Below are 53,648 nucleotides of genomic sequence, written 5' to 3'. Positions count from 1 at the left end.
TTGGTGTCGGCGTCCAGGCACATGCCCGGGAACCGCACGTTCTGCAGGCTGCCGTCGGTGGACAGGTACCACTCCTGCTGGGTGGTGCCGTTGCAGCCCCACACCTGGACCCGGGTGCCGTTGCCGCCGGCGGTGGCGTCGGCGTCCAGGCACTGGCCCGGGGTCCCCTGGTACAGGCTGTAGATCCGGACGTAGAGGCCCGCGGTGAGGGCGCCCGCCTGGGTGCCGGGCGTCTGGCCCTGGCTCCAGGCCACGTGACCGGCCTGGCCGGCGGCCTCGGCGGTCCGGGCGGACTGCGCGGACTGGGCGGACGCCGCGCCGGTGGCGCCGACGACGAGGGCTGCCGCGGCGGCCACGACGGCGGCCAGCTTCTTGTGAGCGATCACGGGTCCCGGATTCCTCTCAGGGCTGGGCGGTTCGGTGAATCCAGCAAACGCCACGCCGGACGACCGGTCGAATGATTCGATGGTTTTCGAAGGGGCTGGCGAAGGGAGAGCGTCTGTGATCCGCATCCGCCTGGGGGCCCGGGGGCTGGGAGGCGTCAGGTTCGCGGTCTCACCGGTGGGCGCGGCCAAGGACCTGCTCCGCCTCGTCGGCTTCAGCCCCGCCACCCTGACCCCGCAGTGGCGGACCAGGGCCACCGACGCGCTGTCCCGCCACCGGCTCGGGCTGCTCGCCGTCGTCGGCGGAGGCGGCCCCCTCGGGTACGCCCCGGACTTCATCCGGCCGGAGCCCCCGGCCTTCCTGACCGACATCGACACGGGGCTGCACCAGATCGCGACGACCCCGCAGGAACGGATCCGCTACGAGCTGGCCGGGGCCGTCAACGGCCACGCCTGGGACCCCGGCTCCGGCCACCCGCCGCCGCGGCAGCTGCTACGGGCCCTCGACCGCGGGGAGGACCACTTCGCGCACCGCCTCGCCGACGAGATGGCACGGTTCTGGCACGCGGCACTGGCGCCCTCGTGGCCGGCGATCCGGGCCCGCCTGGAGGCCGACGTCACCGCCCGGGCCTCCGAGATCGCCCGGTCCGGGCTCGCCGAGGCCCTCAACCGGCTGGCCCCGAACCTGGAGTGGCGCGACGGCGAACTGCTCGTGCACATGCGTACGGACAGCATCCACCAGCTGACGCTGGACGCGGACGCGGTGATCCTGACGCCCAGCGTCTTCGTCGACTGGGCCCTGTTCTGCGCCGGGGAGCCACCCGGCGCGCCCGCCCCGCGCACCCCGCTGATCGTCTACCCCGCCGCGCAGGCGGACTGCCTGCCGCCCGCGCAGGACCACCCGCTGATCGGCGCGATGCGGCGCAGACTCCTGGCCGAACTGAGCCAGCCGCGCTCCACGACGGAACTCGCCCAGCGGCTCTACCTGAGCCCGGCCACCGCCTCGTACCACCTGCAGATCCTCCACCGCGCCGGCCTGGTGACCCGCACCCGGCGCTCCCGGCACGTGCTCTACCAGCGGCTCGGGGGAGCCACGTAGCAGACGTCCCATCCTGGACGGCCACGGCCGCTCCCCTTGACGAAGCGTCATGACACCGGTGCGGAGGGCTCCTTCGGCGCGCCCACTTTCGCTGGATCGACAACAGGTCTCTGGACGCAATCAGTTTGTCATGCAAACCTTGTGGGCGTGACGACTCATCCCGCCCCCTCCTCGAACAACCCCCGCGACCTCCTGACGATGAAGCAGGCCCTGACCCGGCACATCCACCGCGAGCAGCGCGGCGCCTGGTTCGCCCTCCTCGTCTTCGCCGCGGTGCGCCTCGGCGCCGCACCGGTGGTCCGCTACGGCCAAGGCGACCACAACGGCGGCCTGCCGCCGGCCATGTGGTACTGGCCGGTGGCGTTACTGCTCGCCTACGCCGCGATCAGCTGGTTCTACGTGCGGCGCTCCGCCAGGCTCGGCCTGGGCACCCGGGTCGGACCGTACCTGGCGCTGGGCATCACCCTGGTCGTGCTCATCACCGGCTACGTGGCGTGGACGGCACTGGACCCGGGGTTCCTCGCAGACCTCCGCGGGCCGTCGCCCTTCGCCCCGATCCTCGACAACGCGGTGGTGAGCCCGGCCGGCACGATCGGCCTGGCACTGCTGCTGCTCGCCCGGATCGAGCGCAGCTGGCTGCTCCTCGCCATCGCCTGCGGGTACCTTGGCTCCATGATCAGCGCCGGCGACCTTCCCGACCCCTCGCCGTGGGGCGGCCTCCCGCACATCCTGCTGGAGGGGGGAGTGCTGCTGCTCGGCGGCGTCGGCCTCGCCCTGCTGCAGGGGCGCAAGGGGCGGTCGGCCGCATGAACGAACACCCCACCAACGGCCTCGACGACGTCGTGCACCAGCGCGTCCGCCTGGGCATCCTCGCGGTGACCAAAGAGGCCCGGCAGGTGGAGTTCACGTTCCTCCGCGGCACGCTCGGGCTCACCGCCGGGAACCTCTCCCAGCACCTCGGGGTCCTGGAGAAGGCGGGCCTGGTCACGATCGACAAGGGCTACGAGGGCAAGCGGGCCCGCACCTGGATCCAGCTCACCAAGGCGGGCAAGAAGGCCCTCAACGAAGAGATCGCGGCGCTCAAGGCCCTGATCCAGCAGCTCGAAGGGACGGGCGGCGGCGTCGACCCCGGCCCCGCGGCCGCCCCCGCCCCGGGCTGAGCCTCCCGACCGTACGATCCACCGCACGCGACCGCGCCCGGCCTAGCCGCAGACGCGTCGCGGCCGGTGTCGGCGCGGTCGTGCCGTCAGGAGGGGATACGGGCCAGGAGTTCGTGGGCGGCCCGGGTCAGGTGTGCGGGGATGTCGTCCGGGTAGGTCGGCTCGCCGTAGTTCTGGAGCGCCTTCACCGCGTCGACCATGGGCGCCAACTCCGCGGGCTCGCCGTAGGCCTCGGCGACGTTCTCGATGATGAGTTCGGCGCCCTCGACGGGGTCGAGCCATCCGCCGACGATCTCGGCGGCGTACCAGCGGGCGAGCGCCAGTCGGCCTTCCCAGTAGTCCTCGGGCGGGTGGAAGCCACAACCGAGCTCGTCCATCACCTGGCCGAAAAGTTCCGGGGCCTGGTCCTCCCCGCCGCGCAGGAGCCCGGCGAGGATCGGCAGCGACGGTGTGTCGACGCCGACGATCAGGGCGCGGAGAGCGGCCTGGACCAGACGATCCGGGTCGCCGTACCGGCCGTCGACCCACCCGTGGGCGATCCCCCGCAACTCCCGCACCGCCTCGCCCGCCGTTCCGGGGGCTCCGTTCGTCGTCATGGCGGCATACTGCCGCGCGTCGCCGACCGCAGGCCAGCGGACATCACGCGGTGGGGCCGGGCGCCGCCGGGCGGCGAAAGCCGTGCACGCGGGTGGGGCGAGTGCCACAACGGTGGGCGTGTTCGCCGACCTGACGCATGCCACGGCCGCCCTCGGCGGAGCTGGGCAGCCATACGGGCGCGTCGGCGTGGGTCCCTCTGTCGGCGGGCCCTTGCGGAGCGCAAGGGCCCGCCGGGCGACGGGCCATGCTCCCCGGCGCCGGGATCGGTGCCAGGGGTGACGGTGTCGGAGCGGCTCGGTGAGGTGGTTGCGCAGGAAGTCGGCCCGGCCGACTTCCCACTCCGCTCAGGGCGGCGCCGGTACGGGGTCGTCCGGGCTGTCCAGCCACACCGTCTGCCCGTCGGGCGTGACGGTGAGCCCGAACCGGTCGAAGCCGGGGCGCCCCCGGCGGCGCCACCAGCGCCAGGCCGCCTCCACCTCGTCCCAGAGCCGGCGGGGGCCGGACTGCACCACCTCGTAGGCGCTCCGGTCGGGCTCCCAGTCGGCGGTGGCCCAGGACGTGACGGCCGTGTCGTGAAGCCACAGCGTGTACGTGCCGTCGGCGTACCGCTCGGTCAGCGGGAACGCGTCGGGCACCTGCACGCCGATGGCGAACATGGCCAGCCACCCGCCGATCTCGTCGGGGGAGAGGGGCGTCGACGACTTCGTGCCGTCGGCCGGCCACGGTCCGGACAGGTACTCCGGACTGCCGGGCCGTACGGTCCGCTGCTGGCGCAACCGCATGAACGCGGACGACCCGACGAACCGGCCGCTCGCCGTGCCGTCGGCGCCGACCGTGAGCCGGACGACGGCCTCCCCGCCGTACTCGGGCGCCCACGGGGCGACGATCACGGCGCCGGGCCGGGATTGCTCGATCCAGGCGTACGGAATCCTGCGGACCGAACAGGTGGCGATCACCCGGTCGAACTGCGGGCCGCCGGCGACGCCCTTCGACCCGTCGCCCACCACGAGCCGGGGCTCGTACCCGGCGCGCGCGAGCCGGAACCGCGCGGCGGCCGCGCAGTCCCCGTCCACCTCGACCGAGACCACGTTCCCGGCCCCGACACGATGGGAGAGGAGAGCGGCGTTCCACCCGGTGCCGGTGCCGATCTCCAGCACCCTGTCCCCGTCCGCCACGCCCAGCGCGGCGAGCATGGAGAACACCATGGTCGGCATGGAGTTGGACGAGGTGGGCACGGTGCCACGGCCGTCCCCGCTGTGCACGCCGTCGTCCCACTGCGTGGTGAGCGGCACGTCGGAATAGACGGCGTTCAACCACCCGTCCGGATCGGCGAAGCGGTGCACGGACTCGCCTTGGCGCACCCCGTCCGCCCGGCCCGGCCAGACCAGGTCAGGGACGAACCAGTGACGCGGAACGGCCTGGTAGGAGCGCAGCCAGTGGGGGAGGAGGGACCCGTTCGCGATGAGCGCGGAGGCCAGCCTGGCCCGGCCGGCCTCCACTTCGTGCCGGTCGCTCATCCGTCAGCGCCCGGACGCCGGGCCGGCGCCGTCCGAGGTGTTCCCACCCTCGTCGCTGCCGCCGCCACCATGCTTGTTGCCGCTGTTGGAGTCGTCCTGCTGGCCGCCGCCCTGGCCGTTGCCCTGGCCGCCACCGTGCTTGCCACCGTCGAACATCGGCATGTGCTTCCCCTTCGCTGTCGGTCAACTCCCGTGGTTGTCACGGGTGCTGGTGAGGACGTTAGGGGCTTTCGCGTCGAGGGCGGGTGCGTGATTCCCGGATATTCGAGCTGTTGAGGGGTGAGGTTCGCGGGGATTCCTCACACGTCCCCGAGAGCCCTGCGGCACCGCGTGATGACCCGGTGGGCGTCGGCGCCGTAGACGGCGGAGTCGGCCAGCGTGTCCCAGATTCTTTGGTACAGCGCCACGTTGTCGGGCTGGTCGAGCCAGAGTTCGGCGTGCCAGTCCTCGACGATGACGAGCCGGTCGTCGTGGATCCAGAAGCCGTTGGCCGGCGGCAACCTGAGCGACGCCTCGAACGGGACGATGCCCAGGGAGACGGTGTCCAGGCCGATGACGCCGCTGAGGCGGTCGAGTTGGGCGGCCATCACGGCCGGGGGGCAGACCAGACTGCGCAGCACGGACTCCCACATGACGATGTGGTACTTCTTGCCCGACCGGTACAGGAGCTCCTGCCTCTGGACGCGGGCTCGTACGGCGTCTTCGATGTCGCGCGGCGACTGGTGGAGGTCGACGAAGGCGCTGAAGATGTGCCGGGCGTAGTCGGCCGTCTGAAGCAGGCCGACGACCGTGGAGTTCTGCCATGCGCGCAGGACCGTCGAGCGGTTGTGTTCGACGGTCAGCGTGTCCTGTACCGGCTTGTGCCCGGCGGCCAACTGTCGCCGCCAGGAGCGGGTTCCCGACTCGAAGGCGCGTAGCCTCGCCGACAGCTCGGCTGCTGCCTGGGGCTGCCCGGCGCCTTCGGCCCAGGCCTTGAGGTCGTCGTGGGTGGCCGTCTGCCGGCCGGTCTCCAGCTTGCTGACCTTGGATTGCGTCCAGCCCAGCCGGTCGGCCAGTTGCCGACCCGTGAGACCGCCCCCGGTACGCAGCTCACGGAGCCGCAGACCGAGGGCGATTCTGGCTTGCTGGAAGTCGGTGCTCACATGTCGGACGGTACCCCAGCGGCGAACTCGCGGTGCGGGGTGGCGTAGTGCCAGGCGGCGTCCCGCTCCTGGCAGGCGCGGGCCACCTTCACCGGGTCGGTGATCACCTCGATCTCGGTGATGTCGTCGTCGGCGTCGAAGTGCAGCAGGGCGAGGAAGCGGGAGTCGAACAGCCAGGCATCCTCCGCCGGGAGGCCGAGCCGGTCGGCGTCGGCACGCCAGAGGTACCGGATGTCCTCGCCGACCAGACCGTTCCGCTCGGAGTTGTTGAGCAGGTACCGCTGCCCCAGGGTGGGCGGGTTGTCCATGATGCGCACTCGCTCGAACCGCTTGCCCAGGGCCGCCTGTTCGCGGCGTGTGCGGCACCAGGGGTGGTCCAGGTCCCATTCGGGGGCCAGCCCGGCGACGAACTGCCGGTAGGTCTCGGACTCCTCGTCCGAGCGGTAGCGGCGGCGGGTCTCCAGCCGGAAGGCCGTGTGCTGGAAGGTCGTGAACATCTCCTCGAACTCGTCGTAGCTGACCAGCACGCGTTCGCGGTTCACGTCGCGCGGCGCGAAGTCGGCGAGCAGCGCGCGCGGCACGGTCACGAATCCTTCGCTGGGCTTGATGGTGCGGAGCTGGGCGATCTCGTCGGGATCGGTCACCAGGTCTCCCTGCACGATCACCTCCCCGGTCTCCGCGTCCTCGTAGAGCGTGGGGCATCCACTGTTGTCCGAGGTGCTCCCGATGTACCGCAGTCGTCGGCTCATAGCCGCTCCCCTCGAAGTCGATCAGGCTGACTCAGAATGCCCGGAGGATCACGTGGAGTGAGTGTAGATTCTCGAATATTCTCCTGAGGCGGCTGAGGGATTCGCCCAACCCGGAGACCGAGGCGCAGATCTGGTGAGACCTTGAGGACGCCGTAGTCAGGCCTCACGATCTGCTCGTGAGGTTCGCGCCGAGGGAGTGGGCGACCGTGCCGGAGTTCGTGCCTCAGCAGAAGATCACCGAGTTCATCAACGACGGCTTCGAGCACACCGCGTGGCGGCTGGAGACCAGGACCGGCTACCTGTCCGACAAGCAGATGCCGTCCTACTCCGAGTTCCTCCGCACCGGAGACACCGCCGGCGAGGTCGGGCACCCCTGGTTCGAGAACGTGCGCCGCATGGTCGACAAGGGCAAACGGTTCGAGCGGGTACGGCTGGTGGACCGCCCGCCGACCGAGGGGCAGCGGTACCTGCTGGCGTGCGCCCGAACCAACGTGGCGGCCGGTGAGGACATCCGGTACATGTGGCGCTCGGACGCCGAGGCCGCAGGGCTGGCCGGGCTGTCGGACTTCTGGCTCTTCGACTCCCGCACGGTCGCGCGCTTTCACTTCGAAGGGGAGCGCACCGTCGGCATGGAACTGGTCACCGACCCGTCGGAGGTCCTTCGCGCCTGCCAGGCCCGGGACGCCGCCTGGCACCACGCGGTGCGCTACACGGAGTTTCGGGCTCAGGTGGCTTCCGCCATGTGAGCACTGACTTTCAGCAGGCACGAGTTGCTCTCGGCGCCCGGATACGCGAACTCCGCACCGAGAGCGGCTTGTCCGGCCGTGCCCTGGCAGCACTGTTGGGTTGGCCGCAGTCCAAGGCCGGCAAGCCGGCATGGTCTTCCTGTCGGTGGGCCCTTGCGGAGTGCAAGGGCCCACCGAGCGACGAACATTGGTCCCTCACGCCGGGGCGGGCGCGAGGGGCAACGGTGTCGGAGCGGTTCGGTGAGGTGTGTGCGCAGGAAGTCGGGCAGGCCGACTTCCTGCGCACATGAGGGCTGCGGGGGTTCAGGTGTGGTGGTCGAACTCACCGGCCGGCAGCGGCCCGCATGTCAGCGAGGGCCGAGGCCAGGCGCGCGGAGCCGACGGTGGCCGCGAGTGCGGCGGCCTGCGCAGCGTGGTGATCGGCTTCGGAGCGGGCCCCCTGCCGGTAGAGCACGGTGGCGAGGAGGGCGCCGGCCGTGGCTGTGCCCTGCCACATCACCCGATCCGGTGGTCTCCTGGACGCGCCGCACCCGCCATCCCAGTGGAAGCGGCTCCCTCCTCGACGGGGCGAGTCGTACAGTCCTGGCCATGACCGACGACACCGCCGCCTCGGCGTGGCGCGAGCTCGAACGCACCACCGTGTTCAGCAAGTTCGGCCGGGCCGTGGACCGCGTCGACTACGAGATGCCCGACGGCAGGACGGAGGAGTTCTACCTCAAGCGCGAGCGCTCGGCCGGCGCCGTCTTCGCCCTCACCTCAGACCAGCGCGTCATCCTCGCCCGCCAGTACCGCCCGGGCCCCGACCGCGTGCTGCACGAACTCCCGGGCGGCTACGTCGAACCCGGGGAGTCCGCGGCGGACGCCATCGCCCGCGAACTGCTGGAGGAGACCGGCTACCGGGGCGACGTGCGCGAGGTCGGGTCGTACTGGCTCGACGCGTACTCCGACACCCGCCGCCACGCCTTCGTCGCCACCGGCTGCGTCAAGATCTGCGAACCGCGGCCGGAGCGCACCGAGTTCATCGACGTGGTCACCCTCGACCTGGCGGAGTTCCGCACCCGCGTGCTCCGCGAGGGAGAGATGACCGACACCGCCGCGGCCTACCTCGCCCTCGATCACCTGCGGATCCTGTAGCCGGGGGCGGTCCTTACTCGGTACACCGCGGTCCGGCCAGTGTGAAGAAGGCCATCGCCAGGCTCGTTGCTGACGGCCGCCTTGTGGTCGACGGGCCTGGTGACGGCGCCCTCGATGCCGCCGCCGAGCGCGCCCCACGTCCGTGCCCTGACGGCTCCTCGTCTCGCGCCCCTTCGCCCACGGACGTATAGTGGGCATACATGGCGCGGCCATGTCAGGTTGGGGGTTGGGTGGAAACGCTCTACGACAGTGACCGGGTGCCGGAGACCGACTGGATCGGAGCGTGGCGGGAGGTTGCCGTCCGGGGGACGGTCACCGTGCAGATGAGATCGCTCGACCCGGACCGCTTCGCGGCCAAACTGAGCGCCGTGCAACTGGGGGACTGCCGGCTGGCCGCCATGAACTACTCGCCCCTGGCGTTGCGGCGCACACCGCGGCTGGTCCGGCAGTTCGACCCCGAGCACTACCAGGTTCTGTTCATCCGCCGCGGCCATCCAGGCATCGAACTGGCCGACCGGAGCGCTCTCCTCGGCCCAGGCGACCTCGTCGTCCACGACAGCGCGTGCCCGTTCGAGTCCTTCGTCGGACCCGGGCAGAGCCGCGCCCAGTGCCTGATGATCCAGATCCCCAAACGCCTCCTGCACCTGCCGCACCGGGAGATCACCTCCCTGCTCGCAACGCCGCTCGACGGTACCCGGGGCACAGGCCTGCTGCTGTCCGGCTTCATGACCACGCTGACCGGCGACTGCCCGGAGAACGCCGGCCAGGCGGCCCGGCTGGGCAGGGTGCTCACCGACCTGACCGAGACCTTCCTGGCCCACCACCTCGACCGGCTCGCCGCCGTGCCCGGCGACTCCCGGGAACGCGTCCTCTACCTGCAGATCCTCTCCTTCATCGACGACCACCTCCCCGCCGAGTGGCTCGACCCCCAGGCCGTCGCCGACGCCCACCGGATCTCGCTGCGCACCCTTTACCGGATCTTCCAGAAGCAGGACACGACGCCAGCCGCGCATATCCGCCACCGCCGGCTCGAACGCTGTCGCCTCGACCTGGCCGACCCGCGCCTGTGGCAGCTCGCCATCCACGCTGTCGCCGCGCGCTGGGGCTTTCTGCGGCCCGCCGAGTTCACCCGCGCCTTCCGCACCGCCTACGGTCTGACACCCAGCGAGTGGCGCGAGCGCGAGGGGGACCTGGAACGGCACGCATTGCCAACCGGCTGACACGCCTCGCCATCGAACCGCACCGACGGTGGTGGAACGGTCGTATCGGAGCGCACGTCGGCCGTCGATCCGGAGTGCGCCTCCCGGTCGCGGGACTGAAGCGGTCCCGCCACACTCACGGAGGATCTGGATGCACCGTTCCGCCAAGCGCACCGCCACGGCTTTCCTGCTGGCCGCCGGCACCCTGATCGTGCCGCTGGCTGCCGCCGTCCCCGCCGGTGCCGCGCCCACGGACACACCCGCACTTGCCGCCTGCGGCGTGTCCTACAGCGACAAGGACAGCAGCACCTGGCACAAGAGCTCCGGGAACGGCGTCAACATGCGCAGCGGCCCGAGCACCGGCTGTGCGGTGCTGGGGATGTCCTACTCGACCCAGCTGATCGACTACCACTGCTACGTCTCGGCCAGTGACGGGACGTGGACCTACGCCCGCAACGACGCCACCGGGGTCAAGGGCTGGATCCGCGACGACCTCCTCACCGACAACGGCAGCAAGGTCCCCTGCTGACCGACCGCCCTCACCCGGCGTCGGACCGGTGGCGCGGCCACACCCGCGCCGCCGGTCCGGCGTCCATGACGCCGCCCGGGAGCTACACGCCGGCCCGGTCGGACGGGGGCCCCGCCGTCCGGACGGCCGACGTGGCGCGCAGGATGGACTCGACGCTCTGCCTGAGCACGGCCCGGCCCGGCCCAGGTTTCGCGGGTGCCAGTATCCCGCCAGCCACCGCACGTTGGCCGCCAGCACCGGATCCGGCGGCCCGAGCCGCCGGTACAACCCAGCCCACCTGCCCGCAGACCTCGGTCAGCGCCTGCGCGGCCCGCCGCGCCGCGTCCCCGCCCGCCCTGCTGCGTCCTGCCCCCGCGGCTTGCTGTCCGACGGCTTCGAGGATGGCCCGGGTGGGCAGTCCACGGCCACCCCGGTACGCTGATCCGCCCGTCTGGAGGGGAAGTTGGAAGGCCCTCAACGCGCCTGGTCCACCATCCTGACCGGCTCCCGGCTGACCATCCGACGTCCCGGCGACCTGACCTGGTTCGACAGCGAGATCGCCGCCACCCGCGAGTGGCGCCATCGCGTCCACGACCACGGCACCCTGCTACTGATCACCGGCCCGTTCACCAACGCCTTCGACTGCCGACCCGCCGCCGCAACAGGCCGGCTCTTCCTCCTCAACACACCGGTCCGACCCGCAAACGACACCTGACCCAGCTCCGCCTCCTGTAGCCGGGGGCGGTTCTTGCGGAGTGGGAAGTCGGCCGGGCCGACTTCCCACTCCAATCAGTGCGGCGCCGGTACGGGGTGACGGTGAGCCCGAACCGCCGAAGCCGGGGCGTCCCTGGCGGCGCCACCAGCGCCAGGCCGCCTCCACCTCGCCCCAGAGACTGCGGCGGTGGAGACGAGGCGGTGAGGCGAGGTGGTTGCGCAGGAAGTCGGGCAGGCCGACTTCCTGCGCAAGGGGCTGCGAGGGTTTAGGCGTGGTGGTCGAACTCGCCGGTCTTGATGCCGTGGAGGAGGGTGGCGAGGGCGGTGGGGGTGGTGCGGAGGGTGAGGTGGCCCTCGTCGGACTCGCGGAGTTCGACCGCGCCGCTGACCGTGCGGACCTCCAGGCACTCGTTGTTTGCGGCGCTGTAGCTGGACTTCTGCCACGCGGTGTCGGTCATCTGTGCCTCCGGGGGAGTTGGCCCCTTGCGCTGAGTCAGGCGCGAGGGGCGCTGGAGACGAGGTGGTTGCGCAGGAAGTCGGGCAGGCCGACTTCCTGCGCGAAGGGGGCTGCAAGGGTTCAGGCGTGGTGGTCGAATTCGCCGGCTTTGATGCCGTGGAGGAGGGCGGCGAGGGCGGTGGGGGTGGTGTGGAGGACGAGGTGGCCCTCATCGGACTCGCGGAGCTCGACCACGCCGCTGACCGTGCGGACCTCCACGCACTCGCTCGAAGCCCCGCTGTAACTGGACTTCTGCCACTTGGAGTCACGCATACTTGCCTCGCATTTCATCCCCGATGGATCGAATGAACTCGCGCGATTCGGCCTCGGAGAGGGCAACGGAGTTCAGATGCTCGAAGACGCTCCGGTGGCGACCCAGGCCTGCCTGGGCGTCGAAGAACATGCATCCGGCCACAGTATCCATCTGGAGTGTGGCGAGCTCGGGCACCGGTCCTTCGATGAACATGATGTTCTCGCCGCAGCCCGGGAACGTGTCGAGGTCAAACGGTACTACGCGTACTGAGACTCGCCTGGTCAGCGAGTCGTCGATGAGGTGGTCGAGCTGATCGGCGAGTACCCGAGGGCCGCCGAACTGCATTCGCAGCGCCGCTTCATGGATGAATGAGAAGTAGGGAACCCCGTTCTGGCGGACAGTGCCCTTTCGCTGCATGCGGAAGGCGGTCCTGGCGTCGAGGTCGTGGCTGGGGATGAAGGGAGCGAAGCGGGAGAAAACCGCTGCCGCATAGGCCTCGGTCTGTTGTAGCCCGGGGAGGTATGTCGTGGCCCAGGTCGAGATGCTCTGCGCGTTCGCCTCAAGCTCGGCAATCTCAAGAAAGTCAGTGGACAGGATCCCTCGATACTCCTCCCACCAGCCTTTCACTCGCTCCGAGGTCATGGCAGCCAACGCGTCGACCAAGGGTTGGTTGTCACACATGCAGACGGACGCGATGGTCCGCAGCCGCTCCGCGCTGATCCCGCCCTTTCCGCTCTCCATCTGTGTGATCTGTGCGGGCTGGATGCCGAGTTCGCGCGCCAGCTGACTGCCGCCGAGGCCGGCCTGCTCCCGCATCCTCCGCAGTTCGGTCCCGATCCGCCGCTGGCGAAGGGTTGGGTTCGGTCGTAGCGCCATGATGACCAGTCTGCCGCAGGTCGGGGCGGTGGAGGTGCCACGTTCGAGGGAACATCCCCATAGTCGGCTCAAAATTGAGCCCGACTGCGTTATGGTCGATCTCACCTCGATCCGACGGATCGTCAGTAACGCCTGCTAGCAAGCACCGCAGAGCAGCCACGCCCATCTCCGCTGGCCTGGCTCACGGCGACACATGTTCCGCCGGTTCCCCCTCACTCACGCCTCGGGAGAACTCCCATGCGTCACATCAACACGCCCACCATCGCCATCGCCCGGCACACCCTCCACAACACCATGACCCGCGTCGGCTGGGCCCCCTCCCTCATCTCCGACGCGCAGCTCGCCCTCTGCGAGCTCCTCGTCAACGCCTGGCGCCACACCGACACCCCCGCGCCGCTGGTCGAGATCATCTCCGTCGGCGACTCCCTCCGCGTCTCCGTCACGGACGAGAGCCCGGTCCTGCCCTCCGCCCCGCCGCTGGCCCTGCTCGCCGAGTCGGGGCGGGGCCTCCAGCTGGTCGAGGCCCTCACCCACCGCTGGGGCGTCGACCCCCACGAGCGTGCCAAGTCCGTCTGGTTCGAGCTGCTGAAGGACGCCGCCTGATGGTCTACCGCCCCGGCCGTCACCCGATGCTGCCGACCGACCCCCGGATCCGGTACTACACCGAGGACCACATCCGCGCCCTGCTGGACGAAGTCCGGGAGCGGGGGCGTGAGTTCGGCCTCATCTTCCCCTCGATCGACACCGACAGGACCATGGACGGCCGCGTCCTCGTCCGCTTCAACGCCGCGCCGGCCTCGACGCTGTTGAACCTCCTCACCCTGCTCCTCGACGCCGAACGCAGGACCTCGTGCGATACCTGATCGGGACGGCCTTCGCCGTCCTCCTCGCCCTCGCCTTCGCGACCGTCGCCCTGGGCGTCGTCACCGCCCTCCGCGCGGCCCCGACGCCCGACGAGGACGCCTGACCCGCCCGCCGCCCCGCCGCCCGCGCGCCGGGGGCTGCGGCACTGCTCCAGGCTCCGACAGGCCAACGGGCGGTCCATCAGAATGCGATGTGAGTCTTGACGGTGGTCGATCAGTCGGGAATCGTCGAGCAATCCGCGCAATCCACTGGCAAGAGGGGGCCGGAATGGCACTACGGTTGATCGGGATAGACCCCAACACGGGGGACGACGAGTGCCCGACCGTCTGGTACGACGACGAAGCTGACGAGATCGTCGTGCAGGGCTGGAAGGCCGAGGAGAAGCTGCGCGCCAAGTGCCTGGAGACCGGCAGCATCCCCGACACGGAGGATGTGGTCCGGCTACCGGCGCGGATGGCGCCGATCTTGAGGAAGGCGTGCGATGCCGCCGAAGGTGCCGACATTCGCTGACCAACTGGCCGCCGCCCGCTTCAGCGCGGTCCACTTGGAGATGCGTGACTCCTACAGCGTCGCCAAGGAGGTTGAGGCGTTCGCGGCGTGGCGGGACGGCTTCCGCCACGATCCTGACGACCGTGAGTCCTGGTGGCGGCCTTGGCTGGCTCTGATCGAGGAGACCGTCGCCCGGGGCGTCGAGGTCCGGCGCGTGCGGATCGTTTCCGAGCCGGTGTCGGAGTACATCCGGTTCGAGCACTCCGGTACCTTCACCAACATCGCTGCGGGTGAGCAGATCCGGTGGCTTCCCCGGCGGCAGGCGTCGGACATCGCCCTGCCGGGCAACGACTTCTGGTTGTTCGACGGCGAGTTGGTGCGGTTCAACCACTTCACCGGCGAAGGGGATTCCGCCGGGCCGTCACTCAGCGACGACCCGGCGGTCGCCCGCCTGTGCGCCACCGCGTTCGAGGCGGCCTGGGATCGGGCCGTGCCGCACGAGAAGTACACCGTCTGACCACGTCCGCACAGGCCACACAACAGTCATGCCAATCTCCCCGTCCTCCAGCGCCCAGGCTGCCCGCCTGGCCCTCGCCCTGCGCCTCGGCGAGTTGATGCGCGACGCAGGCCTGAAGGGCGGGGAGCTGTCCGCCCGCTGTGGCTGGCACCCGGCCAAGACCTCCCGCATCCTCAACGCCAAGGCCGCGCCGTCGGATTCCGACATCCGCACCTGGTGCCGGGCCTGTGGAGCTGACGACCAAGCGCCCGATCTGATCGCCTCCAACCGGGCGGCGGATTCGCTGTACGTCGAGTGGCGACGCATCACCCGCACAGGCCTGCGCCAGGCACAGGAAGCCCGGGTGCCGCTCTACACCCGCACCCGCCACTTCCGCGCCTACTCCTCCCGGGTCGTCCCCGGCGTCCTGCAGACGAGGGGGTATGCAGGCGCCCTGCTGCGCACGGTGGCCGATGTCCGTCAGACCCCGGACGACGTGGAGGCCGCCGTCGAGGCCCGGCTCGCTCGTTCCAAGGTCGTCTTCGAGGGTGGGCGCCTCTTCGTCGCGGTCATCGAGGAGTCCGTCCTTCGTTACCGGATCGGCGACGACGAGGTGATGGCCGGACAGCTCGACCACCTGCTCGGGGTCATGTCGATGCCGTCGGTTTCGCTGGGCATCATCCCGTTCACGGCCGCTCGCACCATGTGGCCCACGGAGACCTTCAACCTCTTCGACGACCGGCAGGCCGGGGTGGAGCTGTTGTCGGCTCAGGTCACCGTGACAGCGCCCAGCGATCTCGCCCTCTATGCGCAGACGTTCGCGCGCTTCGCAAACCTGGCTGTGTACGGCGCCGCCGCCCGCGCGCTGATCACCACCGCGATCGACACGTTGGAGTGAATGTCCGCAAATTCTTGCAACTTCTTTGAGTCGAAGCAGGGTTGGACCGTAGGTTTCACAGCGCCGCCGGGCAGTGCCCGGCGTCACCAGGTGCCCCAACAGCAGTCGGAGGAACCATGGCAACCGCAGCTGCACCCACCGACCCGATCGTCGGCCCGCTCCGGAACGTGCGCGACCACATCCCCGCCGATCTGTGGGACAAGCAGATCGGCCTGCTGAAGCGCGACTACCCCTACGACTCCGTCATGGCCGCCCGCGTCCTCGGCCAGGGCTACGCCTATCTGCTGACCGCGATGGCCCACCGCGGTGAACACCTGAGCCTCGGCCCCAGCGCGCTGGTGGACATCGGGGTCCACACGATCATCCTGGACACCGTCGCCTACGCCGAGCTGTGCCGGACCCACAACGACGGCCACTTCCTGCACCACGTGCCGGCCGTCGAGTTCAAGAACGACGGCACCGTGCTGCGCACCGCCCGACTCGTCGCCGCCGACGGCTGGGACGTGGACCTGCCGTTGTGGGCTGACGCCGCCAACTGCAGCCCCTGCCACCCCGGCAACGACTCGCACTGACCGGTTGATCGCGGTGGTCCCGGCCCGGCCGGGACCACCGCAACCCGGACGGGTGGTCTTCGCCCGAACCCCCGCGCCCGGACCCGCCGGGCACCAGGATGGCCCGAGTGACAACCCCACCCGCCCACCCCGCCGCGTCGGACCTCTGGCACCACTACGGCCGCGCCCGCGCCGACGCGGACCGGACCGTCCCCGACGCCTTCCCCTGGGTCTGGGCCCAGGACGGCGGGCCCGGAAGCGAGGTGCTGGGGGACGTCACCGGCCTCGTACTGGCCGACCTCGGTGCGGGCGCCGCCCGGCACGCCGCCCACCTCGTCGTCCACCATGCCCCGGCCCGGGTCGACGCCATCGACGCCTCTCCGGCCCAGCATGCGATGGCCCGCGACCTCTACGGCCATCTCGCGCCGCGCCTGCGAACCCTGCACGCCAACGCCATCGAACACCTGGAGGCGCACCCGGACGAGTACGACGTCCTCTGCTCGGTGTTCGGCGGTCTCGACTTCGCCGACCCCCGCCGACTGCTCCCCGCCGCCGCCCGCGCCCTGCGCCCCGGCGGGCTGCTCGCCGCCTCCACCCTGGGCCACTACGTCGGCGGAGCGCCCGCCGAGCCGGACGTCCGGCACGCCGACGTCCCGGCCCGCACCCCGGACGGTACTCCGGCGACGATGCGCCGCTGGGTCCTCCAGGAGCACGTCTGGACGAAGCTGCTGGACGAGGCCGGGTTCACCGCGATCGGCATCGACCGCCTCCCGCCCGCCACTTCGGGTGCCCGCTCGGCCGACACGCTGCTTCTCCGGGCCTACCGGCAAGCGTGAGGAAGGCCTTCACCAAGGCCCGCGAAGCCGGCGCGGCTGCGTGGCGGGCGGTGCCCGGGCGACGAGGCCCTCGGACGCGCGTGGCTGATGCCCCGAGCGCCCTCAACGGTCGTTCCGCCGGCCGCCGGTGGTCTTCGGCGGGGCGGCAGCCGTGGTGGGAAGGCGCACGGTGAACACCGAACCGGTGCCGGGCGTGCTGGCCGCGCGGACGTCGCCGCCGTGGATCTCGGCGAGCTTGCGGACGATGGCGAGGCCGAGACCGCTGCCGCCGGTCTGGCGGTTGCGGGACTTCTCGGCCCGCCAGAAGCGTTCGAACACCAGCGGCAGGTCCGCCTCGGCGATGCCGTTGCCGGTGTCGGCGACCTCGATGAGCAGGGCGTCGGCGTCCAGGCGGGCCCGCAGGGTGACCGTGCCGCCCGGCGGGGTGTGCCGGACGGCGTTGGCGACCAGGTTGCCCACCATCTGGCGCAGACGCACCGGGTCGGCGAACACCTCGTACCCGGCCGTGGCCGCGACCGGTTCGACGGTCAGGCTCACGCCCGACGCCCGTGCCCTGGCGCGGTGGGCGGTGGCGACCTGGGCGAGCAGGTCCCCGGCGTCCACGGCGCGGCGGTGCAGGGCGAGTTCGCCGGCGTCGGCGGCGGCGAGGTCCCGCAGGTCGTCGATCAGGTGCTGGAGCAGCAGGGCCTCCTCCAGCAGCGAACTCGTCAGGGCGCCGTCGGCGGTGACGATGCCGTCCTCGACGGCCTCCAGCCAGCCGCGGATGTTGCTGAGCGGGGTGCGCAGTTCATGCGCGATGTCGCCCACCATCGCCCGGCGCAGCTCCTCGAGTTGTTCGCGGCGCTGCGCCATGGCGTTGAAGGCGGCGGCGAGTCCGGCGATCTCGTCGCGGCCGGTCGTGGCCACCCGGGCGGAGAGGTCCCCCTCGGCCATCCGCCGGGCGGCGCGGGTGAGTGCGTTCAGCGGCCGGGAGAGCCGTAGTCCGACCGTCGTGGTGATCGCCACGGTGACGGCCAGGACCAGCGCGGCGACCTCGGCGACCCGCCCGCGGTGAGGGGTGGACAGGGTGGGGCCCGGATCCTCCGCCCCGGCGGGTGCGCCGACGAACAGCAGTACGGGCGGTGCCACGTACCGGACGAGTTGCTGCCGGCGGGAGTTGGCGAGGCAGGCGGAGATCACCTGTTCCTGAGCCGGGTCACGGGGCGGGGACCACCGCAGTGCCAGGGACAGCGTGACGGGCCGGATCTGCTGGCGCTCCAGGCAGGCGTTGACGAGTGCGGTGAGGTCGGCGAGGGCGGCGCTCTCGGTGCGGGTCGGGGCGTCCAGTACCAGGGGGGACGCGCAGCGTGTGGCGGGGGCCGGGCCGCCGGGGACGCTCACCACGGGGTGTCCGGCGGGGTCGTCGGTGACGGTCGCCTCGACGCCCAGTTCCGACCGCAGGCAGCCGGCCCGGGTCCGAGCGGCCTCCTCCATGGCCGTGCGCTCGGCGGTCGTCAGCAGGAACGGGCCCACGGCGCGGGCGTCGATCCGGTCGGCGGGGGCGTCGGGCAGCATGGCGGGATCGACGGAGAGCGGGTCGACGGTGGTGGTGGGGGTGTGGGGCAGGACCGTGTGGTCCGCGCCCGCGCCCGGGGCCGGCGCCGCGGACGCGGAGTCGATGACCGGATCGAAGCGCGGTGTGGCCAGCAGGATGCGTTGCCCGGTGTCGGCGGCGAGTCGCCGCACGGTCGACTCCGCGCCGGTCCAGTCGGGGTGGGTCGCGGCGTAGCCGAGCAGTTCGTGGTAGATCCGGACCTGGTCCGCGAGGGCCTGACGCCGCTCCTGCCTGATCACGCCCGTCGTGGTGCGGGCGGTCAGCCAGGCCGTCGCGGCGATGGAGCAGAGGGAGACCAGGGCGGAGAGGGCGAGCAGCCGGAGCAGCAGGCTGCGGTGCGGCGGGGTGTCACGACGCACCGCGCGGCCCCTCCGCGAGCTTGTAGCCGATGCCGTAGACCGTCAACAGGCGTGTGGGGTGCCGTGGTTGGGGCTCGATCTTGCGACGCAGGTTCATCACGTGGGTGTCGACGGTCCGGGTGGTGATGTACCGGTCGATGCCGTGCAGGTGCTCCAGCAGCTGGGCCCGGGTGAAGACGCGGCCGGGCTGGGCGGCCAGGACCTCCAGCAGCCGGAACTCGCCGGGTGTGCAGCTGACGGGACGTCCGTCCGCGGTGACCTCGTGGCGCAGGGGGTCGACGGTGAGGGCCCCGGCGGTCAGCACCGCAGGCGGCGCGGCGGCGGGGGCCGCCGCCGGCCGGGGCAGCGGGTGGGAGCCGCGGCGCAGCAGGGCGCGGACCCTGGCGACGAGTTCGCGGGGACTGTAGGGCTTGGTGAGGTAGTCGTCGGCGCCGAGGTCGAGCCCGAGCAGCAGGTCCTCCTCGGTGGTGCGGGCGGTCAGCATCAGCACCGGGACGGCGGATTCGGCGCGCAGGGCGCGGCAGACGTCGAGTCCGTCCATGACGGGCATCATCACGTCGAGGACCAGGAGCTGGGTGGGGCCGTTGCGGGCCTGCTCCAGCGCGGCGCGGCCGTCGTGGACGACGACCACGCGATGCCCTTCCCGCTCCAGGTACAGGCGGACCAGGTCGGCCTGCTTGGGATCGTCCTCGGCGACCACGACATGTGCGCACATGAGGATGATCGTAAGTCGCCCTCCGCGGGCACTCCCACCGGTTCCTCCGCGGGCACTCCCACCGGTTCACGACAGCCTCTCGACAAGTTCCTGACACCGACGGACCAGGGTGGGTGGAACCCGCCGGGGGGAGTGCCCCGGCCCCGCCTCCGAAAGGCTCCCGTGTGATGCCCTCCCCCCGTCCGGTGTCCCTCACCGCCCGCGCCCTCGGGGCGGCCCTGCTGCTGTCCACCGTCCCCGTCGTCGCGGCGACGGCCGCCACTCAGGGGCCGGCTCCCGCCGTGCCCGCCGTCACGGCGGCGGAGGTGATGCCGCACCTCCAGGCCCTGCAACGGATCGCGGACCGCAACGGCGGCAACCGAGCGCACGGCACCCGGGGGTACGCGGAGTCGGTGGCGTACGTGAGGCAGGCCCTGGACCGGGCCGGCTTCCGGACGCAGCTGCGCCACTTCTCCCACGACGGCAAGGACGGCTACAACCTGATCGCCGACTGGCCGGGCGGCGACCCGCATCACGTCCTGCTCTCCGGCGCCCACCTGGACAGCGTCCCGATGGGCCCGGGGATCAACGACAACGGCTCCGGCTCGGCGGCCGTCCTGACCACCGCCCTGCAGGTGGCCAAGGCCCAGCTGAAGCCCGAGCGGCACCTGCGTTTCGCCTGGTGGGGAGCGGAGGAGCTGGGGATGGCCGGCTCGGCGGACTACGTCAAGAACCTGTCCGCCGCCGACCGCAAGGCCATCGACCTGTACCTCAACCTCGACCAGGCGGGCAGCAGGAACGTCCAGCAGTACCTCGTGGTGAAGGACGCGAGCAACGGTGGGACCGCGGCCTTCCAGGCCTTCGAGAACTGGTTCGGCGCCCGGGGCCTCGCCACGTTCGACATCCCGCTGGACAGTTCCGACACCCAGTCGTTCGGGGACGCCGGCATCCCGTCGTCCGGGTTCAGCAGCGGCGTCTCGGACTGTCTCCACAGCGCGTGCGACGACCTCGCCAACGTCGACCCCGCGACGCAGGCGACCAGTACCAACGCCCTGATCGGCGTGGTGTGGCAGTTCGCCGCCATGACGCCTGCCGCCCCCGCCCCCGCCCAGTCCTGACCGCCCGTCCCCAGGAGCCGCAGATGCGCGCACCACTGAGCCACCACCGCCGCAAGGCCGCCACCCTGGTGGCGGCCACCACCGCCCTCGGTGTCGCCCTGGGCGCCGTCCCCGCGGGAGCGGCCGGGGCGGGCGACCCCTACTTCCCCGACGACGGCAACGCCGGCTACGACGTGGCGAACTACGACGTCCGGATCGCCTACGACCCGGCACGGCCCGACCTGTTGAAGGGCGACACGACCGTCACCGCCCGGGCCCTGCGGTCGCTGGACCGCCTCTCCCTGGACCTCAAGGGCTTCCAGGTCGCCTCCGTCACCGTGAACGGCACCCCGGCGAAGTCGTTCTCCCGCTCCGGCGCACACAAGCTGGACATCGAACCCGCCCGCCGCGTGGCCGGCGGCGCCACCTTCGCGGTGCGGGTGGTGTACGCGGGAACGCCCGACCCCGAGGGCTGGCACCCGCTGGTATCCGGCGGCGTCAACGCGATGGGCGAGCCGCACTCCGCGACCTCCTGGTTCCCGTCCAACGACCACCCGTCCGACAAGGCCACCTTCTCGCTCACCGCGACCGTCCCCGACGGTTGGACGGCCATCGGCAACGGCCGGCCCGGTCCGACCACCAGCGCGGGCGGTTCGACGACCTTCCGCTGGCGCGAGGACAAGCCGATGGCGACCTACCTCAGCACGGTCGCCATCGACAGGTTCACCGTCCACCGCTCGGAGCTGCCGGACGGGACGCCGGTCATCACGGCCTACGGCCCGGACGTGCCGATCGACGAGATGGCCAAGGCGACCGAGGCCCAGCAGCCGGAGATCATCGCCTTCCTGGCCTCGACGTTCGGCCCGTACCCGTTCTCCTCCGCGGGCGCCATCGTCCGTGGCGAGCCCAAGGTGTCGGGCATGGGCGCGCCGGCCCTGGAGACCCAGAGCCGGCCCACCTACACCAGCTACTTCTGGGACGCCGCGGCGGTCCACGAGATCGCCCACCAGTGGTTCGGCGACAGCGTCTCGTTCACCGACTGGCGCGACGGCTGCATCGCCGAATGCGTCGCCCAGTACGCCAACCAACTGTGGGAGGAGCACCAGGGCATGAACCTCGACACCACCTTCTACGCCCACGACATCGAAGAGAACAGGAACAACCCGGCGTACTGGTCCACCAGGCTGTACGACCCCGGCCAGGGCAACGAGCTCAGCGCGGCCCTCTACTTCAAGGGCTCCCTGATGATGCACGCCCTGCGGCGCACCGTCGGAGACGACGCGTTCTTCGGCACCCTCAAGCGCTGGACCGCCGACCATGCCTACGGCAACGCCTCCTTCCCGCAGTTCGAGGCCTTGGCCGCGAAGGTGTCCGGCAAGGACCTCAAGGGTTTCTTCGACGCCTGGGCCCACGGCACGACGATCCCGCCGAAGGAGTACCTCTACCCCGGCACCCTGGCCCCACTGGCCGGCGGATAGGCCATGTCCGACGATCGACCGCGCGCCCGGCGGGAACCGTTCGGACAGGCCCGGCGGTGCGCCTCGGCGAGCTGACGCGCGACGTCGTCGGAGTACCGGACACCCCATGGCGCAGGAAGTCGGCCGGGCCGACTTCCCGCGCGGGGTTATACGCTGCCGCCCCTGCCGCGCAGGAGGTCCGCGATGCGCGCGTCGACCTGCTCGGGGGCGTAGCCCCGCCACCTGATCCGGAAGGCCGGTACGGGCGGCGGCGCACCGGCTTCGGACAGAACCCTGAGGTAGTCGTCGACTTCGGGGCGGTCGTAGCCACGCCGCACCAGGTCGAAGCCGCGGAACTCCGGTGATGCCGACACCTCGCGGTCCTCCGATCCGGCCTGTTCGAAGCAGGTCGCCGGGATCGAGTCTGGTCCGCAGGACTCACCGGGCCGGGTGGCGCGCGAAGGGCGTCAGGCTTCTCGATCCTGTCACAAGGACTGCGTCGGGAGAAGCGGGACGGAGGATCCCACCCGCCTCGGCGCTGATCGTGGCAGGTCTGTTGCACACGAAGTGGCGCAGCTCACTGCCGCCCGGCGCGCGGCGTGATCGACTCACCCGATGCGCCAGTCCTCCACGCCCCGCCGTCAACTGACGGTACGTCAACTCGCCGCCGTCGCCGCCGCGCTGCTGCTCGCCGGCTGCGGCACCGCGACGACCGCGGCCTCCGGCGGCGGACCGGAGGCCTCCGGCAGCCCCGCGCCGTGCGGCACCCCGGTGCCGACCGCGCCCGGCGTGCCGCAGCCGACCAAGCTCGCCCAGGGCGGGGTGCGGATCACCGCCGCCGGCCCCGGCTGCGCCGAGTACGAGGTGACCAACCCGAATGCCGAACCGTACGACGTCACCGTGGTGTTCAGCCTCCGCTCGGCGGAAGGCGCCGCGTTGGACAACCGCTCCCGGACCGTCACCGGGCTCGCCCCCGGCGCCACCGAGAAGGGACGGCTCGACCTGAGCGCGCCCGGCACCCCCGGCCCGGCCGGCCTGCCCCGCCCGGCCGACACCCGCGCGTCGCGGGCGAAGCCCGAACTCCTCAAGGTCCGCAGCGTGCCTACCGCCGAGGCGCCCAACGCCGGCGGCCCCTGCCCGTCCTCCGGTCTGCGGCTGTACGCCGACGAGGGCGATGCCGCGATGGGCCTGCGCGTGGCCGGGCTGCACCTGCGCAACTGCGGCACCGCCACCGTCACCCTCGACGGCTACCCGCAGGTGCAGCCGCTCGACCTCGACCACCAGCCCCTCGACGGGGTGCGCGTCCTGCGCGGCGGCGCCGAGATCGCCACCGGTACCGGCGCCGACGACCCGCCCCGGCGGATCGACCTGCGCCCGGGGGAGGGCGCCCGCACCACCCTGGTGTGGCGCAACACCACCGAGGCCGGCGTCGGCGAACCGCAGAACGCCCCCTACGTCCGGGTGCGCGCCACCCCCGACGCGGCCCCCGTCATGGTCACCCCGGAACTCGACCTCGGCACCACCGGACGCCTCGGCGCCGGCGCCTGGGTCAGGGAGGACACCGGCGGCAAGCCGTCACCGACACCGTGACGACCGCGGGAGGGCCCGCCGCGCGGCTCAGTCGAGCCAGCCCGCACGCGAGTTCATGACCTCCGCGACCAGCGGGTGCCGGACCGCGTCGAGCGAAGCGGTGGCGAGCACCTCCGCGACCAGCTCCGCCGACCCGAAGACCTCGGTGGCGGACAGGTCGTTGTCCGAGTACACGAACCACGACCGGTCGACCGGCCACCAGTTGACCGGGAACGCGGACGGGAACCCGGGGGAGCCGATCCCGTCCCACAGCGCGAGCGCCTCGCGGAGCCGGCCGCGCCGCAGCTCCACCGGTTCGCCGAGGTTCTCCAGCGGGGGCTGCGCCCAGTAGCACTCGGTGTCCGGCCCGTCGGGGCTGAACCGGGCGAGCACCTCCACCAGGGCGCGCAGACTGTCCCGGTCCGGCGCTCCCGAGTCGGGCAGGGCCAGCCCCTGGAGCGGGATGCCGTCGAAGACCCGGGTGGAGGGGGTGAGGCCCCAGCTCCCCAGGGTCCGCCCCGCGCCGGCCAGCGGTTCCGCCCAGCGCGTGCGGCGGATCTCGCGGCCCGCGTCGTCGAGCTCCCGGAGTGCGTGGAGGATCCAGCAGTGGTCGGCGAATCCGACGGGTTCGTACCCGGTGACGGAATCGGTCACCAGGCCCCGGACGCGCGCCGTCTCCGGGTCGGTTTCCGGGTCGGTTTCGGTCAGTTCCACGAGGGCTCCAGACTCCGTTGCCGCAGGCCGTTGTCCACGCCCGCGGTCCGTGCCCGTTGTTTACGCCCGTTGTCCACGCCCGCGGTCCATGACCGCGGTGCGCGCGCCCTATGACAGGCCGCGCCGGAACCCGGTGGCCCGGCACGCTCCCCCGTGGCGTGCCGGGCCACCGACATGGAAACGGAATTCGAGATTCCGCTGCGCGGTGTTCCTCGACGAGGATGCCAGGGAGGCAATCCCGCCGTGTTGGCACTGCGTGGACAGTTCTTGGCATTGCGTGCACTGATCCGCGATTCCCGTCCGCTCGTGCGCATCGGGTGCTCATGATGCGGGGTTTTCGCGTCCGCGGCCCTGGTGCCGGCCCTGGTGCCGGTCGCGGTGCCGGTCGCGGTGCCGGTCGGGGCGTCAGTCGAGGGCGAGGCGCTTGTTGAGGGCCTCGCCCGAGGGGAGGGGGTCGATGAACCGGTGCAGGAAGGCGAGCATCGCGTCGGTGTCCAGGCCCTCGCAGGCGGCGTCCATCGCGCCGTAGAGGAACTCCTCGATCCCGGCGACCTCGGTGGCCAGGCGCTCGCCCTCGGGGGTGAGGCTGAGCTGGAGGTAGCGGCGGTCCGTGTCGTCGGTGCGGCGCTCGACCAGTCCGGCCGCGACGACGCGTTCGACCAGCCGGCTGGGGTTGGTGCCGCTCTCGCACACCAGGAGCTGTCCGAGTCCGTTCAGGCTCAGGGTGCCGTGCTGCTGGAGCAGGCGCAGCACCTCGGCCTGGGACGGGGTGATGCCGTGGGGTTTGAGGGCCTGGATCAGCAGCCGGTTGCCCTCGCGCTGGGCTGCCAGGATCGCGAACCGCAGGTGCTCGGCCTTACGCATCGATGTCCTTCCGGGGGGTCTGCAGGGAGGCGAGGAAGTCCTCGACCGCGGCGGCGTAGGTTACCGGGTGGGAGAAGCGGAACATGTGGCCGGTGCGCGGAAGCACGACCTCGCGGGCGTCGGGGATGCCCGCGAGCATGATCTTGGAGGCGTTCTCGCCGATCAGCACGTCGTGCGAGGGGGTCAGGAGCAGGGTCGGGACCTCGACCCGGCCCAGCGCGGCGACGTAGTCGGCGGTGAGACTGGCCCGCACGCGGGCGCCGAAGGACGCGGCCGGGGTGTTGGCGAGGAACAGCTCCCGGCTGCGCGCCTCGCTCCAGGGCACCTGTCCCTCGCCGTCGAACGGGGAGGCGAGGCGGTGGGCGTGGGCCCGCAGCGTCAGCTGCGTGTAGAGCGGGCCGCGGGCCCTGCCGATCACCCGCATCAGGGCCTTCCACGGCTTGGAGTCGACCGGGTTGGCCGCGAAGCCGCCGGACAGGACCAGGGCGCGCAGGCCCTTGGGGCGGCGGGTGGCGAGCGCGAGCGCGATGTTCGCGCCGAACGAGTCGCCGACCAGCACCCAGTCGTCCAGGTCCGCGACCGCCTCCTGTACGTGGTCGGCGTAGCGCTCGATGTCGTCGACGCCCTCGGGCAGGCGCAGCGTCCGCTTGGGCGCGTCGCCGTAGGGGGCGAGCTGCTCGGCGCTCCACGGGGCGCCGGAGAAGCAGGGGACGAAAACCAGGGTCGGAATCTTCTCTGAAGTACTCATACCGGACAGGTTACACGACATATGTGTTGTGACATATGTTGGCCCGGGATCGGGCCTGGGGTGGGCCGGGGGTGGGGCCCGGTGCGGGCGCCGCCCCACGCGGCCCGGGCGGCTACCCGCCGGCGGTCCCGGCCAGGGCGCTGAGGCGGTGATCGCGGGGGGAGAGGCCGTACGCGGCCTTGAAGGCGCGGCTGAACTCGGCGGCGCGGGGCAGGCCGCAGCGGGCGGCGACGGCGTGGACGGGCAGGTCGCGCAGCGCGGGGTCGGCCAGTTCGCGGCGGGCCCGCTCCAGCCGGCGGCGGCGGATGAAGGCGGCGACGGTCTCGCCGCCGGAGTGCCGGGTGAACAGGCGGTGCAGGTAGCTGACGGAGATGTGGTGGGCGGCCGCGATCATGGTGGGCGTCAGCTCGGGGTCGGGCAGGTTGCGTCCGACGAAGGCCCGGACGTTCTCGACCAGGGCCCGCTGCCGGGTGTCGTCGGGCACGGCGGCCTCGGCGTCCAGCTCCCGGGCGAGCCAGGCGGTCACCAGGTCGACCACGATGCCGCCCAGGCGGGGGCTCTCAGCCGGGCCCAGGGCGGCGGCCTGCCGGTCGAGGCTGAGGAGGAAGTCCGAGACCAGCGCGCCGGGTCCCTCCCGGGAGGAGAAGCCGCGGCCCAGCAGGTCCTCCAGCCGGTGCGGTGCCAGCGGCAGCAGGGCGATGGGGAAGTCGACGCCGACGGCCTCGACGCGCAGGTCCCCGGGGGCCTTGGCGGCGCGGGTGCCGAAGGACCGCAGGTCGAAGGGGTGGGAGCTGTCGAGCATGTGCACGTTGCCCGGCCCGAAGGTCTCGGTGTGCCCAGTGTCGCGGGTCAGGGTGAAGCCGCCGTCGAGCAGCAGGGTGATGTGGAAGACCTCCGGGTCCGAGTTCCGCACCCGGCGCGCGGTGCGGTGGAAGCGGGTCGGCGGGAAGGAAGTGCGCAGGAGCGTCACCGGGCCCAGCTCCAGGCGCCGCATCTCCGCCCGGAAGTCGTCGCAGTGCTCGCTGGTCACGTCGCTGTCCCGGGTGCGGCTGACCAGCTCCCGCCAGCAGTCGAACCGGTCCTTCACGGGTATGCCCTCGCTGCGGAACACGCTCTCCGTGTTCGTGGCCACCGTCCGCCCTTCCCTTCCCGGGGGCCCGCCCCCCTGACCGGCCGGGGCCCTCCCTCCCCACCCGGTGTCACCGGCACCTTGCAGCCGGTGACACCGAAACCTACAAGGTCGGGCCGGAGGAGGTCGGTCCGGGTGTGGGCCCGGCCGCACCCCGGCCGCTCCTCCGGGGGCGGCCGCCTCCCGGCCGCACCGGGTCCGGCCGCGCCCCGGTCAGTCGGCCTCCGGCGCGCCGAGGGCGAGGGTGAAGCTGAACCGGTCGCCGCGGTAGAGGGTGCGCACCTGCTCCAGGGGGCGCCCCGCGGCGTCCAGGCTGCGGCGGTGCAGCAGCAGCATCGGCAGCGCCGGCGGGGTGCCGATCAGCAGCGCCTCGCGCGGGGTGGCCAGCACCGTCTCGATCCGCTCGTCGGCGGCGCCGATCCGCACCCCCTGCCCGCGCAGGTAGCCGTAGAAGGACCCCTCCGGGTCGAAGTCCCGCTCCAGCGCGGGCACCCGGGCGACCGGCACGTACGTGGACTCCAGCCCGACCCGCTCCTCGTCCGCGCGCAGCACCCGCTCCAGGTGCCACAGCGGCTCGCCCTCGGGGACCTCCAGGCACCGGGCCGTCGCCGCGTCGGCGGGCAGCCGGTCCAGGGCGATCAGGGTGCGGCCGGGGCGCAGGCCCTGGCGCGAGACGCCCTCGGTGTAGCTGTTCAGGGACAGCGGCTGCTCGATCTTCGGCCCGGCCACCACCGTGCCCCGGCCCTGCCGGCGCAGCCGCCCCTCCAGCAGCAGCTCGCGCAGCGCCTGGCGCACGGTGGCCCGGGCGACGCCGTGACGCTGCGCCAGATCGGCCTCGGTGGGCAGCCGCCCGCCCGGGCCCAGCTCGGCGATCAGCTCCTCCAGGCGGGCCTTGACCAGGTAGTACTTGGGCACCCGGCCGTGCTCGGGGACGCCGGCGCGGGCGGGCTCGGGGACGGCCCGGGGGATGGGGTGGTTCACCGCGCAAGCCTACCGAGCGCCCCGCCGGCCGGACGGGCACCCCGGGGCCGTTGGTCACGGAAGCATAACGGGTCTGGACTGAATTTCGGCGGTTGTTCATACAACCGTGGATTCGGTGAGGGGTCTGCCTCGCCCACCCGACCCATCCTCACTCCCGGTGCGACCGCACCGCACTGACGACCAGTTGGGAGCCCCTCCGTTGCGCACCTCCCGCCTCACCTCCCGCCTCACCTCCAGCCCCGCCTCCCGCTCCGCCTCCCGCTCCGCCTCCCGCTCCGCCCGCTCCGCCGCCCTCGCCGCCGTCACGGTCGCCACCACCGTCGCCGCGCTGATCCCGCTGTCCGCCGCTTCCGCTTCCGCTTCCGCCGCGACCGTCGCCGGCCCGTACCAGGGCCTGCCGAACGGCACCAAGCAGGCCAAGACCCTGGTCATCGGCGTCGACGGCACCCGCTACGACAAGCTGCTCACCGCCGACGCCCCCAACCTCAAGGCCCTGATGAACGGCGGCATGACCGCCACCGGCAACCTCTACGCCAACCCGCTGGCGCCCACCCTCTCCGGCCCCGGCTGGTCGACCATCGCCACCGGCGTGTGGCCCGACAAGCACCAGGTGAAGGACAACGCCTTCACCGGCTCCCGTCTCGACCTCTACCCCGACTTCGCCACCCGTCTGGAGAACGCCGACCCTGGCAACTCCACCCTGGTGATCGGCTCCTGGAACCCCATCGCCGGCAATGTCTTCAACGGCCGCGCCGACCTGCGCCTGCAGGAGAGCGAGAACGACACCAAGACCGCCGCCGACGCCGTCGACCACCTCTCCCACGGCAACCCCGACACCACCTTCCTGCACTTCGACCAGGTCGACGAGGCCGGCCACAACCACGGCGGCACCAGCCCCGAGTACGCGGCCGCCCTCCACTCCGCCGACGCCCTGGTCGGCCAGGTCCTCCAGGCCGTCAAGTCCCGCCCCACGTACGCCTCCGAGGACTGGCTGATCATCGTCACCACCGACCACGGCCACACCGACGCCGGCGGCCACGGCGGCAACAGCGCCAACGAGCGCCAGACCTTCCTGATCGCCAACGGCACCGGCTACACCCCCGGCTCGCGCCGCTACGACGTCAAGCCCGTCGACATCGCCCCCACCGTCCTCAAGCACGAGGGCGCCGCCGTCGACCCGGCCTGGAAGCTCGACGGCCGCCCGATCGACGAGATCGTCCCCGACGCCTTCGACACGCTGCGCCCGAGCCTGCAGACCCGTGCTGACGAGAGCGGCATCCCGGCCACGGTGAAGGGCTGGACCCACACCCCGCCGGCCGGCTGGAGCATCGACAACTCCCGCATGCCCAGCGGCGGCGTCACCGAGTGGCGCGGCTGGACCTTCGCCACCGACGAGTTCTGGACCGCCGCCCAGCTCGCCCAGTCCCGCGAGACCAACGTGCGCGCCCGCAACGTGTTCGCCGTCGCCGACTCCGACGAGTGGGACGACAAGGCCCACGGCGCCGGCCAGTTCGACTCCACCCTGGTCGGCCCGGCCTACCCGGTCTCCGGCGCGAGCCGCGGCGTGCTGTCCTTCGCGACGAACTACAAGATCGACGGGCCGCAGACCGGCGACGTCTACGTGGTCTTCGACAACGGCGCCCCGCAGCTGGTGAAGTCCTACCGCAGCGACCTCAACACCGTCGAGAACCTCCCCGTCGCCGTCCCCGCCGGTGCCACCAGCGCCCGCTTCCAGTTCCGCTACACCGGCACCAACAGTGCCTTCTGGACTGTCGACCAGGTCGCCTTCACGGCCTCCTGAGCCGGACGGCGCGCGGGCGGGGGAGGGGTGCCGGGCCCCTTCCCCGCCCGCTGCCGTCCCGCCGCCCGTCCGCCGTCCGCCCGTTCGCCCGTCCGCCCTCCCCGCCCCGTCCGGGCGGCCCAGCCCTTGCATTGGCCCGCGTATGCAACTATTGTTTCTGCATATAAGGCGCGTCTGCACTGATTGCTCGGCCCGGGCGCGACACCTGGCGGGCCCACCCTCCCCGTGGGCGCCCGCCCGCCCCCCAAGGAAATGACATGTCCCTGAAGAAGATCCTTCCCGGCAAGCTCGGCTTCGGCACCGCTCCCCTCGGCAACATGTTCCGCGCGATCCCCGACGTCGAGGCCCTGGCCACCGTCGAGGCGGCCTGGGAGCAGGGCGTCCGCTACTTCGACACCGCCCCGTTCTACGGCGCGGGCCTGTCCGAGCAGCGCCTGGGCGAGGTGCTCTCCACCAAGCCGCGCGACGAGTACGTGCTGTCGACCAAGGTCGGCCGCGTCATCCTCGACGAGCTGGAGGAGGGCGACCGCGACCTCGGCGAGAAGGGTGGCCTGTTCGAGCACGGCAACCCGAACAAGATGCTCCACGTGTGGACCGCCGAGGCCACCGAGCGCTCCATCGAGGACAGCCTCAAGCGCCTGGGCACCGACCGCCTGGACATCGTCTGGGTCCACGACATCGCCCAGGACTTCCACGGCGACCAGTGGCTGGCCAAGTTCGAGGAGGCCCGCACCGGAGCCTTCCGCGTCCTGTCCCGCCTGCGCGAGGAGGGCGTCATCAAGGCCTGGGGTCTGGGGGTCAACAAGACCGAGCCCATCGAGCTCACCCTCGCCCTCGACGAGCCGCGCCCCGACGGCTTCCTCCTCGCCGGCCGCTACACCCTCCTCGACCACGACCACGCCCTCCAGCGGCTGCTCCCCATGGCCCAGGAGCAGGGCGTGGACATGGTCGTCGGCGGCCCCTACAGCTCCGGCATCCTCGCCGGCGGCACCCACTTCGAGTACCAGGCCGCCCCGCCGGCGATCATCGAGAAGGTCGCCCGCCTCAAGGACCTCACCGCCCGGCACGGCGTGTCCATCAAGGCCGCCGCCCTCCAGTTCTCCCTCGCCCACCCCGTCACCGCCGCCGTCATCCCCGGTGCCACCAAGCCCAGCCGCATCGCCGAGGACCTCGCCGCACTCAACGAGACCGTCCCGGCCGCCTTCTGGACCGACCTGCGCGCCGCCGGCCTCGTCAGCCCCGCCGCCCCGCTCCCGAACAACGCCTGACCACCCCCACCCCCCCCACCCCCACCCCCCGCCACCCTCATCGCAGCACAGGAGAAACGACCATGGCCTCCACCTCCGTCAGCCGCATCGTCCGCGCCACCCCCGAGAAGGTCTGGGCCCTCATCGGCGGCTTCGACGCCCTGCCCGACTGGCTGCCCTACATCCCCGAGAGCGTCGCCTCCGAGGGCGGCCGCGTCCGCAGCCTGAAGAACCCCGAGGGCGAGGTCATCGTCGAGCGCCTCGTCGACTTCAACGAGACCGAGCGGCACTACAGCTACGCCATCCTCCAGGCCCCCTTCCCGGTCGACGGCTACGTCTCCACCATCCGCGTCCACGCCGTCCCCGGCCGCGACGACGTCGCCGAGGTCCAGTGGTCCGGCCGCTTCAACCCCAGGGGCGCCACCGAGCAGGAGGTCGTCGACCTCTTCCACGGCATCTACGCCGACGGCCTCGACGCCCTGAACAAGACCCTCGCGGGCTGAACCCCGCAGGGCCCCACCCCGCCGGCGCCGCGGCGGTCCGGACACCCGGGGATCGGCTGTCCGGACCGCCGCGTCCGCTACGCACCCGCGGTGCGGGCGGCCGTCCCCTTCCGTGGCGGCGAGGCGCCCCCGCCGGCCCGCGACGCCTGGGGCCTGATGGACTTCTTCGACTACGACGCCGAGCGCTTCCAGGAGTTCGTCGCCCTGATGGGCGACCGGACGTACGAGGTGGTGGACCGGGCCTGCCGGCGGATCGGCGCGTCCGTCCCGGACCTGGCCAGGATGGTGCTGCTCAACGACAACCGCGGCACCTGACCAGGCCGGCCGACCGGTTCGGCGTCCCGGTGGAGCGCGCCAACCTCGAAATCGCCCTGGAACGCGGCCACTTCGGAGCCGCCGACCACCTCCTCGACCTCCATCGCCACCGCGCCTCCGGGCAGCTCGGCGACGGCGACCTGATCGCCCTGGCCGGCATGGGGCGCGGCATGCACTGGGCCTGCACCCTCCTGGAGTGCTGACCGGCCCCCGACGCCGGGTGCCCCCTCCGTTCCCGCGGTGGCGATCCTCAACTGACGTGAACAACCGGAAGGTTGGTCGTGCACATGGGCTGTTGCGGGTGGCCGGTGCGTCCCTATACTGCCGTTGCCCGACGGCCGGAACCGGCCACGGGCATCCGCTGCCGCGCCCGGCCGGGCCGCCCGGCCGGCCCGTACGAGGGAGAACCGATCATGGTCAAGCACTACCTCAAGTACGCCTTCAGCACCCTCACCGCCGCGATGTTCCTCCACATGGTCTGATCCGACCCAGGATCCCACCGACGACCCGACCGAGGATCCGACCGACGACCCGACCGATGGCCTGATCCGATCGATCGCCCGATCCGATCGGCGCTCCGGCCCCGGTCGACCCCGGCCGGGGCCGGGTGGCCACACCGTCCGACCCTGGCCCGGGGAGCCCGCATGTTCGCGACCGCGCTGAGCCAACTGCGCTACGGCGCAGCCATCCTGACGAACCGCCGGATACGGCCGAAGGACCTGGAACGCCTCGCCCGCGACCTCGTCGCCACCATCGCCGAGTTCGGCGAACCCGGCGAGGACTCCGTCCTGCTGCCCGGCCGGACCGGACCCGTCGACCCGCGGGTACGGCGCGAGGTGGCCCGGCGCAGCCTGCGCGCCACCGCCCGCACCGCGGCCCGCCACACCGCCCACTACCGCCGACAGTTCGCCGAACTCGACCTCGACCCGGCCACGTTGGAGCCCGAGGACTGGCCACGCGTCCCCGTCACCCCCAAGCAGGCCCTGCGCGCCCTGCCCGCCGCCTTCGTCTCCGATGCCGCCACCCCCGCCCTGATGGCACTCACCACCGGCACCAGCGGCACCCCCACCGCCGTCTGGTTCTCCCGCGCCGAACTCGAGTGCGCCATCGCCTTCAGCACCATCTCCGCCGTCCTCGGCCTCGGCCTGCGCCCCCGCCACACCGTCGCCTACGCCGGCTGCTCCCGCGCCACCATGCCACTGGTCAACGCCGAGGAGTCGGCCACCCGCGCCGGAGCCGGCTTCGTCCAGTTCGGCACCGTCGGCCCCGCCGTCGCCCTCGACCGCCTCGCCGCCCCGCTCGGCCTGCCCGGCAAGGACCCCCGGATCACCCACCTGACCACCTCCGCCTCCTACCTGGCAGCCCTCGTCCAGCAAGCCGAACACCACAAGTGGCGGAGCGCCGACTTCGGCCTGCGGTCGATCAGCGTCGGCGGCGAGGTGCTCTCCACGCCCCTGCGCCGCCGCGCCGAGGCGGCCTTCGGCGCCACCGTCACCTCCGCCTACCTGATGACCGAGATCCTCCCCGCCGGCGCCACCCCCTGCACCCAGGGCCACCTCCACCACACCACCGAGTTCGGGCACCTCGAAGTCCTCGACCCGCTCACCTGGGAACCCACCACCCCCGGCGCCACCGGCACCGTCGTCCACACCCCCTACGTGCCCTACCGGGACTGCACCCTGCTGCTGCGCTACGCCACCGGCGACCTCGTCCGCCTCCCCGCCGAGCCGCCCACCTGCGAACTCGCCCACCTGCCCGCCACCTCCGAGATCCTCGGCCGCTGGAACGGCCCGCTCAGCCGCACCGTCACCACCCGCGACGTCCTCGACCTCGTCGAGGCCGAACCCGAGGTCCCGCTGCCCGCCCGCCACGCCCTCACCGAAGGCCCCGACGGCCCCGACGGACCCGCCCGCCTGCACCTGCTCGTCGACCGCCTGCCCGCCACCGCCCTGCACGGCCGCCTGGAAGACCGCGCCCACGCCGCCGGACTGCGCCTGTGCGACATCGTGCTCCACGAGGACCGCGCCGCCATGCCGCCCACCGCACCCGTCCGCGCCGACCTGCGCGAGCACACCTTCGACACCCTCGACAGCCACGGCAACCCCAACGACCCAAGCCGGCAGAGGAACTGAATGGACGTCAGCCCCAGCGCCCTGGCCGCCCTCAGCGCCGCCGTCGCCGCCGAGATCACCCTCGCCGCCCGCTACCTCGCCCGCATCCGGATGCCCCGCCCCCCGGTCGGCGTCTACACCGGCGCCGACGTCGCCGTCCTGTGCGCCGGCGTCGTCCTCGCCCCACTGCTCTACACCGCCCTGCCAGGCGCCGCCGTCTCCGCCGTCTTCGGCCTCGTCGGCTGCCTCGCCGTCCAGTTCACCCTCGCCCCGCTGCTCGCCACCACCCGGCTGCGCGCCACCCCCTGGTCCTGGGCCGCCGCCCTGACCGCCACCGCCGCCACCGCGACCGCCGCCCTCACCGGCCACCCCGGCGCCGCCCGGGCCGGCAGCGACCTGATCATCGCCACCGCCGTCATCGGCGTCGCCAACCTCTGGACCCAGAGCGGCATGCGCTCCACCCACGTCGCCGCCCTCGCCGCCGTCCTCACCGGCTACGACCTGGCCGCCACCACCCTCACCGACACCACCACCCGCTTCTTCGCACAGGTCCAGGACCGCCCCTTCGCCCCGATGCTCGCCCTCACCGGCGGCCCGGCCCCCGTCGCCGTCGGCCTCGGCGACCTCCTGCTGCTCGTCCTGTACCCGCTGGTCGCCGCCAAGGCCCACGGCCGCACCGCCGCCTGGGCCGCCGCCCTCACCGGCCTGCTCACCACCAGCGCCGTCAGCGCCTGCTTCGCCGCCGGCTGGCTCACCACCGGCTTCCCGCTGCTCACCGCGCTGGGCCCGCTGATCGTCGCCCAGCACCTCTACTGGCGGCGCCGCTGCGGCGGCGAGCGCACCACCGCCCAGTGGCGCGAGGGCCACCGCCTCCCGCTCCCGGCCGCGACCCACGCCGAACCCGCCGCAGTGCTCGCCGAGTCGGCCAGGCCGACTTCCTGTGCAGCCAGTGGACGAGCTACGCCCAGGCCAGGACGGGGCCGAGCTGAAAACGCGGCCCCGCCCCGAACGACGACCTGAGATCGAGGCGGGCAGGCTTTTCGAATACGAGGAATCACCAGAAGCGAAATCTTCCAGGGCGGGCTCGTGTGCGAGCACACGAGCCCGCCCTGGAAGAGAGCTTGGGCGGTCCCGGCCACTCATGGCCGGGGCCGCCGAGCGCAGACCCAACCGTCTGCTGCGCAGGAAGTCGGCGGGGCCGACTTCCTGCGCTCATGGGCGGGTTGCGCGGGTTCGGCAGTGGGTGAGGGCGTAGGTGATGCGGCGGTCGGAGGGGAGGGTGGTGGCGAGGAGTTCGCCGGCGGTGACGAGGGTGGTCCAGTAGAGGGCGGGGTTGCCGGTGCGGGGGAGGGGGTGGGCGGCGGCGAGGGAGAGGTAGGCGGTGGTGAGGTTGCCGGTGGTGAACCAGCGGGTGAGGCCGTGGCGGTGGCCGGGGCGGATGCCGCCCATGGCGTCGACGGCGGTCAGGAAGTGTTCGACGACGGCGAGTTCGGTGTCGGTGAGGGACTTGGGGATGTCGAAGACGCCGAGGGCTTCGAGGAGTTCGCCGGTGTCGCTCGCGGCGTCGGGGTGGTGCTCGGCGAGGAGGGCGTCGTAGCAGTCGGCCAGGCGGCGGGTGGTCTCGGCGCGGGGGATGTCGAGGGCGAGGCAGACGGCTCGGGCGACGGGCAGGGGGCGGTGCCCGAGGCGGGCGAGGAGGGCGTAGGTGGCGGCGGGGGTGGCGCCACGGGAGAGGGTGTGGCGGGCGAGGGTGGCGAGGTTCACGGCGATGGTCCTTCAGACGGCGGGGGCGATGAGGGCCCAGACGAACTTGCCGATGCCACAGGGGCGGGAGGCGCAACCCCAGCGTTCGGCGAGTTCGCTGACGAGGAACAACCCGCGCCCGTGCTCGTCGTCGGGGGCGGCGGCGTGGACGGAGGGGAGAGCGGTGCTGGCGTCGTGGACTTCGAGGCGGAGGCGGGAGCCGGTGAGGGCGAAGCGGATCTCGATGTGGCGGTCGTCGGGCGCGTCGGAGTGCTGGACGGCGTTGGCGAAGAGTTCGCACAGCAGCAGCTCGGCGGTGTCGCAGTAACGGCCCCCGGAGGGCAGCCCGGAGAGGTAGGCCCGGAGCAAGTACCGGGCCAGGGGTGCAGATTCGGTCCGCGGGTCGAGGCGCGCGACGAACATGCGGGGGCGGCGGGACGTGAGCATGAGGGAGCACCTCGAAGGGGCGGAGAGTGGGGATCAGTCGCATCACTACTGGTACTGCTGGTGATTGAGTGATGACGAACAGTCAACAGACCCACCCTGTGGTCGGCTATGGTCGAGCCGGCCCGGGAGGTTGAAACCCTTGAAACCTGCCTGCAAGGGGGAACTGTCGTGCGAACCGACCGTGTGCCGAACCGCAAGCTCGCCTCGTTGATGACCGAAGCAGCTTGGGGAAACGGCGAGTTGGCACGGGCCGTCAACCGGACCGGCACTGAGACCGGGCAGCGGCTGAAGTACGACGCTTCGGCCGTCTCCCACTGGCTCGGCGGCACCTCGCCTTCGGTGAAGGCCCTGCCGGTGGTGCTGGAGACGCTGGCGCGGAGGCTCCGGCGGCCGATTACCGCCTTCGAGGCCGGATTCCGCGAGATGCCTACTCCCGTTGACCAGTCGCCGGATACGGTGTCAGGACTGATTGACCTGGGGAGCCTCGACATGGACCCATCCCGGCGCGGAGTACTCACGGCCGGCCTCTACTCGGCGGCCCTGACCATTCCGGGCTGGCCCGACCTGGTGGGCCGCTTCGAGAGGCTGCGGACCGACCCGCACCTACGGATCGGCATGGCGGAGGTCCAGACCGTCACGGCGATGACCGAGCGCATCAGCGACCTGGACGACCAGTTCGGCGGCCGAATGGCCCGCCCGATGGCTGCCTCGTTCCTGGTGAACACGATCGTCCCGTACCTGCGGGCGGACGCAAGCGAGGACGTCCGCAGGGCGATGCTGTCGGCTGCCGCCGACCACTGCTACCTGACCGGCTACATGGCCATGGATGAACGCCACGACTCCCTGGCCCAGCGCTACTACCTGAAGGCTCTGGAGCTGGCCGGGCACGCGGGCGACCACCTCACGTACTGCACCACCCTGCGGGGCATGAGCGTCCAGGCCGTCGATCTCGGCCACGGCAGTACCGCCCTGCGGTTCGCGGACGCCGCCTCGGCCGCTTCGCCACAGGCCGGCCCCCGCATGAGGGCCTTCCTCGCCGGCCAGCAGGCGCATGCCACCGCCCAGACCGGGGACAAGGCCGGAGCCCTGTACCACCTGCGGATAGCGGAAGTCGCGATGGAGCAGGCCGAGTCCAAGGCAAAGGCATTCGGCTCCTACGATCCGTCCTCCCTCGCGTACCACGAGGCCAAGGTCCGCTGGGAGCTCGGGGACAAGGCCGGTGCGATCACCGCGATGGAGGCATCCGACCGCCTGCGGTACTCCGTGTACGTGCGCAACCGGGTGCGGATGACCGGCATGCTCGCAGAGTGGAAGTTGCAGGCCGGCCGGCTCGAAGAAGCCTGCGCGGACTGGCACCGGGCCCTCGACGACTACCCACACGTCCAGTCCGGCCGAGCCGACGACCGCTTCCGCTCGATGCTCTCCGCGACCAGGCCGCACCGCCGCAACCCCCATGTACGCGGGCTCCTCGAGCGCGCCCGCCCCATGGCGGGCCGCCAAGGGTCAACGCGAACGGTACGGGAGGCCATGGCATGACCAGCGATGAACCGAGCGCGCCCGTGCAGGCCGCATCTGCTCCCACAGGTGAGGACTACTCGGGAGTCTGGATCAGCCACTACGAGTTCTTCAGCAGCAGCCGGGAGAACACGTTCACCGGCCTGCACCACGTCGTGCTGTCCCAGCACGGGAACCGGATCACCGGCCGGTACCTCCCCGGCGCGTCGTCCAATCCCGATTCACCGCTGTCGTTCGACCTCACTGTCGATCGGAACGTCGTGACGGGCTCGTGGGTGGAACAGACCGCGCAGGATGGCTACTACCAGGGGGCCAGGTACCACGGCGCCATTCAGCTGCTGGTCGATCCGACCGGGCGCCGGATGGCCGGCAAGTGGGTCGGCTTCGGCAAGGAGTTCGACGTCAACTCCGGGCCCTGGGAGCTGCGTCTGCTGGACAGGTCCACGGCTGACGACGTCCTGGGCCGCTACAGCGTGCCGCCGGAGGCGTAGCACCCCAGGAGGAACCGGCATGGCGATCGAGGCGGAGCTCAAGGCTGTCGTACGCGACCCCGAACTCGTCCTCGCACGATTGGAGAAGTCGTACGGCGCCGGGCGCGCCGAGGTGTACCGCGACACGTACTACGACGCCCCGGACGGCAGCCTGACGGGAGCCGATCGCGAGCTGCGGATCCGCACCGTTCACGGGCCCGACGACACTCGCACCGTGCTCACGTACAAGGGCGCGCGGGTGGACGAGGCGTCCGGGTCGAAGTGGGAGGCCGAGACCCGGGTGGAGGACGCCGAGGCGGCCGACGAGATCGTCCGGGGCCTCGGCTTCACCCCACGCATCCGGTTCGAGAAGCGGTGCCGCAACTACGACTTCGAACGCAGCGGTCGGCGCTTCCTCGCGACGCTCGTCCGCGTGCCGGAACTCGACGCGACGTTCATCGAGGTCGAGACCGCTGCGGCCGCCCAGGATGGCCTCGGAGCGGCGCTGGACGCCGTGCGGGCCGTGCTGGCGGAGCTCGGGATCAGTGAGGACGACCTGACAACGGAGCTGTACACGGACGCGGTGGCCGCAGCTCGTACCTGATCTCGGGGGAGCGTGGGCGGCCAGTGTGTGTCACGCCTGCGGGCTCTCCTTGATGGTGACGGCCTTTCACAGCAGTCCCGTCGAGAGCTGGAGTCTGTGCACTACGGTCTTCGGGTAGGCGGCTACAGCAACGACCGATCCAGCAGCGGAGGACAGCCATGACGGACGACAAGCAGGTGAGGGGTACCGCGAGCTACCTGTTCGAGGCGGGCGTGCTCAAGCGGGCGAAGCGCCAGGGCTGGTGGATCGCCGGCGTCAAGGACCCGGAGTCGGTCGCGGAGCACTCGTTCCGGACGGGCATCATCGGCGCGGTGCTCGCGATGATGGAGGGCGCCGACCCGGCCAAGGTCGCCCTGCTGTGCCTCTTCCACGACACCCAGGAGACCCGGGTCGGCGACATCCCGCACGTCAGTCGGCGCTACCTCACCGCCGCGTCGAACGAGCGGGTGACCGCCGACCAGGTCAGCGCCGCTCACCCGGCCGTCGTTGCGGGACTCCAGGCCCTCGTGGAGGAGTACGAGAACGCCGAGAACTTGGAAGTCACCGTCGCCCACGACGCGGACAAGCTGGAGTGCCTGATCCAGGCCGTGGAGTATCGCGAGCAGGGATACCAGAACGTCCAGCCGTGGATTGACAGCAGCCTCGGCAGCCTCAAGACCGAGTCGGCCCACGCCCTCGCCGAGGCCGCGCTGACCATGACGTCCCTGGAGTGGCAGAAGGTCTACCTCACGTGATGCTGCCGGCACTCGCCGGTGTGTCGAAGCACTACCCGGGCGAGCCGAAGCCGGGCTATGTCGCCGATTGGGCCGATCTGCCGTCGTGGCGGCAGGAGACCGATGCATCATGCTTCCCGCTCCCGCCCAGCCAGGGATGGGGGCGCACTTGATGCGGGGGTTGCGGCTTCGCACGGGAAAGGTTCGCGCTCTGTGTAGTCGGTGTGCTACTTTCCGCATCATCAACAGAACACAGGAGACCCCGGCGGTGCGCCAACACCCCGGGGTCGGGCACCAGGAGCGAGCAACTCCAGATGCAGATTCATCGTAGCGTTCACACGCGCGCGTTCACCGTGCTTCCCAACGGCCTGTTGCAGGACCGTCGGCTCAGCTACACCGCCCGCGGCCTCCTCGCCGACCTCCTCTCCCGCCCCGACGGGTGGCGGGAGGACGGGCGGCAGATGGCGGACAGCAGTCCGCAGGGGCGGGGCGCCGTCCGGCGGGCGCTCAAGGAACTGAAGGACGCGGGGTACTACCGGGTCGACACGGTCCGGAGGGCCGACGGAACGGTCCGGTCCGAGGCCCATGTCTTCGACACCCCTCAGCCCGCACCGGCTGCCACCCGCCCGGCTTCCGGTGGGCGAGGGACCGGCGGCGCTGTCACCCCTCCCGTAAAAGACCCGGGACAAGAACCCACCCTCCCGGATGAACGGACGCGGGCGGCCGTGGCCACCCTGTTCCGGGCGATCAGGCCCGAACCCCGCCTGCGCCTCGGCGAGGCCGAGGCGCAGGCGCTGGCACCGCTCGTCGCGCAGTGGCTGGAACGAGGCTGCAGCGAGGCCGAGTTGGCCCAGGCCCTGATCCCCGGACTGCCGCAGCCGATGCACTCCCCGGCGGCGATCCTCCGGGACCGGCTACAACGCAAGCTGCCACCGGAACGCCCCGAAGCCCCACCCGCCTCCTACACCGAGTGCGGCCGCTGCCACGACCCGGTGCCCCGGCCGGGCATCTGCCGCGCCTGCGCGGGCCTCGGCACGAGAACCGTCGCGGTCGGCAGCGGGGCCCGGGCCACCCCGAGGGGCGTGGCCCGGGCGCGCGCGGCCCTGCGTGGGCGGCCTCAGCCGGCCTGAGGCAGGCCGTTACGGGCGGGTGCCCGGTGCGTCGACGAGGGCTCGGCGGAGGACGGCCGTCTGGCCGGTGACGTCGCCCTTCTTGGGGTCCAGCCAAGGTGAGCCCAAAAGGGGCACTGGGATGATCGTGGGGGCCTGAGGCCGCATCTTCGGCTGTACCACTGGGGATAGGTCTGTGTCCCGGGTTCCGCTTGCGAGCACCAAGCCCTACAGCCCCGGGCGACGAGCCGGGGATCCGCGCCGCTGCTCGTCGGCGCGCGGATCCCCGCCCGCCAGTATCCCGCCTGTGGCCCCGGACACTGACCTCAGTCCAGCGCCGCCAACGCATCGACCAGCAGCCGCCCCTGGCCGGCTCCCCTTCGGAGCAGGACGGAGGCCACGGTGTGCAGTTCGCCCCAGGCGTGCGGCCGGCCCACCTCGGAGGCGTCGGCGAGCACACCGAGCGCGCAGGTCAGGGCCTGTTCGGCTTCGCCCGCTCCGGCGTAGGCGTGGGCCAGGCAAGCCCCGTGCCAGGCGCGGTCGCGGCGGTAGGCGGCGTCGAAGCCGTCCAGGCCGACGCGCAGGTTGTCCACCGCGCTGGCCCAGCGGCCCAGGTGCAGCTCGGCCATGCCGCGCTGGGCGGCGAACCAGGACTCGCCGTAGAAGTACAGCCACGGCGGGGCGTCGGTGGTGGCGGTGATGATCCGCTGGGCTTCGTCCAGCCGCCGGTAGGCGCCGGCCGCATCCCCGTCCAGGGCGTGCCCGCGCCCGGCCATCTGCAGCGCCATCGCGCGGGTCGCGTCGCTGGCGCCCGGCGTGGCCGCGGCGGCCTCCCCGAGCCGGGTGCAGCGCCGGCCGTTGCCCTGCGACCACGCGAGGTGGGCCTTCATGCTCATGGTGGTGGCGGCCATGTCGCCGTACCCGGACTCCAGCGCCCAGTCGTAGGAACGGTCGAACCAGCCCAGCGCCGCAGGCGCGTTGTCCTGGTCCTGCGCCAGCCAGGCCAGGAACTGCGCGTATTCCGCCAGCACCTTCACCAACCGGTCGGCCAGCGGCCCGCGCGCCTGGTCGTAGAGCTTGGCGACCTCGGCGAACTGGGCGGTGACCACGCCGTTCATGACCCGCGACCCGAGGGTGTCCTCGGCCCGGCGGTGCTCGGCGAGCAGGCGCTCGACCGCGTCCAGCGACGCCGTGTCCAGCCGCATCCCGCTCTTCACCCGGGTCAGCCGGTCGGTCTCGGGGTCGGCGACGACGCCGGGCAGCACCAGCGAGGGCAGCGGCAGCTCCTCAATGCCGCTGGTCAGCAGCTCGGCCGGCACCCGCAGTCCGGTGATGATCCGCTGGCGGACCTCGACCGAGGTCACCTCCCGGCGCCGGTTCTCGATCGCGGACACGTCCGGCTGGGCGAGGCCGACCAGGGCGCCGAGCGCGCTCTGGCTGCTGCGGGTCAGCGCCCGCCACCGTTTGAGCACCGCCGGCCAGTCCTCGGCCGCCACGGCGGCCCGCAGGTCCGGGTGCGTCCACACGTCCAACTCCTGGTCCACCCACGAAATATAGGGCCGTCCTATAGGGCGGTGGGGCTGGTTCGGCAACCCACCACCCCCCACAGTGGACCCACCGCCCGGCGCGCAGGACCAAACCGATCCCCCTCGGCGTTCCGTGGAACGCGCCGGGCGGCACCACGACTTCGAGGAGCCCGCGATGACCAGCACGCCGCCCGCCGTCACCGAGTCGGACCCGCTGCTGACCGGCCGGCACTCCTGGGGGATCTGGGTCGCAGACCTGGACGGCAACGAGGTCTTCGTGGAGAACCAGCAGCGGGCCGCCCGGCGCCGCTCGGTCCTGGCCCAGATCGCCGCTGCCCGCAGGCGGCGCCGGCTCGCAGGGCGGCGCTGACCGGCACCACCTCGCACGAGGAGACGGAGGAGCACCGATGCACAGCCTGATCGCCAGCCCGTTCCTGGAAGACCACCTGATCGTGCGGCCCGGCGCCCGGGGCGGCCTCATGCTCCCGCCCGAGCGCTACGAGGACCTGCGCGCCCACGACCCGGCCGCCACCGCTCCGGCCTGGCTCACCGAGGCGGTGGCCGGCCAGTGGCCCGACCTGGACACCGCCGGTCCGCTCGGCGACTTCCTGATGGTCCGCCAGCCCTCCACCTGGGGCTACTCGCGCGCCAGCTGGGAGATCAACCTCGGGTGCAACTACAAGTGCAAGCACTGCTACCTCGGCCTGAAGGTCAACTCCGGGATGCCGCTGGCGGACAAGCTCGCCTGCCTCAACGTGATGGCGGAGGCCGGGGTGCTGTGGCTGCAGATCACCGGCGGCGAGCCGACCGTGGACAAGGACTTCATCGCCTCCTACCGGGCCGCGTATGCGCTCGGCATGATGATCACCGTCTCCACCAACGCCTCGCTGCTGTGGCGCCAGAACCTGCTGGACCTGTTCGCCGAGTGCCCGCCCTACCGGGTCACGGTGTCGATGTACGGCGCAACCAAGGCCAGCTACGACGAGCTGACGCAGCGCCAGGGCGCCTGGGACCTGTTCGTCCAGGGCATGAACGCCGCCCGCCGCGCGAAGCTGCCGCTGCGGATGAGCGTGATCGTCACCGAGGACAACGCCCACGAAGAGCAGGCCATGATCGCGCTGTGCGAGGGCTGGGGGCTGGAGTACAACGTCTTCACCAACATGACCCCCACCATCTACGGCGGCGGCGAGGTGCTGACCGCGCAGTCCAAGGAGCACCTGCGGATGCGCAAGCCGTTCGGCGGCTGCAACGCCGGCCACACCTTCTTCCATACCGACCCGCACGGGCTGGTGTCCATCTGCAAGATCGGCCGCGACGACCAGATCAGCCTCCCCGCCGAGGGGATCGACGGCCTCGCCCGGCTCGGCGCCATCGCCGACCGCCTCATGCTTCGCACCGGTGGCTGCTCCGGCTGCCAGCTCTCCGGCACCTGCACCGTGTGCCGGCCGCTGGCCAAGCACTACCAGGAGGCGAAGGCACCACTCGGTTCCTACTGTCAGCACGGCTTCCAGAAAGCAGGGTGAAATGACCGCTGTCGCTGTCGAACCCAGCACCAGCCGCCCCTCCCCGGGCGACGGCCTGCCCTACCTGACCCGGCCGATCCTGGCCCCCAGCGCCCCCGTCACCTCGATCATCCCGGTCGCTGACCTGGACGACGTGATGGACAGCGTGAAGTGCTCCTGCAACGCGGGCGACGACAACCCCCACTGACCGAACCCGGTCACTTCCGCTCAGGCCCCGGCAGCTTCGCGCCGGGGCCTGACCCCTGCCCGCCGGGCGAGTAGGGTGCGGGTATGGAGCTGTCCTGGGACCTGCTGCACCCCGTGATGTCCGCGCCGTACCTGCCGACACTGGGGCCCCTGCACCCCGACGCCCTCAGCGCCGACCTGCTGGCCGACCTGTTGTCGGTCGCCGGCACCGGCGAGTTCCTGCCCCACGACAAGGACCGCCGCTGGTCCGAGCGCAAGGACGAACAGCTCCTCGTCGGCGACGTACACCAGGATCGGCTCCGATCCCTGATCCCCACCCTCACCGGCCGCGGCGTCCTGCGCGTCCACCTCTACGGCGACCCCGGGCACCGCCCGGAGGCGATGGAGACCGCGGCCAAGCTCGCCGCCCTCCACGACGCCAGCAGCACCCGGGTGGTCTGGTTCCAGGCCGACCCGGACCCGGTCGCCGTCTCCACCCGCGTCCAGCTCCGCACCTTCGGCTTCGACCGGCCGGCCCTGCCGGTCGGCGGGATCGAGCACCTGGACGCGCTGCCCGAGCCCGTGCGCGCCACCTTCGGCGCCTTCGCCGAGAAGCTGGCCGGCGAGGGCTTCGCCTTCCTGCACTCCCGGGTCGACAGCGTCGGCCCCGTGCTGACCGCCGTCCGCGACGACCGGGTGGTGGGCGCCATCGGCCCCATGGAGACCATGCCCGACCCGATCGGGCGGGCCCGGCTGCTGCCGCAGTACTTCGGCGTCCTGCCCGAGTACCGCGGCCTCGGGCTCGGCCGCCGGCTGTGGCGCGCGGCCATGCACTGGGGCGGTACCAACGGCGCCGACTACCAGCTCCTGCAGACCACCGCCGGCGGCGCCTCCGACCGGCTCTGCCAAGCCGAAGGACTCGCCGACCTCGGCTTCGTCTGCACCACCACGGTCGGCGGCTCCTGAACAACCGGCTCCGGACACCGGTCCAAGCTGGGCATCCTGGCCCGACCGCCATCCCATCAAGATCACCCCACTGCCCCTTTTGGACTCAGCTTGGCCGGACCCCTTCTTGGCGGTCGTGCCGTCGGTGAGGGCCACGGTGCGCTCGCCGAGGAAGGCGTAGTCGGCGCGGTCGAGGATCCACTGAACCCGGACCCGTCCGCCGCTGTCCGTCCGCGCGACCGCGACGCCCGCCGCCACGGCGCCGACACCCCCACCACCGCCCGGCAGGTCTGACCCCGCCCCCGTGCCGTTTGTCAGTGCCGGCCGCCATGATTCCCCCATGACCGAGACCGCCGCCCCGCTCACCTCGCCGTCCGCGTACGCCGACGCCGTCACCGCCGCCGTGCAGGCCGCCGCCGCGTACTACGCCGACGGCTCCACCCCGCTCGGGGACGACGAGTACGACGCCCTGCTGCGCGACATCGCCGCGTACGAGAGCGCCCACCCCGGCGAGGTGCTGCCCGAGTCGCCGACCGGCAAGGTGGCCGGCGGCGCCGCCACCGGCGACGTCCCGCACAGCGTGCCGATGCTCTCCCTGGACAACGTGTTCTCCGCCGAGGAACTGGAGTCCTGGGCCGCCGGTCTGGAGCGGCGCCTGGGCCGGCCCGTCGCCGCCTGGTGCGTGGAGCCCAAGCTCGACGGCCTCGCCGTCGCCGCCCGCTACCGCGCCGGGCGCCTGCAGCAGGTGATCACCCGCGGCGACGGCCTGGCCGGCGAGGACGTCACCCACGCCGCCGACGCCATCCTCGGCCTGCCCGCCGAACTGACCGAGCCCGCCGACATCGAACTGCGCGGCGAAGTCCTGCTCACCCAGAGCCAGTTCGAGCACGCCAACCGGGTGCGCGCCGACCACGGCGCCACCCCCTTCGCCCACCCCCGCAGCGGCGCCGCCGGCACCCTGCGCGCCAAGGACCGCCCCTACCGGATCGAGCTGACCTTCTTCGCCTACGACGCCGTCGGCCCCGGCGACCTCGCCCACAGCGCCCTGCTGGAGCACCTCGCCGCCCTCGGCGCCCACACCGCCGCCGCCACCGCGGCCGCGCCGCGGCACTGCGCGGACATCGCCGACGTCCAGCGTCGGATCGACGAGATCGCCGCCCTGCGCGCCGAACTGCCCTTCGGGATCGACGGTGTGGTCGTCAAGGCCGACCTGGCCGCCGACCGCGCCGAGGCCGGCTCCGGCTCGCGCGCGCCGCGCTGGGCGGTGGCCCGCAAACTGGCCGCCCAGCACAAGGTCACCCGGCTGCTGGAGGTCGAGTGGAACGTCGGCCGCACCGGCATCATCGCCCCGCGCGCCGTCCTCGAACCGGTCGTCATCGACGGCGTCACCGTCACCTTCGCCACCCTGCACAACCCCGCCGACATCGAACGGCGCGGGCTGATGATCGGCGACCAGGTCTTCGTCTACCGCGCCGGCGACGTCATCCCCCGGGTGGAGGCCCCCGTCCTCGACGCCCGCACCGGCGACGAGCAGCCGATCGTCTTCCCCGAGGCCTGCCCGCGCTGCGGCGACGCCATCGACACCACCGAACAGCGTTGGCGCTGCATACGCGGCCGCAACTGCCAGGCCGTCGCCTCCGTCCTCTACGCGGCCGGCCGCGACCAGCTCGACATCGAGGGCCTCGGCGGCACCCGCGCCGTCCAACTCGTCGAAGCCGGACTCGTCGCCGACCTCGCCGACCTGTTCACCCTCACCCGCGAGCAGCTGCTCACCCTGGACCGGATGGGGGAGACCAGCGCCGACAACCTGCTCGCCGCGATCGCCACCGCCCGCACCCAGCCGCTCAACCGGGTCTTCTGCGCCCTCGGCATCCGCGGCACCGGACGGACCATGTCCCGCCGGATCGCCGCGCACTTCGGCAGCATGACGGCGATCCGGGCCGCCGACGCCGAAACCCTGGCAGGCGTCGACGGCATCGGCACCGAGAAGGCCCGCGTCGTCGCCGCCGAACTCGCCGACCTCGCCCCGCTGCTGGACCGCCTCGCCGACCTCGGCGTGGGCACCGCCGTCACTGCCCCGACGGCCCCCGCCGCGGCGCCGGGGGAGAGCGGCACCACCGAGGCGGGCCCGCTGGCCGGCGAGGCCGTGGTCGTCACCGGCAGCATGACCGGCGCCCTCGCCGACCTCTCCCGCAACCAGATGAACGAACTGATCGAAGGCGCCGGCGGCAAGGCCTCCTCCTCCGTCTCCAAGCGCACCACCCTCCTGGTCGCGGGCGAGAAGGCCGGCTCCAAGCGTGCCAAGGCCGAGGAACTCGGCATCCGCATCCTCACCCCCGAGGAGTTCGCCACCCTGGTGGCCTCCCACCTCCCCGCCTGACGCCCCGGGCCCCGGCCGCACCGCCCGAGGGTCCGGCCCCGCGGGGCCGGACCCTCGCGCTCACCCGGCGGTGCCGGGCGGTCCGGCGGACTGCGCCGGTTCGGCGGGTTCGGCGGACTCCACGAGGCGGAACACCCCGACCTCCCAGCCGAACCCGACCACCAGCCGGTCCGCCGCGGCCGTGGCCAGCGCGCCGACCGGCAGCGGCAGCACCAGGTCGGGGCCGACCGGGGCGAGGGTGGCCAGGTCCCAGGTCCGGACGGTGCCGTCGTCGCCGCCGGTGACGAGGACCGGGCGGCCCGCGACCCGGGCGGTGGCCAGCGCGGGGGTGTCGTCCTCGGAGGCGCGCAGGGGCGGGCCGAGCAGGGCGCGGGTGGCCAGGTCCCAGACGTGCACCAGGCCGTCGTCGCGGGCCGCCGCGACGACCGGGCGGCCGTCGACCACCGCCGTGGCCAGCGCCTCGACGACCGGCCCGTCGCGCTCGTCGTCGTCGTCCCAGTCCTCCTCGCCATCCGCCTCGTCCGAGTCCGACGCCTCGTCGTCCCCGCCGCGCGGTGAGGCGCCCGGCAGCTCGATCGGCTCGCCGAGCGGGGCGCCGGTGGCGAGTTCCCACACCCGCAGCGTCACCTCGTCCGCGGTGACGGCGACCGGCCGGCCGTCCAGCACCGCCGTGGCCACCGCGCTCACCTCGGAGTCGTGCCCGGCCAGCGGCCCGTGGAGGACCTCCCCGGCGGCGAGGTCCCAGACCCGGACGAGGCCGTCGGCGCTCCCGGTGACGGCGAGCGGCCGGCCGTCGAGAACCGTCGTCGCCACGGCGCCCACGGTGTCGTCGTGGGCCAGCGGCGAGCCCGCCGACTCCCCGGTGGCCGGATCCCACCGCCGGACCGCCTTGTCGTACGGCTCGACGGTGAGCACCATGGGCCGGTCCCCGACCACCGCCGTCGCCACCGCCTCCACCGGCTCCCCGGACTCGGCGAAGGGCGTGTCCACCTCGGCGCCGGTGGCCAGGTCCCACAGGCGCACCGAGCCGTCCCGGGCGGTGCTGACCACCAGCGCCCTGCCGTCGAGTTCGACCGTCGCCGCGGCGGTCACCTCGTCGCCGTGCCCGGGCCGCGGGTCGCCCACGGAGCCGCTGTCGACAGCCGGGTCCCAGCGGTGCACCCGGCCGTCGTCGGTGCCGACGAGCACCACCGTCCGTCCGTCCGGCGTCACGGTCGAGGCCAGCGCCCGGGTCCGGCCGTGGGGCCCGGCGAAGGCCTGGGCGAACTGCCGCCCGCCGACCGGGTCCCACAGCCGCACCATGCCGGAGTCGTCGCTGACGGCGACCGCCGCCCCGGCCCCGGTGGCCACCGCCGTGACCGCCTGCGGCCACTCGTGCGCGGCGACGAGTCGCTCGCCCACCGGGCGGGCCGTCGCCAGGTCCCACAGGCCGGTCGTGCCGTCCCAGGCGCCGACGGCCACGGCCGGGCGGCCGTCGACGTCCACCACGGCCAGCGCCTGCACCGCGCCGCCCCCGGTCTTCACCGGCGGCAGGAACTGACGCCCCTTCGCGAGGTCCCACACCCGTACGACCCCCTGGAAGTCGCCGGTCAGCGCCACCGGCCGGCGCAGCACCACCGTCGTCACCAGCGCCGTTGGCCGGGCCGCCCGCGGGTTGGCGGGGGCCGGGGCGCGCATCGGCTTGCCGACCGGCTGCCCGGTGGCCAGGTCCCAGACCCGCACGCTGAGGTCGTCGCCGCAGGTGACGGCCACCGCACGGCCGCGCACCACCGCCGTGTCCACGCCGGTCACCCAGTCGAAGTGCCCGGCCAGCGGAAAGTACAGCAGCCGGCGTGTCGTCAGGTCCCAGACCCGTACGGTCTCGTCGGTCCCGGCCGACACCGCCACCGCCCGGCCGTCCAGCTCGGCCGCGGCCACGGCGCGCACCTGCCCGGTGTGGTCGGCCATCGGCTCGCCGACCGCCTCGCCGGTGGCCAGGTCCCACAGGCGCACGGTGCCGTCGTTCCCGCCGGTGACCACGACCTCGCGGCCGTCCACCGGCACCGGGACGGCGGCGAGCGCCGACACCCCCCTCCTGTGGCCGGCCACGCTCCAGCGGCAGCCGCCCAGTTGGCCGCCGCTGGCCCACTCGGCGCGCCGGCGCGGGAAGCGCTCGTCCGCCACCGGGACGGCCTCGATCCGCGCGGCCAGCTTGCCGTCCCCGTACCGGAGGGCGTCCAGCGCCAGCAGCTCGCGGCGCACCGCGGGGCCGGCCTCCCGGTGGCGGTGGGAGGAGGCCTCGTACACCGCGGCGCCCACCCGCCCGAAGCCCCACGCCTCGGGGAGCAGGGCCAGCACGGTCGCCGGATCGGCGTTCACCAGGAACGCGCCGTCGGCGAACGGGATGGAACCCAGGTAGACCGCGACGGAACGGCGCAGCTCGGGATCCGGGCCCCGGGCGGCGCGCAGCCACAGCTCCACGGCCTCCCCGACGTCGCCGTCCTCGCTCACCATCACCCCGAGCCGCTCCTCGGCGAGCTGACGGTAGGGCTCGATCTCCGTGGTGACCGCGCCGCGCAGCAGCCGGTGGGCCTCGGCCCGGTCGCCGTCGAAGCGCGCCTGGTCGGCCGCGTCGATCGCCGCCGCGACCTCGACCAGGGCCTCGGCCACCCGCGGGGGCAGGGAGGACAGGTCCACCAGCTCCCCGGGGCGCGCCCACGCCCTGCGGTCCTCGTCGACGGGCCGCACGGGCACGTCCTGCCCGGCGCGCTCGCGGCGGCCGCCGAGCAACCGGCCTATCCAGCCGCGGTGTTCCCTCGAGCCGGCCATCAACTCTCCCCACTCCCGTACCGAATCCGACCCACCCTACCCACTCGGCCCGACCCGCCCACGGGCCTTACTGCGGAGTGCCGTTGGCGGCGAGACGGGCGCTCATGTCCGCGTGGGCGCGCCGGGAGTGGGCGTTGGCCGGGTCGTGGACGAGCCGCAGGTAGTCGTAGAGGATCCGCACGCACTCGTCCCGGGTGCCGCACGGCGCGTCGGGGGCCAGGCCGAGGCGCCCGGTGACCTCCATCAGGCTCCCGTCGTCCGTGGCGTACACCGGGTGCCAGACGAGCCGCACCGCGGGGTCGAGCGCCATGACCACGCGCAGCTGCGGCACCTCCTGCGCGATCAGGACGCTGTCCGGGTCGTACGCCCGCAGGAAGATGTGGACGGGGCCGCGGGCGCGGCTCACGAAGGCCTTGGACAGGACGTTCCACATCGGCGTCTTGAGCATCCAGTCCGGGGTCAGGGTCAGCCGGTCGACCACCCCGCCGAAGGCGGTGGCCTCCAGCGGGGTGTGGCCCTTGCCGCGGGCGTAGTCGCTGAGCTCCCGACCGCCCGACCACAGGGCCAGCGTCGGCGTGTCGATCTCCAGGTGGTCGCCGACGACCCTCACCAGCTCCTGGTACCAGCTGTTCGACGCGCGGTGGTCGCGCTGGGCCTGGCGCTCGGTGAACCCCGCCATGGCCTCGTCGTTGAGCTGCCCCTGCTCCGCGATGCCGCCGAGGACGAGCTGCCAGGCGATCTCCGTGACGTCCCGGGAGAAGCCCGCCCGGGCCATGTCCTCGCGGAACGTGCCCCACTCGCCGTGCGAGACGGGGTCGGCGGCGTGCGCTCTCGCCTGCTCCCTGACCCCGGGATCCTCCAGGCGCTGCAGCCGGCGCGTCACGGCCGCGTTGCCCACCGTCCGCTGGAGGGCGGCGAGTTCGGCGGGGTGCGGGGCCCGCCCGGGAACGGCGGGCGCCGGGGCCGCGCCCCGCGCCGCACGCCTCCTCGGCGCGGCCCCGGGCGTCGGCGCCGCCGAGCCCCTCACGGTCTCTCGCACGCTCCCGGCCCTCCTCCGTCACCGCCCGGCCCGCCGACCCTACGCCCCCGGCACGGCCCCCGCGAGGGCCGGAAGGGCAGCCCCGGGGCACCGGCCGGCCGCCCCACCGGCCGCCCGCCCAGCAGGGCGCAGGACCAGGAACCGACGGCCGCCCGCCCCGCGGGACGTAGGACCAACAGCCGATGGCCACCCGCCCCGCACCCCGGTGGAATGTCCGGATGAACCACGCACCGCACCCCGGGCAGCCGCCGGCCGGCCTCACCGCGGCCCAGCGCTCCGCCTACCTCGACCGCATCGCCCTGCCCGACCCCGGAACCCCCTCCCCGCAGGCCCTCGCCCGGCTCCAGCTCGCACACCTGCGCACCGTCCCGTTCGAGAACCTGAGCATCCACCTCGGCGAACACGTCGACCTCGACCCCGACGCCCTGCAGGAGAAGGTCGTCGCCCGCCGCCGGGGCGGCTTCTGCTACGAACTCAACGGAGCCTTCGCCCAGTTGCTCACCTCACTCGGCTACCGGGTGAGCCTGCTGGCCGCCCGCGTCTTCGACGGCGAACGCCTCGGCCCGCCGTTCGACCACCTCGCCCTGCGGGTCGACCTCGACGAGCCGTGGCTGGTCGACGTCGGCTTCGGCCGCTTCAGCCGCCACCCGCTGCGCCTGGACGAACGCGGCGAACAGGCCGACCCCGACGGAGCGTTCACCCTCGTCCCGACCGGCGGGCACGGCGACCTCGACGTCCTGCGGGACGGCACACCGCAGTACCGCCTGGGCCCGCGCCCGTACGAACTCGCCGACTTCGCCCCGACCTGCTGGTGGCAGAGCACCTCGCCGCACTCCCACTTCACCCGCTCGACGACCTGCTCCCTGCTCACCGCGGACGGCGGCCGGGTGACCATCAGCGGCGGCCGCCTGATCACCACCACCCCGGCCGGCGGGCGCACCGAGCGGACCCTCACCGACGACGAGGCCCTCACCGCCTACCGCACCCACTTCGGGATCGCACTGGACAGCCTCCCGGCCCTGCCGACCCTCCCGGACTGAGCGCCCGCCGCCCGCCGTCTGCCCGTGGCGAATCCGCTGCGGGCAGAGACGGGGCGTCCGGAGGTCTTCCCGGGCCGACAGTGGAGTCGACGGCAACCCCCGTTCCGACGAGGAGAGGTCAGATGACTCCACCCACCACGCACCCGCCCCGCGCGGCGGACGGCGACACCCCGCCCAGCGCCTTCGACGACCACCTCGCGGCGCAGCTGCTCGCCCAGCGGATCGTGCTGCTCGGCACCCAGGTCGACGACGTGTCGGCGAACCGGGTGTGCGCGCAGCTGCTGCTGCTGTCGGCCGAGGACCCGCGCACCGACATCTGCCTGTACGTCAACAGCCCCGGCGGGTCGGTCAGCGCGGGCCTGGCCGTCTACGACACCATGCGGCTCATCCCGAACGACGTCTCGACGCTGGCGATGGGCTTCGCCGCCAGCATGGGCCAGTTCCTGCTGACCGCGGGTGCGCCCGGCAAGCGGTTCGCGCTGCCGAACGCGCGGATCATGATGCACCAGCCCTCGGCGGGCATCGGCGGCACCGCCGCGGACATCGAGATCCAGGCGGAGAACCTCCAGTTCACCAAGCGGGTCATCGAGCGGATCACCGCCGAGCACACCGGGCAGAGCGAGCAGACCATCGCGCGCGACGGCGACCGGGACCGCTGGTTCACCGCCGAACAGGCCAGGGAGTACGGGCTCGTGGACAAGGTGGTGGAGTCGGTCGCCGACATCCGCCCGGCCGCCGCCCGCCGACGGATCGGACTGTGACATGGGCTCGTACACGGTTCCCTACGTCATCGAGCGCACCGCGCAGGGCGAGCGCACCTACGACGTCTTCAGCCGGCTGCTGAACGAGCGGATCATCTTCCTCGGCACCGAGATCGACGACGGCGTCGCCAACGTGGTCATCGCCCAACTCCTGCACCTGGAGGCGGAGAACCCGGAACGCGAGATCTCGATCTACCTCAACTCGCCCGGCGGATCGTTCACTTCACTGATGGCGATCTACGACACCATGACCTTCGTGCAGGCGCCGATCTCCACCTTCTGCGTCGGCCAGGCGGCCTCCACGGCCGCGGTCCTGCTGGCTGGCGGGGACCCGGGGCGGCGCTTCGTGCTCCGCCACGCCCGGGTCCTGCTCGGCCAGCCCGCCAGCGGCGGCCGGCAGGGGACGGTCTCCGACCTCAGCCTCGCGGCCAAGGAGATGGTCCGCATCCGCGCGCAGGTGGAGGAGGTCCTCGCCCGGCACACCCGCCACGACCCGGCGACGCTGCGCGCGGACATGGACCGGGACAAGGTGCTCACCGCCGAGGAGGCCGTCGCGTACGGCATCGCCGACCGGGTACTGGACCGGCGGCACGCGCCCGCCTGACCCGCACGCACCCGCAGGACCCGGCCGGACCCGCGTTCGGCCGGGTCCGGCCGGGGCCGGTCAGACACCCCATGTCGTTGGGTGTCAAGCGGCGAGGGCTTGGGCGTGGTGCGACCAGGCGGTTGCCTCGTCGTAGAGGGTGCGGGTTTTGAGGCAGCCGTGGAGTATGCCGACCAGGCGGTTGCCGACCTGCCTCAGGGCGGGGTTGTAGCCGGCCTCGCGGGCGCGCTGCTTGTCGTAGTAGGCGCGGGCGCCGGGCGAGGCCCGCAGGGCGGAGAACGCCTGCGTCTGCAGCGCGTTCGCGAGCCGGTTGTTGCGGACGTAGCGGGCCTGGACGGTGTGGCTCTTGCCGGAGGCCCTGGTGAC

Annotated in this window: 62 protein-coding genes and 2 pseudogenes (1 of these 64 running past the window's edge); 40 read left to right on the top strand and 24 right to left on the bottom strand. The window is 72.6% G+C overall.

All coding sequences use genetic code 11. The features are described 5' to 3' along the window. Positions 1–386: the 5' portion of a ricin-type beta-trefoil lectin domain protein gene (locus ACIQ87_RS09550; RefSeq protein WP_402404029.1), read on the bottom strand. It extends 229 nt beyond the left edge of the window; the window shows 386 of its 615 coding nt (coding positions 1–386); its start codon is at positions 384–386; the stop codon falls past the left edge of the window. A 115-nt stretch (positions 387–501) separates the two neighbouring features. Between ACIQ87_RS09550 and ACIQ87_RS09545 the strand changes: the two genes are divergently transcribed. The 3 genes from ACIQ87_RS09545 (at position 502) to ACIQ87_RS09535 (ending at position 2,642) form a co-directional block, all read left to right on the top strand. Continuing rightward, positions 502–1,482 (top strand): ArsR/SmtB family transcription factor, encoded by a 981-nt coding sequence (locus ACIQ87_RS09545; RefSeq protein ID WP_402404026.1) that lies wholly within the window; start codon positions 502–504, stop codon positions 1,480–1,482. Positions 1,483–1,629: 147 nt separating this feature from the next. Continuing rightward, positions 1,630–2,292 (top strand): hypothetical protein, encoded by a 663-nt coding sequence (locus tag ACIQ87_RS09540; protein ID WP_402404024.1) that lies wholly within the window; start codon positions 1,630–1,632, stop codon positions 2,290–2,292. Next, positions 2,289–2,642: a winged helix-turn-helix domain-containing protein gene (locus ACIQ87_RS09535; RefSeq protein ID WP_402404021.1), complete on the top strand. Its 354-nt coding sequence runs from the start codon at positions 2,289–2,291 to the stop codon at positions 2,640–2,642. Before ACIQ87_RS09540 ends, ACIQ87_RS09535 begins: the two co-directional genes overlap by 4 nt. Positions 2,643–2,728: 86 nt before the next feature. Here ACIQ87_RS09535 and ACIQ87_RS09530 read toward each other — a convergent pair whose 3' ends face one another. The 5 genes from ACIQ87_RS09530 to ACIQ87_RS09510 all read right to left on the bottom strand — a co-directional run bounded on the left by ACIQ87_RS09530 (position 2,729) and on the right by ACIQ87_RS09510 (position 6,647). After that, positions 2,729–3,238 carry a hypothetical protein gene (locus tag ACIQ87_RS09530; protein WP_402404018.1) on the bottom strand — a complete coding sequence of 170 codons (510 nt, stop codon included), beginning with the start codon at positions 3,236–3,238 and terminating at the stop codon, positions 2,729–2,731. A gap of 345 nt (positions 3,239–3,583) precedes the next feature. Then, positions 3,584–4,756, bottom strand: coding sequence for a methyltransferase domain-containing protein (locus ACIQ87_RS09525; RefSeq protein ID WP_402404016.1), 1,173 nt, complete (start codon positions 4,754–4,756; stop codon positions 3,584–3,586). 3 nt (positions 4,757–4,759) lie between these two features. After that, positions 4,760–4,918, bottom strand: a complete 159-nt coding sequence (locus tag ACIQ87_RS09520; protein WP_402404013.1) for a hypothetical protein — start codon at positions 4,916–4,918, stop codon at positions 4,760–4,762. A gap of 137 nt (positions 4,919–5,055) precedes the next feature. Beyond that, the gene (locus tag ACIQ87_RS09515; RefSeq protein WP_402404010.1) at positions 5,056–5,898 is read right to left on the bottom strand and encodes a helix-turn-helix domain-containing protein; all 843 of its coding nucleotides are present in this window, start codon (positions 5,896–5,898) and stop codon (positions 5,056–5,058) included. Continuing rightward, positions 5,895–6,647 (bottom strand): DUF6879 family protein, encoded by a 753-nt coding sequence (locus ACIQ87_RS09510; protein WP_402404007.1) that lies wholly within the window; start codon positions 6,645–6,647, stop codon positions 5,895–5,897. Before ACIQ87_RS09510 ends, ACIQ87_RS09515 begins: the two co-directional genes overlap by 4 nt. A gap of 176 nt (positions 6,648–6,823) precedes the next feature. On the opposite strand from ACIQ87_RS09510, the gene ACIQ87_RS09505 reads away from it, so the two are divergent. Together ACIQ87_RS09505 and ACIQ87_RS09500 are read left to right on the top strand one after the other, a co-directional pair. Beyond that, positions 6,824–7,393, top strand: coding sequence for a DUF6879 family protein (locus ACIQ87_RS09505; RefSeq protein ID WP_402404004.1), 570 nt, complete (start codon positions 6,824–6,826; stop codon positions 7,391–7,393). Next, positions 7,390–7,518, top strand: a pseudogene (locus ACIQ87_RS09500) (helix-turn-helix domain-containing protein); the annotation flags it as partial. The gene ACIQ87_RS09505 and the pseudogene ACIQ87_RS09500, both read left to right, overlap by 4 nt. A gap of 197 nt (positions 7,519–7,715) precedes the next feature. On the opposite strand, the gene ACIQ87_RS09495 reads toward ACIQ87_RS09500, so the two are convergent. Beyond that, positions 7,716–7,889: a hypothetical protein gene (locus ACIQ87_RS09495; RefSeq protein WP_402404001.1), complete on the bottom strand. Its 174-nt coding sequence runs from the start codon at positions 7,887–7,889 to the stop codon at positions 7,716–7,718. Between the two features lie 92 nt (positions 7,890–7,981). Here ACIQ87_RS09495 and ACIQ87_RS09490 point away from each other — a divergent pair, with 92 nt between their 5' ends. From ACIQ87_RS09490 to ACIQ87_RS09475, 4 genes are all read left to right on the top strand, one after another. Further along, positions 7,982–8,527: an NUDIX hydrolase gene (locus ACIQ87_RS09490; protein WP_402403998.1), complete on the top strand. Its 546-nt coding sequence runs from the start codon at positions 7,982–7,984 to the stop codon at positions 8,525–8,527. Positions 8,528–8,757: 230 nt separating this feature from the next. Continuing rightward, positions 8,758–9,747, top strand: coding sequence for a helix-turn-helix domain-containing protein (locus tag ACIQ87_RS09485; protein WP_402403995.1), 990 nt, complete (start codon positions 8,758–8,760; stop codon positions 9,745–9,747). A gap of 130 nt (positions 9,748–9,877) precedes the next feature. After that, positions 9,878–10,255: an SH3 domain-containing protein gene (locus ACIQ87_RS09480; protein WP_402403992.1), complete on the top strand. Its 378-nt coding sequence runs from the start codon at positions 9,878–9,880 to the stop codon at positions 10,253–10,255. Between the two features lie 442 nt (positions 10,256–10,697). Beyond that, positions 10,698–10,949 carry a hypothetical protein gene (locus ACIQ87_RS09475; RefSeq protein WP_402403989.1) on the top strand — a complete coding sequence of 84 codons (252 nt, stop codon included), beginning with the start codon at positions 10,698–10,700 and terminating at the stop codon, positions 10,947–10,949. A gap of 265 nt (positions 10,950–11,214) precedes the next feature. Here the strand turns inward: ACIQ87_RS09475 and ACIQ87_RS09470 are convergent, their stop codons facing one another. The 3 genes from ACIQ87_RS09470 to ACIQ87_RS09460 all read right to left on the bottom strand — a co-directional run bounded on the left by ACIQ87_RS09470 (position 11,215) and on the right by ACIQ87_RS09460 (position 12,573). Beyond that, on the bottom strand, positions 11,215–11,406 hold the full coding sequence (locus ACIQ87_RS09470) for a DUF397 domain-containing protein (protein ID WP_402403986.1): 192 nt from the start codon (positions 11,404–11,406) through the stop codon (positions 11,215–11,217). A gap of 119 nt (positions 11,407–11,525) precedes the next feature. Then, positions 11,526–11,717 carry a DUF397 domain-containing protein gene (locus ACIQ87_RS09465; protein WP_402403983.1) on the bottom strand — a complete coding sequence of 64 codons (192 nt, stop codon included), beginning with the start codon at positions 11,715–11,717 and terminating at the stop codon, positions 11,526–11,528. After that, the gene (locus tag ACIQ87_RS09460; protein WP_402403980.1) at positions 11,710–12,573 is read right to left on the bottom strand and encodes a helix-turn-helix domain-containing protein; all 864 of its coding nucleotides are present in this window, start codon (positions 12,571–12,573) and stop codon (positions 11,710–11,712) included. The genes ACIQ87_RS09465 and ACIQ87_RS09460 overlap by 8 nt, the downstream gene beginning before the upstream one ends. 237 nt (positions 12,574–12,810) lie before the next feature. On the opposite strand from ACIQ87_RS09460, the gene ACIQ87_RS09455 reads away from it, so the two are divergent. The 7 genes from ACIQ87_RS09455 (at position 12,811) to ACIQ87_RS09425 (ending at position 16,707) form a co-directional block, all read left to right on the top strand. After that, positions 12,811–13,176 carry an ATP-binding protein gene (locus tag ACIQ87_RS09455; RefSeq protein ID WP_402403977.1) on the top strand — a complete coding sequence of 122 codons (366 nt, stop codon included), beginning with the start codon at positions 12,811–12,813 and terminating at the stop codon, positions 13,174–13,176. Next, positions 13,176–13,436, top strand: coding sequence for a hypothetical protein (locus ACIQ87_RS09450; RefSeq protein ID WP_402403975.1), 261 nt, complete (start codon positions 13,176–13,178; stop codon positions 13,434–13,436). Before ACIQ87_RS09455 ends, ACIQ87_RS09450 begins: the two co-directional genes overlap by 1 nt. 268 nt (positions 13,437–13,704) lie before the next feature. After that, positions 13,705–13,947 (top strand): hypothetical protein, encoded by a 243-nt coding sequence (locus ACIQ87_RS09445; protein ID WP_402403972.1) that lies wholly within the window; start codon positions 13,705–13,707, stop codon positions 13,945–13,947. Continuing rightward, positions 13,919–14,443, top strand: a complete 525-nt coding sequence (locus ACIQ87_RS09440) for a DUF6879 family protein (RefSeq protein WP_402403969.1) — start codon at positions 13,919–13,921, stop codon at positions 14,441–14,443. The genes ACIQ87_RS09445 and ACIQ87_RS09440 overlap by 29 nt, the downstream gene beginning before the upstream one ends. 28 nt (positions 14,444–14,471) lie before the next feature. Beyond that, positions 14,472–15,320, top strand: a complete 849-nt coding sequence (locus tag ACIQ87_RS09435; RefSeq protein ID WP_402403967.1) for a helix-turn-helix domain-containing protein — start codon at positions 14,472–14,474, stop codon at positions 15,318–15,320. A 116-nt stretch (positions 15,321–15,436) separates the two neighbouring features. Beyond that, positions 15,437–15,892: a hypothetical protein gene (locus ACIQ87_RS09430; protein ID WP_402403964.1), complete on the top strand. Its 456-nt coding sequence runs from the start codon at positions 15,437–15,439 to the stop codon at positions 15,890–15,892. A 98-nt stretch (positions 15,893–15,990) separates the two neighbouring features. Continuing rightward, complete coding sequence (locus ACIQ87_RS09425) at positions 15,991–16,707, top strand: class I SAM-dependent methyltransferase (RefSeq protein ID WP_402403961.1); 717 nt, start codon at positions 15,991–15,993, stop codon at positions 16,705–16,707. A gap of 102 nt (positions 16,708–16,809) precedes the next feature. On the opposite strand, the gene ACIQ87_RS09420 is transcribed toward ACIQ87_RS09425, so the two are convergent. Further along, a complete protein-coding gene (locus tag ACIQ87_RS09420; protein ID WP_402403958.1) occupies positions 16,810–18,660 on the bottom strand; it encodes a sensor histidine kinase in 1,851 nt (616 codons plus the stop codon). Beyond that, on the bottom strand, positions 18,650–19,375 hold the full coding sequence (locus ACIQ87_RS09415; protein WP_402403955.1) for a response regulator transcription factor: 726 nt from the start codon (positions 19,373–19,375) through the stop codon (positions 18,650–18,652). The genes ACIQ87_RS09420 and ACIQ87_RS09415 overlap by 11 nt, the downstream gene beginning before the upstream one ends. 167 nt (positions 19,376–19,542) lie before the next feature. Between ACIQ87_RS09415 and ACIQ87_RS09410 the strand changes: the two genes are divergently transcribed. Then, positions 19,543–20,472: a M20/M25/M40 family metallo-hydrolase gene (locus tag ACIQ87_RS09410; protein WP_402403952.1), complete on the top strand. Its 930-nt coding sequence runs from the start codon at positions 19,543–19,545 to the stop codon at positions 20,470–20,472. A gap of 23 nt (positions 20,473–20,495) precedes the next feature. After that, positions 20,496–21,929, top strand: coding sequence for a M1 family metallopeptidase (locus ACIQ87_RS09405; protein WP_402403950.1), 1,434 nt, complete (start codon positions 20,496–20,498; stop codon positions 21,927–21,929). Positions 21,930–22,075: 146 nt separating this feature from the next. On the opposite strand, the gene ACIQ87_RS09400 is transcribed toward ACIQ87_RS09405, so the two are convergent. Further along, positions 22,076–22,282 carry a hypothetical protein gene (locus ACIQ87_RS09400; protein ID WP_402403947.1) on the bottom strand — a complete coding sequence of 69 codons (207 nt, stop codon included), beginning with the start codon at positions 22,280–22,282 and terminating at the stop codon, positions 22,076–22,078. Between the two features lie 241 nt (positions 22,283–22,523). Here ACIQ87_RS09400 and ACIQ87_RS09395 point away from each other — a divergent pair, with 241 nt between their 5' ends. Continuing rightward, entirely contained in the window at positions 22,524–23,498 is a 975-nt protein-coding gene (locus ACIQ87_RS09395; protein WP_402403945.1) for a DUF4232 domain-containing protein, read from the top strand. 27 nt (positions 23,499–23,525) lie between these two features. On the opposite strand, the gene ACIQ87_RS09390 is transcribed toward ACIQ87_RS09395, so the two are convergent. From ACIQ87_RS09390 to ACIQ87_RS09370, 5 genes are all read right to left on the bottom strand, one after another. After that, positions 23,526–24,191 carry a hypothetical protein gene (locus tag ACIQ87_RS09390; RefSeq protein ID WP_402403943.1) on the bottom strand — a complete coding sequence of 222 codons (666 nt, stop codon included), beginning with the start codon at positions 24,189–24,191 and terminating at the stop codon, positions 23,526–23,528. Between the two features lie 405 nt (positions 24,192–24,596). Then, on the bottom strand, positions 24,597–25,055 hold the full coding sequence (locus ACIQ87_RS09385; RefSeq protein ID WP_402403941.1) for a MarR family winged helix-turn-helix transcriptional regulator: 459 nt from the start codon (positions 25,053–25,055) through the stop codon (positions 24,597–24,599). Continuing rightward, complete coding sequence (locus ACIQ87_RS09380; RefSeq protein ID WP_402403938.1) at positions 25,048–25,803, bottom strand: alpha/beta fold hydrolase; 756 nt, start codon at positions 25,801–25,803, stop codon at positions 25,048–25,050. Before ACIQ87_RS09380 ends, ACIQ87_RS09385 begins: the two co-directional genes overlap by 8 nt. A 112-nt stretch (positions 25,804–25,915) precedes the next feature. Next, on the bottom strand, positions 25,916–26,935 hold the full coding sequence (locus tag ACIQ87_RS09375; protein ID WP_402403935.1) for a helix-turn-helix domain-containing protein: 1,020 nt from the start codon (positions 26,933–26,935) through the stop codon (positions 25,916–25,918). 210 nt (positions 26,936–27,145) lie between these two features. Further along, complete coding sequence (locus ACIQ87_RS09370; protein WP_402403932.1) at positions 27,146–27,913, bottom strand: GntR family transcriptional regulator; 768 nt, start codon at positions 27,911–27,913, stop codon at positions 27,146–27,148. Between the two features lie 199 nt (positions 27,914–28,112). On the opposite strand from ACIQ87_RS09370, the gene ACIQ87_RS09365 reads away from it, so the two are divergent. From ACIQ87_RS09365 to ACIQ87_RS09330, 8 genes are all read left to right on the top strand, one after another. After that, positions 28,113–29,714, top strand: a complete 1,602-nt coding sequence (locus ACIQ87_RS09365) for an alkaline phosphatase family protein (protein WP_402403930.1) — start codon at positions 28,113–28,115, stop codon at positions 29,712–29,714. Between the two features lie 257 nt (positions 29,715–29,971). Then, on the top strand, positions 29,972–30,982 hold the full coding sequence (locus ACIQ87_RS09360) for an aldo/keto reductase (RefSeq protein ID WP_402403927.1): 1,011 nt from the start codon (positions 29,972–29,974) through the stop codon (positions 30,980–30,982). A 62-nt stretch (positions 30,983–31,044) separates the two neighbouring features. After that, the gene (locus ACIQ87_RS09355; RefSeq protein ID WP_402403925.1) at positions 31,045–31,464 is read left to right on the top strand and encodes an SRPBCC family protein; all 420 of its coding nucleotides are present in this window, start codon (positions 31,045–31,047) and stop codon (positions 31,462–31,464) included. Between the two features lie 90 nt (positions 31,465–31,554). Further along, the gene (locus tag ACIQ87_RS09350) at positions 31,555–31,779 is read left to right on the top strand and encodes a hypothetical protein (RefSeq protein ID WP_402403922.1); all 225 of its coding nucleotides are present in this window, start codon (positions 31,555–31,557) and stop codon (positions 31,777–31,779) included. A 29-nt stretch (positions 31,780–31,808) separates the two neighbouring features. Next, positions 31,809–31,982 carry a 3-oxoacyl-[acyl-carrier-protein] synthase III C-terminal domain-containing protein gene (locus ACIQ87_RS09345; protein WP_402403920.1) on the top strand — a complete coding sequence of 58 codons (174 nt, stop codon included), beginning with the start codon at positions 31,809–31,811 and terminating at the stop codon, positions 31,980–31,982. Positions 31,983–32,087: 105 nt separating this feature from the next. Then, on the top strand, positions 32,088–32,261 hold the full coding sequence (locus ACIQ87_RS09340; RefSeq protein WP_402403917.1) for a hypothetical protein: 174 nt from the start codon (positions 32,088–32,090) through the stop codon (positions 32,259–32,261). 162 nt (positions 32,262–32,423) lie between these two features. Then, positions 32,424–33,911 (top strand): phenylacetate--CoA ligase family protein, encoded by a 1,488-nt coding sequence (locus ACIQ87_RS09335; RefSeq protein WP_402403914.1) that lies wholly within the window; start codon positions 32,424–32,426, stop codon positions 33,909–33,911. Continuing rightward, a complete protein-coding gene (locus tag ACIQ87_RS09330; protein ID WP_402403912.1) occupies positions 33,912–34,910 on the top strand; it encodes a hypothetical protein in 999 nt (332 codons plus the stop codon). It begins immediately after the preceding gene. Positions 34,911–35,102: 192 nt separating this feature from the next. Here the strand turns inward: ACIQ87_RS09330 and ACIQ87_RS09325 are convergent, their stop codons facing one another. Continuing rightward, positions 35,103–35,654, bottom strand: coding sequence for a hypothetical protein (locus ACIQ87_RS09325; protein WP_402403910.1), 552 nt, complete (start codon positions 35,652–35,654; stop codon positions 35,103–35,105). 12 nt (positions 35,655–35,666) lie between these two features. After that, positions 35,667–36,080, bottom strand: a complete 414-nt coding sequence (locus ACIQ87_RS09320; protein WP_402403907.1) for an ATP-binding protein — start codon at positions 36,078–36,080, stop codon at positions 35,667–35,669. A 1,340-nt stretch (positions 36,081–37,420) separates the two neighbouring features. On the opposite strand from ACIQ87_RS09320, the gene ACIQ87_RS09315 reads away from it, so the two are divergent. The 4 genes from ACIQ87_RS09315 (at position 37,421) to ACIQ87_RS09300 (ending at position 40,512) form a co-directional block, all read left to right on the top strand. Next, on the top strand, positions 37,421–38,086 hold the full coding sequence (locus tag ACIQ87_RS09315; RefSeq protein ID WP_402404539.1) for an XRE family transcriptional regulator: 666 nt from the start codon (positions 37,421–37,423) through the stop codon (positions 38,084–38,086). 19 nt (positions 38,087–38,105) lie between these two features. Then, on the top strand, positions 38,106–38,669 hold the full coding sequence (gene cyaB, locus ACIQ87_RS09310) for a class IV adenylate cyclase (RefSeq protein WP_402403905.1): 564 nt from the start codon (positions 38,106–38,108) through the stop codon (positions 38,667–38,669). Positions 38,670–38,827: 158 nt separating this feature from the next. Then, the gene (locus ACIQ87_RS09305; protein WP_402403902.1) at positions 38,828–39,403 is read left to right on the top strand and encodes an HD family hydrolase; all 576 of its coding nucleotides are present in this window, start codon (positions 38,828–38,830) and stop codon (positions 39,401–39,403) included. A 293-nt stretch (positions 39,404–39,696) separates the two neighbouring features. After that, complete coding sequence (locus tag ACIQ87_RS09300) at positions 39,697–40,512, top strand: hypothetical protein (RefSeq protein ID WP_402403900.1); 816 nt, start codon at positions 39,697–39,699, stop codon at positions 40,510–40,512. 305 nt (positions 40,513–40,817) lie between these two features. Here ACIQ87_RS09300 and ACIQ87_RS09295 read toward each other — a convergent pair whose 3' ends face one another. After that, positions 40,818–42,035 (bottom strand): helix-turn-helix domain-containing protein, encoded by a 1,218-nt coding sequence (locus tag ACIQ87_RS09295; protein WP_402403897.1) that lies wholly within the window; start codon positions 42,033–42,035, stop codon positions 40,818–40,820. A gap of 157 nt (positions 42,036–42,192) precedes the next feature. Here ACIQ87_RS09295 and ACIQ87_RS09290 point away from each other — a divergent pair, with 157 nt between their 5' ends. The 6 genes from ACIQ87_RS09290 (at position 42,193) to ligA (ending at position 47,030) form a co-directional block, all read left to right on the top strand. Next, complete coding sequence (locus ACIQ87_RS09290) at positions 42,193–42,387, top strand: hypothetical protein (protein WP_402403894.1); 195 nt, start codon at positions 42,193–42,195, stop codon at positions 42,385–42,387. A 37-nt stretch (positions 42,388–42,424) separates the two neighbouring features. Then, positions 42,425–43,540 carry a radical SAM protein gene (locus ACIQ87_RS09285; protein ID WP_402403891.1) on the top strand — a complete coding sequence of 372 codons (1,116 nt, stop codon included), beginning with the start codon at positions 42,425–42,427 and terminating at the stop codon, positions 43,538–43,540. A 1-nt stretch (position 43,541) separates the two neighbouring features. Beyond that, positions 43,542–43,727: a hypothetical protein gene (locus ACIQ87_RS09280; protein WP_402403888.1), complete on the top strand. Its 186-nt coding sequence runs from the start codon at positions 43,542–43,544 to the stop codon at positions 43,725–43,727. A gap of 83 nt (positions 43,728–43,810) precedes the next feature. Next, a complete protein-coding gene (locus ACIQ87_RS09275; RefSeq protein ID WP_402403885.1) occupies positions 43,811–44,671 on the top strand; it encodes a GNAT family N-acetyltransferase in 861 nt (286 codons plus the stop codon). A 90-nt stretch (positions 44,672–44,761) separates the two neighbouring features. Continuing rightward, positions 44,762–44,944: a hypothetical protein gene (locus ACIQ87_RS09270; RefSeq protein WP_402403882.1), complete on the top strand. Its 183-nt coding sequence runs from the start codon at positions 44,762–44,764 to the stop codon at positions 44,942–44,944. A gap of 46 nt (positions 44,945–44,990) precedes the next feature. Then, entirely contained in the window at positions 44,991–47,030 is a 2,040-nt protein-coding gene (gene ligA, locus ACIQ87_RS09265; protein WP_402403880.1) for an NAD-dependent DNA ligase LigA, read from the top strand. Between the two features lie 60 nt (positions 47,031–47,090). Here the strand turns inward: ligA and ACIQ87_RS09260 are convergent, their stop codons facing one another. Beyond that, positions 47,091–49,838 (bottom strand): WD40 repeat domain-containing protein, encoded by a 2,748-nt coding sequence (locus tag ACIQ87_RS09260; protein ID WP_402403878.1) that lies wholly within the window; start codon positions 49,836–49,838, stop codon positions 47,091–47,093. Between the two features lie 67 nt (positions 49,839–49,905). Then, on the bottom strand, positions 49,906–50,877 hold the full coding sequence (locus tag ACIQ87_RS09255; protein ID WP_402403875.1) for a hypothetical protein: 972 nt from the start codon (positions 50,875–50,877) through the stop codon (positions 49,906–49,908). Positions 50,878–51,095: 218 nt separating this feature from the next. Here ACIQ87_RS09255 and ACIQ87_RS09250 point away from each other — a divergent pair, with 218 nt between their 5' ends. The 3 genes from ACIQ87_RS09250 to ACIQ87_RS09240 all read left to right on the top strand — a co-directional run bounded on the left by ACIQ87_RS09250 (position 51,096) and on the right by ACIQ87_RS09240 (position 53,282). Further along, on the top strand, positions 51,096–51,917 hold the full coding sequence (locus ACIQ87_RS09250) for an arylamine N-acetyltransferase (protein WP_402403872.1): 822 nt from the start codon (positions 51,096–51,098) through the stop codon (positions 51,915–51,917). 122 nt (positions 51,918–52,039) lie between these two features. Beyond that, positions 52,040–52,678 carry an ATP-dependent Clp protease proteolytic subunit gene (locus ACIQ87_RS09245; protein ID WP_402403869.1) on the top strand — a complete coding sequence of 213 codons (639 nt, stop codon included), beginning with the start codon at positions 52,040–52,042 and terminating at the stop codon, positions 52,676–52,678. A gap of 1 nt (position 52,679) precedes the next feature. Continuing rightward, positions 52,680–53,282, top strand: coding sequence for a ClpP family protease (locus ACIQ87_RS09240; RefSeq protein ID WP_402403866.1), 603 nt, complete (start codon positions 52,680–52,682; stop codon positions 53,280–53,282). 84 nt (positions 53,283–53,366) lie between these two features. Here ACIQ87_RS09240 and ACIQ87_RS09235 read toward each other — a convergent pair. Next, positions 53,367–53,648: pseudogene (locus ACIQ87_RS09235) on the bottom strand (IS110 family transposase); the annotation flags it as partial.

This window comes from Kitasatospora sp. NPDC096204 (genome assembly GCF_044763205.1).
Taxonomy (GTDB): Bacteria; Actinomycetota; Actinomycetes; order Streptomycetales; family Streptomycetaceae; genus Kitasatospora.
Note: the sequence above shows the minus strand (reverse complement) of the source record. Positions and strands in the feature narration are given on the sequence as shown.

Excerpts from the sequence above, each read along its gene's own strand:
- ACIQ87_RS09535 (WP_402404021.1), top strand. The coding sequence starts at position 2,289 with ATGAACGAACACCCCACCAACGGCCTCGACGACGTCGTGCACCAGCGC.
- ACIQ87_RS09530 (WP_402404018.1), bottom strand. The coding sequence starts at position 3,238 with ATGACGACGAACGGAGCCCCCGGAACGGCGGGCGAGGCGGTGCGGGAG.
- ACIQ87_RS09525 (WP_402404016.1), bottom strand. The coding sequence starts at position 4,756 with ATGAGCGACCGGCACGAAGTGGAGGCCGGCCGGGCCAGGCTGGCCTCC.
- ACIQ87_RS09520 (WP_402404013.1), bottom strand. The coding sequence starts at position 4,918 with ATGCCGATGTTCGACGGTGGCAAGCACGGTGGCGGCCAGGGCAACGGC.
- ACIQ87_RS09510 (WP_402404007.1), bottom strand. The coding sequence starts at position 6,647 with ATGAGCCGACGACTGCGGTACATCGGGAGCACCTCGGACAACAGTGGA.
- ACIQ87_RS09495 (WP_402404001.1), bottom strand. The coding sequence starts at position 7,889 with ATGTGGCAGGGCACAGCCACGGCCGGCGCCCTCCTCGCCACCGTGCTC.
- ACIQ87_RS09490 (WP_402403998.1), top strand. The coding sequence starts at position 7,982 with ATGACCGACGACACCGCCGCCTCGGCGTGGCGCGAGCTCGAACGCACC.
- ACIQ87_RS09480 (WP_402403992.1), top strand. The coding sequence starts at position 9,878 with ATGCACCGTTCCGCCAAGCGCACCGCCACGGCTTTCCTGCTGGCCGCC.
- ACIQ87_RS09470 (WP_402403986.1), bottom strand. The coding sequence starts at position 11,406 with ATGACCGACACCGCGTGGCAGAAGTCCAGCTACAGCGCCGCAAACAAC.
- ACIQ87_RS09465 (WP_402403983.1), bottom strand. The coding sequence starts at position 11,717 with ATGCGTGACTCCAAGTGGCAGAAGTCCAGTTACAGCGGGGCTTCGAGC.
- ACIQ87_RS09460 (WP_402403980.1), bottom strand. The coding sequence starts at position 12,573 with ATGGCGCTACGACCGAACCCAACCCTTCGCCAGCGGCGGATCGGGACC.
- ACIQ87_RS09455 (WP_402403977.1), top strand. The coding sequence starts at position 12,811 with ATGCGTCACATCAACACGCCCACCATCGCCATCGCCCGGCACACCCTC.
- ACIQ87_RS09450 (WP_402403975.1), top strand. The coding sequence starts at position 13,176 with ATGGTCTACCGCCCCGGCCGTCACCCGATGCTGCCGACCGACCCCCGG.
- ACIQ87_RS09445 (WP_402403972.1), top strand. The coding sequence starts at position 13,705 with ATGGCACTACGGTTGATCGGGATAGACCCCAACACGGGGGACGACGAG.
- ACIQ87_RS09440 (WP_402403969.1), top strand. The coding sequence starts at position 13,919 with ATGCCGCCGAAGGTGCCGACATTCGCTGACCAACTGGCCGCCGCCCGC.
- ACIQ87_RS09435 (WP_402403967.1), top strand. The coding sequence starts at position 14,472 with ATGCCAATCTCCCCGTCCTCCAGCGCCCAGGCTGCCCGCCTGGCCCTC.
- ACIQ87_RS09430 (WP_402403964.1), top strand. The coding sequence starts at position 15,437 with ATGGCAACCGCAGCTGCACCCACCGACCCGATCGTCGGCCCGCTCCGG.
- ACIQ87_RS09425 (WP_402403961.1), top strand. The coding sequence starts at position 15,991 with ATGGCCCGAGTGACAACCCCACCCGCCCACCCCGCCGCGTCGGACCTC.
- ACIQ87_RS09415 (WP_402403955.1), bottom strand. The coding sequence starts at position 19,375 with ATGTGCGCACATGTCGTGGTCGCCGAGGACGATCCCAAGCAGGCCGAC.
- ACIQ87_RS09410 (WP_402403952.1), top strand. The coding sequence starts at position 19,543 with ATGCCCTCCCCCCGTCCGGTGTCCCTCACCGCCCGCGCCCTCGGGGCG.
- ACIQ87_RS09405 (WP_402403950.1), top strand. The coding sequence starts at position 20,496 with ATGCGCGCACCACTGAGCCACCACCGCCGCAAGGCCGCCACCCTGGTG.
- ACIQ87_RS09395 (WP_402403945.1), top strand. The coding sequence starts at position 22,524 with ATGCGCCAGTCCTCCACGCCCCGCCGTCAACTGACGGTACGTCAACTC.
- ACIQ87_RS09385 (WP_402403941.1), bottom strand. The coding sequence starts at position 25,055 with ATGCGTAAGGCCGAGCACCTGCGGTTCGCGATCCTGGCAGCCCAGCGC.
- ACIQ87_RS09380 (WP_402403938.1), bottom strand. The coding sequence starts at position 25,803 with ATGAGTACTTCAGAGAAGATTCCGACCCTGGTTTTCGTCCCCTGCTTC.
- ACIQ87_RS09360 (WP_402403927.1), top strand. The coding sequence starts at position 29,972 with ATGTCCCTGAAGAAGATCCTTCCCGGCAAGCTCGGCTTCGGCACCGCT.
- ACIQ87_RS09355 (WP_402403925.1), top strand. The coding sequence starts at position 31,045 with ATGGCCTCCACCTCCGTCAGCCGCATCGTCCGCGCCACCCCCGAGAAG.
- ACIQ87_RS09335 (WP_402403914.1), top strand. The coding sequence starts at position 32,424 with ATGTTCGCGACCGCGCTGAGCCAACTGCGCTACGGCGCAGCCATCCTG.
- ACIQ87_RS09330 (WP_402403912.1), top strand. The coding sequence starts at position 33,912 with ATGGACGTCAGCCCCAGCGCCCTGGCCGCCCTCAGCGCCGCCGTCGCC.
- ACIQ87_RS09320 (WP_402403907.1), bottom strand. The coding sequence starts at position 36,080 with ATGCTCACGTCCCGCCGCCCCCGCATGTTCGTCGCGCGCCTCGACCCG.
- cyaB (WP_402403905.1), top strand. The coding sequence starts at position 38,106 with ATGGCGATCGAGGCGGAGCTCAAGGCTGTCGTACGCGACCCCGAACTC.
- ACIQ87_RS09305 (WP_402403902.1), top strand. The coding sequence starts at position 38,828 with ATGACGGACGACAAGCAGGTGAGGGGTACCGCGAGCTACCTGTTCGAG.
- ACIQ87_RS09300 (WP_402403900.1), top strand. The coding sequence starts at position 39,697 with ATGCAGATTCATCGTAGCGTTCACACGCGCGCGTTCACCGTGCTTCCC.
- ACIQ87_RS09290 (WP_402403894.1), top strand. The coding sequence starts at position 42,193 with ATGACCAGCACGCCGCCCGCCGTCACCGAGTCGGACCCGCTGCTGACC.
- ACIQ87_RS09285 (WP_402403891.1), top strand. The coding sequence starts at position 42,425 with ATGCACAGCCTGATCGCCAGCCCGTTCCTGGAAGACCACCTGATCGTG.
- ACIQ87_RS09280 (WP_402403888.1), top strand. The coding sequence starts at position 43,542 with ATGACCGCTGTCGCTGTCGAACCCAGCACCAGCCGCCCCTCCCCGGGC.
- ACIQ87_RS09275 (WP_402403885.1), top strand. The coding sequence starts at position 43,811 with ATGGAGCTGTCCTGGGACCTGCTGCACCCCGTGATGTCCGCGCCGTAC.
- ligA (WP_402403880.1), top strand. The coding sequence starts at position 44,991 with ATGACCGAGACCGCCGCCCCGCTCACCTCGCCGTCCGCGTACGCCGAC.
- ACIQ87_RS09260 (WP_402403878.1), bottom strand. The coding sequence starts at position 49,838 with ATGGCCGGCTCGAGGGAACACCGCGGCTGGATAGGCCGGTTGCTCGGC.
- ACIQ87_RS09250 (WP_402403872.1), top strand. The coding sequence starts at position 51,096 with ATGAACCACGCACCGCACCCCGGGCAGCCGCCGGCCGGCCTCACCGCG.
- ACIQ87_RS09245 (WP_402403869.1), top strand. The coding sequence starts at position 52,040 with ATGACTCCACCCACCACGCACCCGCCCCGCGCGGCGGACGGCGACACC.
- ACIQ87_RS09240 (WP_402403866.1), top strand. The coding sequence starts at position 52,680 with ATGGGCTCGTACACGGTTCCCTACGTCATCGAGCGCACCGCGCAGGGC.